Consider the following 57,671-nt stretch of genomic DNA (forward strand, 5'->3'; position numbering starts at 1 on the left):
GTGAGTTCGATTAAAATTAATGAGCTCAGATTTTCTTAGATAATTGATTTACAATGTAAATCCCTGAAGAATAGTGATCTGAGCCAATAATTTTATGTAGAATTCACGTTAATTATTAAACTCCAGACTGAAGATTAACAAACTATTGCTACAATAATTATATAAAAATTTCATTTGATGAAAGCATTAAAAATATTTTTCAGCCTCCTAGTTATTATCTTTTCATCGTGCCAGCATTTTGCTGAGCAAGATCAATCGCTAAAACCCGATCGTATCATCCTATCCATACAGGAAGATCCTACTACACAAATGGGTATTACTTGGCGAACCATGCAAGAAACACCAAAATCTCTTGTTCAGGTAAGTATTGAAAACTCAACGCCCGATTTAAAAGAAACGGCAAAAACTTATACAGCCCAAACCTACAGTTATAATAATGGCAAGCAAGATGTAATTAGCCATAGAGTAACTATTAAAGATTTAGAACCCGCTACTGTTTATGCCTACCGTGTTGGCGATGGCAGTAACTGGAGCGAGTGGAATACTTTTGAAACAGCTGATAAAAACGAATCAAAACTATCGTTTGTATACTTTGGCGATGTGCAGTATGGGTTTAATACCGTATGGGGACGCGTTTTACGTCAATCTTTAAAGGCATGTCCTAATCCTGCATTTTTTATGTACGCAGGCGATTTAATAACCACTGCGGGCGATGATTTAGAATGGGAACAGTTTTTTGAAGCTGGCGACTGGGTTTTCCGCACATTTCCTATACTAGCAACACCTGGTAACCACGAGCATTTTAAAAACAATGGTGCGTATGGTGATTTAGCACCACATTGGCATGCTAATTTTTGCTTTACCGAAAATGGCCCGAAAGGATTAGAGAATACGGTGTATTATACCGATCAGAATGATGTTAGGATTATTTCGCTAAACACAACTAATTTATTGACTCCAGGGGTAGATATTGATGAGCAACTAAACTGGTTTAAATCAGTTTTAGAAAATAATCCGCAGCGTTGGACAGTGGTAACCATGCACCATCCTATACATAACTTAAAGGGTGGACGTAATGATAAAACCATCAGTGAAATTTTACAACCTATTTTCGAAGATTATGGGGTAGATTTAATTCTACAGGGACACGATCATGCTTACGGTAGATTGGTTGATACGCATAAAAAATCTGATAAATATGTTGGTCCTGCCTATGTGGTTTCTGCCGCAGGAGCAAAAATGTACAGCTTTAATTTTGAAGATTGGGCCGATCGTTTAGCTACCAATACACAACTATATCAGGTAATTGATATTGATGGTGATGAGCTTGTTTTTAGTGCTTATTTGGTAGATGGAGAAATGTTTGATCAGTTTAAACTAACAAAGCAAACTGAGGGCGAAAATATTTATACTACCAATTACCCTCGTCAGGCTGAAGACAGAATGGAATTGGGAAAACGCGCTAAAAAAGGAATGAGCGAAGAAGATATTGAAGCATATCAAACTAAAGTTGAAGCCTTTTTTGATAGTAATAGAAAGTAATCTCAATTGAGTTACTCTGATATAGTTTTTTTTATGGAGCCGAATGATATAGATTATCATTCGGCTTTTTATTTTTCTATTTAAGCGCCTTGCTAGGCTGGCCTCTTTACAAAAGGCTTTTGTTTTATTTGAGGCTTTAGTAAGACTGGCTAGCTGAGAGCTTTGCTCTTAGATCCGCCAGCCGCACTTAAGCATCAAATAAATAAGAAAGTTTTTTGGAAAGCAGCCTTGAATTTCTTTGCTTCTGTTTCTTGCTTCAAGGCAAGAAATGAAGTTGGGTTTGGGCAAACAGCCCAATACGTAATATTATTATTTAGGACAATATTTGTAGAATCTATAAATAATTCAATTATTCTTCCATTATTTTCACTGCTTCATATACTCTAAGTAGACTGTTTTATCTGTCTTTAATACAAGTAGGTTATTTCTAATTTTGTTAATCTAAAAATATGTACCATAATGTATAAAGTTACAATAACTACCACTGTGTTAGTGATATGTATTACGAAAGTTAATGTTAGGTTAAAGTTTTTGTGTATCATAATTCTTGCTCTATATTAGATTTATTGTTTCAAATATTTGATGCAACTAAACTTTAAAAACAGAAGAATTTATGGCAGAAGAAAAAAACAAAGTAGATGTTCAACTTTATGATTTAACGGTAACCGAAAATCCTACCGATTTTTTCGGACGTGTACGAAGCAAAGGTACTCTTGATAACTTTGCTATTGCTTCTCGTATAAAAAAAGAAGGAACCGAGTATCAGCTCGAATCTATGGTAGAGGTTTTAAACCGTGCCGACCGCATAAAATCGGAGGGCTTAGCCAGTGGTTATAACATTAACACTGGTTTTATAAATGCGCGTTTGGGTGTGCAGGGCGTATTTTATAATGCTTCTTTTGATGCAAAGCAGCACACGCTTAAAGGAACGGTTAATTTAAGTTCTGATGCACGTGCTAAAATTGCTGACACTGGCGTTACAGTGCTAGGTCAGGCACAAGTAGGTACACTTATTTACCGTGTGGTTGATAGCTTTACAGGAAATGTAAATAGCACCTTAACCCCCTCAAACGCCGCTGTAGTAATTGGCGAAAAACTTGAGATTAAAGGCGAAGAGGCTTTTGCCGATGAGGTGGGGGCTTATTTTATTAGCCTAGCAGACGAATCGCGCACAAAATGCCAAATTATAAGCAGTAAAAATAAAGAACTCATTATTTTGATTCCAGCCCTGGCTGCTGGCGATTATGAGTTTGAGGTGGTAACGCAATGGTCGGGCGGTAGCATGTTAAAAGAGCCGCGTTCAGAAAGAATGGAGACCGTTTTAACAGTTGGATAATAGCTTGTTGAAAATTCAACAGCCCCGTGTGAGTTTTTCCACAGCCTCGTGTGAATATTTCCACACGGGGCTGTGTAATTTTCAACAGGCCCCGTGTGGAAATTTACACAGACTTATTTTTTTAAGTAAAATACCGCTGTAGGATAGATAATCAATAGCCAAGAGGGGGTGTGCACAGGGTGATTCTAAAGGTACCCCAACTACTATGTTTGTGCTTTGTTTCCGATGGTGTAGAGAAACGCCGTATACGAGAACTGTACGTATGTTGGTGTGAGAGGCTCGCCGCTAGGCTAAGTGCCTAGCGGCGCTCTACTTGATTGGCGGTATGTGCTTTCTTTAATTCAGGTGGAGCTGCAATCTGCCTAATCTTCTTAATATCCTCGCAAACAGTCTTGTTTAGAACCTTGCTTCTCATTTCTTGTTGTGAGGAGAAAATTCTTGAAATGCTATTATAGATAATTGAGTAGTTATCTTCTTCTTTATTATTTACGTAATAATAAATTCTGATATTCTCACAATTGTCATGTTCAAAAATATACTTCAACATTGTCCTATCGCTTATTCCGCATGAATGTCCAACTATGCATACTTGGTAGGAGTTTTTCTTCAGAAACCTCTCTAATTTTGTGTAATTTCCAAAACTAGCATATTGTTGCATCTTGAAGTTTAAAATAACATCATCATTTCCATCTTCCAACATTTTATTAAAAATTTCATCTTCTTCATCTCCAAAACCAAAAATAATCTCTTCATCTAAGCTTCCATGTAAATTTATTACATCAATATTTTTGTATTTTGAATCTACTAAAGATTCAAGTTGTTCTCCAATAAACTTAGGTTTTGTATAATTAAAATTTACTATCAATACTTCGTCAGGCTCAACACTTAATGAATCTGGTTCAAATGCTAAATTAAATCTTGGGTGAAGTTTTGTTTTGTCGTATTTCTCTTGCTCTGCTATTAGATAAGTTTTTAATTTTCTTGCAATAAAATTCAGTTCATCATTAAGCTCCTTAATTCCTATTTTATCATTTTCTTTAAATAACGATGTCAAAAACTCAAAATATTCTTTTTCTATATCAATCCAACCAGAATTAAGTTTAGAAAATATCCTTGAGAAAAATGGGGTCATTTCAACAGTAAGATGGTCAAAGTACTCTTCCTTTTTAATAATCTTGTTAATTAATTCTATTACATTCTCTTTATTGTGATATCCTTCTGGTATATCGCCGATTCCATAATTTATAGAACCCTTTTCATTACTTAATGAAAATGTAATTAATTCTTTTTCTGTATGACTTTTAGATGTAAACTTCTGAACCACTTCGAATAAATAGCTCTTAATAAATTGTCCATAACTAGTTTCAAGGCCATTGCAAAGGTCAAACCCATTTCCTACTACTATTAATCTATTCATTTATAACTATTTTTAACGTTTGTTGTTTTTTGCATTACCGCCAACTAAGATGTATCCCATCAAATATGTAATTACACCTTTAGTAGTTACTATTTTTATACTCCACGAAAATATAAAAATTAATGGTTTATGTTTACTATGTTACCCTAATGTTTTCAGTTTTGTGCTAAGCTGTAGTGTTTTAAACGTAGCAAAGTTAAAGCTATAAGTTGCTTAAGGCGTGTTTGTGGCTGTTATCCAAAACCTGTTTTATCAATGAACATTAGCTTATCACTTGACCTAGAGTAGTAATTGACTGTATGATAAGAGCCGTATGAATTGAGAGGTTCACGTATGGAGTATCTGAGAGGAGTAGGGGTGAAACTCTCCGCCTTACTCGACTATATAGTTTTTTTCATTTTACATTGAAGGTACCCAAATTATCTCCTTGTTTCATTTCTTACCTTAAGTCAATGCAAAAGTTTGTTTCAAGGGCCACCTTTGCCTAAAATTAAAACTTCATAAAACATGATACTTTTAAAACTTCAAAATCAAGGAAAATTATATTCACGGTTAGCAGGTCTTTTATATCTAACAATTGCTCTAGTTGGAGGATTTAGTATTGGTTATATGCCAACAGAAATTGTCGCTGAAGGAAATGCACCATTAACGTTTCAGAATTTATTGGATCATCAAGAATTATTTAGATGGGGCATCGCAGGTGATATTGTTGTATTAGTATTAGAAACTCTCCTCACGGTGATGCTTTATCAACTTTTTAAATCAGCTAGCACCACCGGTATGACCATAGCTACTTATTCTAGGCTTGCTATGGCAATAATTATGGGAATGAATCTTATTAACTATATGTTTCCTGCAATAATTATGAATCAACCTGAATACCTAACTTCTTTTAGTTCTGCTGAACTAGAATCCTTAACCCTTCTTTTTTTTAAGGCACATAAATATGGCGAGTTAGCTTGGCAAATTTTCTTTTCTGTTCATCTCTTCACTTTAGGTTATGTTATCCAAAAGTCTGGTAAAACTCCAAAATGGTTGGGTTTAATTATGCTAATAGGTGGTATCGGCTATGCAGGAGATAGTTTTATTCAATTTATGTTGTCGAATTCAGTTGTGCTTTCTGTAATCTTTTCATCAATGCTTGTTCTAGCTGTAATTGCAGAATTTTGGTTCGCTTTTTGGCTTTTGATAAAAGGAATAAATAAGGATTCCGAAATTTAAATAAGTTATCATTTTTTCAGGTAAATTCGTTTTTTAATTCGACTTAACAATTCAGGAGTCACACCAAGATAACTAGCAATTTGATGTTGGGGTACTCTATTCATCAAGCTAGGGTTGTTATTCATTAAATCTGCAAATCGTTCTTCGGGAGAGGAAATCATAAAAGAGGCCATTCTTTCCTGAAGTTCTCCCGCATCTTTTTCGACTTCGTTTTTTATGAATTCTGTAAGCCGTGGTATTCGTTCACACATTTGATCAACCAATGATTGATTGCCAACAGTCAGAAGACAATCTTCTGAACATTCTAAGAAGTGTTTCGAAGGAACTTGATTTGTATAACTAGAAAAAGAATTGACAGATTGCCCTTCAGTGAAAAAAGCTGTTGTCTTTTCCAATCCGTTCTTAATATAGTATTCTCTTACACATCCTCTTATTACGGCATAACATTCTTTACAAATCATGCCTTCCTTTAATAAGATAGTCCCTTTCTTGAATTCCTTAACAACAGTGTGCTCAACAATAATTTCAACTTCATCAGTTTTTAGAAATGGGAAATTGGATATGAATGCTCTAAATTCTTCTTTCATTTATTCAATTTTATATAACGTTGATTGGATGAAGCGATAAGCGATTTGAAAAACCAAACCGACCAAAATACAAAAGAGCCAACATTTTAATTTTTGTTTAAACTTACTTCTTTCCAAAAACAAATGAAAATTTTTGGGGACTGCAATAAACCTAAAAGAATCCTTATTCACAGCTTACACTTATGCTTTATGTCAGATTATTGAGCTTAGTACTTTTTACTTTGCTGAATATTTAAAATACGCTAAACCATTCATTCCTCTTATTGACATAGGTACTTCATTAATCTTTGTGTTAACTACATCAACTAATTTAATTTTCTTGCACATGCGGAAACTTGGTAAATATTCGAGATTCTCATTATTTGTTAGGTAAATTTCTTCAAGGTTCTCACAATACATTAATACATCAACATCTCGAAGATTATTATTTCTAATTGACAAAGTCCTTAAATTTTTAAGTGATGTAAACCATCCCGGTATTTCAGTTAAGTTATTATCATCTAGAATTAACACTTCTACATCTGTGTCAATAATTGGAAGTTTTGTAAGGTTCTTATTGCTTAAGTCTGTTATATTACTTCGCGTTTGTCCGTTTCCACGATATACAATAACTGATTCAGTTGATTGTCCTGATACCAATAATGGAACAAACAGTAAAATAAAGATGATCGTTTTCATAAAGTGATTTTCTAGTTAGTAAGAGATTAATTTTTATTTAATAAAACTGATGTATTAAGTTCATGGCTCTTGGGTGAACAGATTAGAGATAAAACCTAAATCCACTACCGAAATCCTGCCGAGTCAAAGCTTGTGGTTTTATTTGTAGCTTTTCATTCCGTTTAGAATGAAAAGCTTTGGCGGAACCGTTTTCGCCTAAACAGCCCTCAGGTCAAACCGTTCCACATTGATTATTCCTATTTGTTGCCAGTAGTTATTACTTTATATCAATAGATACTCAACTCGTTTAACTTTATGATCTAAACCAAAGAAAACAACTAACTCATAATGATCTAAAAATGCATAATTATCTGGATCTGGTGCAAAATAACAATAAGTATTCTTAGTCCAACAATTCTCCTTAAATCCTATGCCTAAGTACTTCTCAACTTCTTTCTTTGTTTTTCCAATAAGCAGTTCGCTAGATATCAAGTCATTTACCATTCTGTATCTTATGCTTTTATTTTCACACCATTTTATAGGCTCAAAAGTCTTTGAACGCCATATTGGAGCAAAAACCCCAATGTATAGTAAAATAAATATTGATGTATAAAGAGATGGCATTAAGATAACTGCTAAGTAATTTAAAAGTCTAGGATATTTAAAGTTGAACTTTTTAATTATTTTTCGATAATAAAAGAAAGATGGCATCAACAAAAGAACCTGTATTACAACAAGTATTACTATACTATTAAGCATCATATTTATAATATATAATTTGTTTTCTTATTCAAAAGCTTCAAAAGCTATTACCGCACAATACAAATAATTGGTCACCTTCAACATCCACTATAAACAGCCAAATTAAATTAATTAATGCTTCAAATTAATTATACAGGAAGACTATAGCACTAATTACTGGCAACTAAGATGTATCCCATCAAATGTGTAATTACATCTTTATGGTTACTATTTTTTTACTCCACGAAAATATAAAAACTAATGGTTTATGTTTACTATGTTACCCTATTGTTTTCAGTTTTGTGCTAAGCTGTAGTGTTTTAATGTTGAATTGGTATTGTGAGTAACGAATAAATACAAGCATTTTAAACGTAGCAAAGTTAAAGCTATAAGTTGCTTAAGGCGTGTTTGTGCCTGTTATCCAAAGCTATTTTATCATTGGATATTAGCTTATCACTTGACCTAGAGTAGTAATTTGACTGATGATAAGAGCCGTATGAATTGAGAAGTTCAAGTACGTTGTTGTGAGAGGAGTAGGGGTGAAATTCCCCTGGCTTACTCGGATGGGCATTGGGCTTTTATTTCAATAGACTATCAACTTCTTCTTTTAACATAGGAAGAGATCTATTTACAATTAACCAAATAATATCCTCAGAAACACTGTCATATCCATGGATAATACGATTTCTAGTATCCACAATTTTTCTTGAATTGGTAATTGGGAAATCAGGTTCTAATTTCAAGATTCTATTCAATGCTTCACCAATTATTTCAAGATTACGCTCAATAGCTTTTCTAGTTTTCAAATCTTTCTGAAATTCAAAGAAATTTCTTTTCTCAGGTAGGAAATCATAAATTTCTTGAATAGAACGCTGTATGTCTTCTAACCACGTACAAATTTCAGGCTTCATATAATTTGAATTTTGAGCGTTCTATATTATTTCTGAGATGAGAGTTTTTAATACCCTTTTCTTCCAGTAAATCAATTGGTTTGTCAACTAGTTCTTGTAATTTAAATTTAAAGTCAAAATAATTTTCAGCATAATCAAGTGGGTCTTTCGAGTTAATGTCAATAACTAAATCAATATCGCTATCTAGCCCAAATTTATCAGTCAATACTGATCCAAAAGCATATAAAGTTTTTACATTATGCTTCTTACACAAGTATTTTATTTCTTTAATATATTGATCTAAATACATAAAAATTCTTTTTCCCAAAGATATAAAATACATTCTCAAAATTACTGATAGAATCTGTAAATCTTGGCCTTATGCCCAACTAATATGTATCCCACCAGATGTGTTATTACATCTTTATACTTACTATTGTTATGCTCCACGAAAATATAAAAATTAATAGTTTATGTTTACTATGTTACCCTAGTGTTTTCAGTTCTGTGCTAAGCTGTAGTGTTTTAATGTTGAATTGGTATTTTTGTAAACAACAAAGCCGCATTTTTTAAGTGCGGCTTTGTTATTTTATGTGTTATTGATTTTTACTCAAACTTACTAGGGTTTGCAGCAACATAATAACGCGGATCGTCAATATCTCTAACAATGCGTTTATCTAAGCCAGCATCAGCTTTTAGTAAAAGCTTAATACAGTCTTCACTCAAATGCTTTAAAGTAACGTATTTGTTGGCAGCCTTATATTTATCTATGATGTTTGTAATAGCTTCCACACCCGAAACATCAGAAACTCTTGATTCAAGAAAGTCAATTTCTATAGAACTAGGGTCAGCTTTAATATCGAATTTCTCATTAAACTCTTTTGTTGAACCAAAGAATAATGGACCCCAAATTTCGTAAATGGCCTTGTCTTCTTCATCTATTCTACGCTTGCGAGCACTAATGCGTTTAGCACTCTGCCACGAGAATACAAGAGCAGAAATAATTACCCCAACAAAAACAGCAATAGCTAAATCAAATACTACAGTAACAACCGATACTACAACTAATACAACCGCATCGCCAATTGGTATTTTATTTAAAATACGTAAACTCGACCATGCAAAGGTTTCAATTACCATAACAAACATAACACCTACTAATGCAGCAATTGGCACTTGTTCAATGTATTTATCTGCAAACAGGATGAAAAATAATAGGGTAACCGCCATGGTAACGCCCGATAAACGACCTCTACCACCCGAGTTAATATTAATAATGGTTTGGCCAATCATACCACAACCACCAGTTCCACCAAATAAACCACTAAGCATATTTCCTGCACCTTGCGCAATACATTCGCGGTTTCCGTTACCTCTGGTTTCGGTTAATTCATCAACTAAGTTCATGGTCATTAACGACTCAATTAAACCAACAGAAGCAGCCAAGAAAGAATAGGGTAGTATAAACTTTAAGGTATCCCAATTAAACGGAAGGTTTGCCCATAAGTCGGTATTTGGAGTTGGGAATTTACCTTTTAAACCTTCGCCACCACCTTCTCTGATATAAGAACCAACGGTTGAAACATCTAAATCGGCAAAAATAACGATTAAAGTAGTAATAATAATGGCAGTAAGTGCTGCAGGTAATTTCTTGGTAGCCTTAGGTAATAAGTAAATAACTGCCATAGCAAATAATACCAAGCCAATCATGGTGTACAGTTCTGGTCCGTGCATCCACACATCGGCATAGGTTTTTAATCCATCAGCAGCAACTTCTAAATGTTTGTGGGTAAACATTTTTATCTGTGCCCAAAAAATAACAATGGCCAAACCATTCACAAACCCTAACATTACAGGATGTGGTATTAGTCGGATAAACTTACCTAACTTAAATACTCCTGATACAATTTGTATAATTCCCATTAGCACAACGGCAGCCAATAGATAAAAATAACCCATGTTCTCAATAGGTACTTCCATTGCCATTCCGCGCGCGTGACCTTCGGAAATAAGGTGTACAAAAATTACGGCTACAGCTCCAGCAGCTCCTGAAATCAATCCAGGTCTACCGCCAAATAGCGCTGATATTAAACCAATAATAAATGCACCCGATAGTGCCACTAATGGATCAATCCTGGCAACAAAGGCAAATGCTACAACTTCAGGAATCATGGCTAATGAAACGGTAATTCCAGCAAGTACCTCATTTTTCACATTAGCTTTAGTAGCTAAGTTTTCTAAAAATCTCATATTATAATTTATTTTATTTCTTGATAAGGGGGTATCCAAAATTAGGGCGCAAATGTAGTTAATAATATACTATTTCTGTATTGTATCCCGTTTCTTTTTACAAATAGAGCTTATGTATAATATTTTGTACTACAATTTAATATACCGTGAAGTACATAAAAGGTGCAATTGTATACCGAAATACAATATTAGTCCCCTTTTTTTACATGCAAACACAACATATGTATAATATTACAATCACATATTTTTGTGTTTGCCTAGTTTTGCATTAGAAATAAAACACACCTAGATGGAAGAAATAAAAGTTAACCGTAAAATAGAAATCAATAAATTCTTTAAAATTAGTAGGATGAAGGAGATAATTAAGCCTACTAAACCACATAAACACGAGGGGTATTTCGAAATCATATTCTTATCAGAAGGAGCAGGAGTACATATTATAGATGAACACAACTATTCCGTTGAGCCTCCCTTATTATTTTATATGAACCCCGGCCATGTTCATTGTTGGGAGTTTTCAAAAATACCGAAGGGTTATGTTTGTATTTTTAAAGAGGAGTTTTTAAGTGCCTATCCTGATATTAAATTGATATTTTCAAAGTTAAGTACTAAATACAATCTACGCCAAAAGAATATAAGCATTGAAAGTGATTTTAAGTTGATGCGCGAAGAATATGAACGCGATTATCCTGATTTGGATATTTTACGTCATTATTTAATTATTCTTCTCTTAAAGATGAGTCACTTTCCTATACCTAAAGGCAATGTTCAAACAGAGGTAAACCCAACTCTATTCAAATATCGTCAACTCATAGAAGAGCATTATATAGAGGAAAAGAACCTAGAGTTTTATGCTGATAAACTCAGCGTTTCAAAGCGCGTATTAAATAGCACCTGTAAAAAAGAAATCGGACGATCCGCCTCGTCTTTAATTAGTGAGAGAATTATAGTTGAGAGTAAACGTTTATTGAAACATTCTAATAATTCAATATCAGAAATAGCTTATCATTTAAATTTTAACGATCCATCGCACTTTGCAAAATTCTTTAAGGGAAAAACAAATCTGACACCAGGTCAGTTTAGAGATAAACTTTAGAGAATATTTAAAGCTGAAGAACAAATGTACCCAAACTAGGTTAAATAGTACAAGAATTACGTAGGGCGTTACAATACATTTGCCTAACAGGAATAATCAAAAAAAAACGAAATGAACAAAATTTTATTACCATTAATGATGGTTTTTATCTCAATGTCAATTTTTGCCCAAAAAGGAGATATTAGAGGCCTTATTATAGATAAGCAAACAAATGAAAGTATTCCGTATGCAGGGGTTGCTTTGTATTTATCAGACGGCACTGCTCCAGAGAAAGGTGCATCATCTGATATTGATGGTAACTTTATTATCGAAAAAGTAAAAGCGGGTACCTATCGACTAGAAGTTTCTTTTATGGGATACGAAACAACAGTTGTGAAGGATATTGTTGTTAAGCAAGGTGATGTTAACGTGGGAGAAATAGCACTTGCACCTAATAATATCGAGATTGAAGGTGTTGAGGTTACTGCAATGAAAAAAACGGTGACTTCAAAAATAGACCGTAAAGTGTATAGTGCCGATGATTTTGCAACCGCAAAAGGGGGTACTGCTACTGATATTTTAGATAAGTTACCTGCAGTATCGGTTAGTCCAGATGGCGAAGTTGCTGTGCGTGGCGCTACCGATTTTATGGTATATATAAATGGTAAGCCAACACAAACCAGTGCAAGTGATATTTTAGCTCAAATGCCAGCAGAACAAATTGAGAATGTTGAAATTATAACAGTGCCAGGCGCACGTTATGATGCTCAGGGAAAAGGTGGAATAATAAATATTACTACGCAAAGAGGTGCCGCTGATGGACTTTCGGTGGTTGCCAACGGTATGGTTGGTGGTACGCCTTGGAGTAACGGTAGAGATGTTTATAGTAATCAAAAGCTTGATAACGATAGATTCAATGCCAGCCTTAACCTAATGTATAATAAAGACAAGCTATCCATCACTGGAGCCTTTTCAATGCAATCGCGCAATAATAAAGGGGTAGGTATTATCGATCCTTACATTTATCAGCATCCAGAGGAATCTGTGAGCGGATATCCGGGGAGCTATTATGTATTAGATGGTGAAGGTTCGCGCCCTAAGTGGTACACAAATATTATGGGAAGTTTTGGTATTAATTATCAGTTTAACGAGAAATCGGATATTGCTGTCAGTTATCAATATTCGCAACGTACCAGTGGTCGTACTGCAAACTATGTTTACGATGCCTATTTTGCCGATTCTCCTAATGGAGAGCCTTATCCCGAAACTTTACAGCAAATTTATAACCCTAATGATATTCATAGAGATGGTTGGTTTAGTAACCTAGGCTTAGATTATAACTATAAGTTTAGCGAGAAGTCAAAATTCAGTTCATCTTTTATTTACGAGACCTCTGAATTACAACAAACCATCGATAATAAAGAGTTTGCTTATGATGGTGATCGTTATTATTACGATGATAAACCAGATTTTCACTCTTTCCAGAGCGATGATACTCCATTAGATGCCTATCGTTTAAACTTGAATTTTGAGCATGCATTTGATAATGGAAATACTATGAATGTTGGAGTTCAGCCACAATGGGTGCGTTTAGAAGGCGTGTTTGAGTATGATACTATTGTTGGAAACGAGTATTGGGGCGAGCCTGAAAGCTACGATAACAACATTGATTTAAAGCGCGATATTTATGCCGGATATATTGATTATGCCGGAAAAGCCGGAAAGCTAAACTATGTAGTTGGCTTGCGTGCTGAGTATATGGATCAGCTGATGAATGTAGCAAGTACCGAATATTTTGAGTATGTATATGGATACTTTGAAGAGGTGGGAGATGGTCGTGACTTTGACCAAACAGATTTTGAGCAACGTAAGTTCGATTTATTCCCAACCTTACATGCAGAGTACCAAATGAATGACGCAAATAGTATTTCGTTAGCAGCCAGCCGACGTATCAATCGACCGCCAGCCAAAGATATGGCGCCATTCTTATACCGCCGTCATCAGGAGATTTATGAGATGGGAGATCCTTTATTAAAACCAGAGTATATCATTAACACTGAAGTTAATTATAACCGTAGGTTTGCTAAAAGCGATATGACAATTACTGGTTTTTACCGAGGAGTTAATGATGCCATTTACCGTGTAAACCGAGTGGCCTACGATATGGGTAACCCAGGTGGAGTTTTGTTGCGTAGTTATACCAATGCCGGTAACCAAACTGCTTTAGGTGTTGAAGCCGGTTTTAACTTCGACTTGTTTAACAAGGTGAAATTATTTGCAGGTGGAGCAGTGTACGATTTTAGGGTTATTGCTGATGACGAGTTATTAGGTGAAAGTCGCAATAGTAGAAGTACCAATTGGAATGTGAAAACCAATGCATCATGGATGATTTCAAAACCATTGAAGCTAACTGTTGATTATTCTATTAAATCGGCATCAGTTACACCACAGGGAGAAAGCATACAGTTCGAAATGTTAAATGCCGCTGTATTATACGCTCCTAAAACACTTGAGGGTTGGACCTTTTCTGCAAAAATGTTAGATGTTTTGGGGACCAATCAGGCCGGTGGTTATACTGCAGCTTACGAAGGTGATCAGATATTATTACGTCGCGACTATGTCTATGATTACGAAGGACAGATTGTTGAGTTAGGAGTTAGTTACTCGTTCAACAGTAAGAAAATGAAAAAGCAAAGAAAGCACATTGGAGATGATTATTTTTAGATAATTCAATTGTGTAGAATAATATTATTTGAACCGCGTACTAATAAACTATATTAGTTCGCGGTTTTTTTATACCCTTTTTTGTGGTTTAATAATAAAACAGTCAAGCATAACTATCAAATAGCCACAGTATACTTAATAAGCTAAAAAGATTACCTTTACCACTCCTAAATTAATAAACAACTATGCAAAAAGTAGCCATTCCCACTAAGGGAACAAACGTTGATGACCATTTTGGTCACTGTGAAAAATTTACAATCTATACGCTATCTGAAGATAGAAAAATTATTGCCGAAGAAAATTTCGGATCACCCGAAAGCTGCGGATGTAAATCAGATTTAGCCATCGATTTAGCGAAAGCCGGGGTTACTGTATTACTTGCTGGTGGCATGGGGCAAGGTGCTGTAAACAAAGTAAAGGCTGAGAATATTGAAGTTTTTATTGGTTATGCGGGCGATGCAAAACAGGCCTTAACCAAATGGATTAATGGCGACAAAGGCAATTGGTCTATTTGTCCGCCACACAGCGAAGAGTGTGCGCATTAGTTTACTTTACGATTTAAGCAATCAAAAGCGCGATTAAGATTCTGTCTTAATGGCGCTTTTGGTTTTTTATTACAAAACAATATAAACCTTAGTAGTGTTAGAATCATTATAGTACCAATTTTAATAATGCTTATTATAGCTTATTCTATAAATAAGTAGATTATTTTATTCGCAGTATTTTTGGTTTCATCCCTTACAAAAGATTTTAATAATGAAAGTACTCATATTATTTGCACATCCTGCATTTCATAAATCCAATGTAAATAAGGTAATGGTAGATGGATTATCAGCTACTGACTCTGTTACATTTCACGATTTATATCAAGCTTATCCCGATTTTGATATAGACATAGAGCGCGAGCAAGAACTGCTGTCACAACACGATTGTGTTATATTTCATTATCCATTTTTTTGGTACAGTAACCCAGCCTTGTTAAAGGAATGGCAAGATTTAGTACTTACCCACGGTTGGGCATTTGGTAGCAAAGGAAATATGCTAAAGGGTAAATTATTTTTTACAGCCATAACAGCAGGAGGTCCCAAGGCGAGCTATACCAACGATAGTTTTAATGGCTACACCATACAGCAGCTAATTGCACCCTTACTGCAATCCGCAATGCTTTGTAAAATGATTACACTACCACCGTTTATTGTGTACGGTACCCATGCCATAGAACTGCCCGAAGTAATGAAGCAAAAGCGAATATACTCTGAGTTATTACGCCAATTGGCAGAGGATGAATTTGAAGTAGAGGCAGCGCTTGAATATGAAGACTTAAACGATTACATCACCCACAAAATGAAATAATATGGAAGGCGATTTTTTTTATCAAGCATTTATATATTTAGGTGCTGCAGTTGTGGCAGTTCCGTTAGCTAAAAAGTTAGGCTTAGGTTCTGTGTTAGGCTATTTGATTGCCGGAGTTTTAATTGGTCCTTTTGTGCTCGGTTTTGTGGGAGAGGAAGGACAAGATATTATGCATTTTGCCGAGTTTGGTGTTGTAATGATGCTCTTTCTAGTGGGTTTGGAGTTACAACCTTCCTTATTATGGAAGCTTCGTAAATCTATACTAGGGCTTGGTGGTATGCAAGTGGGCATTACCGCCATTATTATAAGTGCTGTTGCCTTAATGTTTACCGATTTAGCATGGCAAACAGCTTTGGCGGTAGGTTTAACATTGGCCTTATCGTCCACCGCCATTGTAATTCAAACCCTCAACGAAAAAGGATTGATGAAAACAGAAGGAGGCCAGAATGCTTTCTCTGTATTGTTATTTCAAGATATAGCTGTAATTCCTATTTTGGCATTCTTTCCAATGCTAGCTGTTTTCGAATTACAACATATTGATAGTGGCCACCACGAAGAGTTGTGGTTAAATTCATTACCTATAATATGGAGAACACTTGTAATGCTCGGAGGTATTGCGTCTATTATATTTGGCGGTAAATATCTAATAGGTCCTGCCTTTAGATTAATAGCTCAAACACGTTTGCGCGAATTATTTACTGTAGCAGCCTTGCTCTTGGTTATTGGTATCACATTACTGATGACGCAAATGGGCTTAAGTCCTGCTTTGGGAACCTTTTTAGCCGGCGTGGTTTTGGCACAGAGTGAATACCGCCATCAGCTCGAAACGGACATTGAACCCTTTAAAGGTTTATTATTGGGTTTATTTTTCATTGCAGTGGGGGCATCCATCGATTTCAAGTTAATAGGTAGTAGTCCAGCTACTATTGCCATGTTAGTATTCGGTTTAATACTTATAAAGCTGATTGTTTTATTCGTTATCGGAAAGGTTTTTGGCATGCGCATGGATAATAATATGCTGTTTTCTTTTGGCTTGGCACAAGGGGGTGAGTTTGCTTTTGTATTGGTTTCTTTCGGACTACAGAATGGAGTTATGGATGCAGCAACAGCAGATCCTCTTATTGCAGCAGTAGCTATTTCCATGGCCTTAACACCGTTATTAATGATGGTTAACGAAAAGTTTATTCAGCCTAATTTCGGTACCAAAGAGGAAGATGATAGAGAAGCCGATGTGGTAGATGTACAGAATAACATTATTATCGCAGGCTTTGGTCGATATGGATCAATGATAGGGCGTTTTTTACAGGCAAACGGACAACAAGCTACTTACCTTGATATTGATCCTAATAACGTAGATTTATTACGAAAACTTGGTTTTAAGGTTTTTTACGGAGATGCCTCTCGCCACGATTTATTGCATGCTGCAGGAGCGGAGGATGCCAAATTATTAATTGTTACGGTTGATGTGCCTGAAAAAGCCATTGAAATTGTAAAAACAGCCAAAGAGCATTTTCCACATTTAAAGATTATATCGCGTGCCCGTTCATGGTCAAATTACTCTGATTTAATAGATGCTGGCATTACCAATATATACCGCGAGTATCTCGAGAGTTCCTTACGCATGGCTGCTGATGCATTAGCATGTTCGGGTTTTAGAGCCTATCAGGTTGAGCGTGCCGTTAAAAAGTTTAAGCGTCATGATGAACGTTTGTTAAGAGAGCTCTCATCGCAAAAGCACGAGGACGGTAGTTTCTTGAGAGGTGGTAAACGAAATATTGAAGAGTTAGAAAGAATGATGCTTGAGGATATGGAGAATGACGCCAAGGATAAAGATTTAGGTTGGGATGTAGGTTCTGTTAAGGAGGAATATGCAAAATTCTTTAAGGCACATTTTGATACCGATACTCCAAGTAATTTCAGTAAAAGATATAAAGGTGATGAGTAATAAGACTTCATAAATATTGTTGTTTTGTAGGAAGTTAAGAGATTGTAATTCCGTATGAACCCATACTTATATCAAATGTATATAGATTTACATATACCAGTACAGATCAAATTACTTTCGTTGCAGTATTAATAGTAAAATAATATTTCAATGATAAACGCATATTTTTATTCTAGGATAAGTACCCTTATTCTAGGCTTTATTTTAATCAGTAGTGTGATCGGAGCACAGCCATTCCCCGCATCCGACCCAAATAACGAAGGTGGTTGGCAGTTAAATAAGTATGTTAGTGACGAATTTAATGGCACAGAGCTTGACAAGACTAAATGGTGGATATTAGGCGAAAATGGAGATTATCGTGCCAAGTGGAAGGGGAGAGCTCCTGCTCAGTTTGCCCCGCATAATGTGAGAGTCGAAGGTGGTGAGTTGATACTAACTTCTCAATGGGAGCCTGATTTTGATTTTGCAGCAAGTTCGCATAAAAACGAGGATGGCAAGGTTGTTAAATACGAGAATATAACGCAAGCCTGTATCATGAGTGAGCGTTTCTTCAAGTATGGCTATATGGAAATTCGCTGTAAAGCTGCAGATGCACCCGTTACTTGTGCATTTTGGACCACTGGATATCAGTCGGAGATTGATATGACAGAAAATTATGGCAAGCGACCTATCGGAAATCCTAAAAACAAGCCGGAGACCTTAGAACGTAAGTATCGTACAAATTTAATTAGTTGGGATCCTGATAAAGCAAAAGACCATAAACAATGGAAAAATGAAGAACTACTTGATGTAAGGGTTGCTCAAGATTATTATGTATACGGTTTTGAATGGGATAAAGATTATTTCAATATTTACTTTAATGGCGAATTATTAAAGAGTGCTACACGAGAAGAGCTAGAGGCTAAAGATCAATGGCGCCATAATGCAGCCCAAGAGCTTTGGATTGATTCCGAAGTTTTTGAGTGGTACGGTTTACCAACAATGCAAGATTTAGCTGATAATGTAGGAGAGTATAAAATTGACTATGTAAGAGTATGGCAAAAGGAATTGAATGGTCCTTATTTTGATGCATTAGGCTTTGAAGGCCCTTTTTATTACAGTGGGCGCAGTGCCAATTGGTGGGCGCCAAGTGCAAGCTCTTGGCGTATGAAAAACGATAAGGTGGCAAGTGGTGAATTAAGTTTGCGCTATTTACAAACAAAGGAGGCTCCAAAAAATCAAACCATTTCTTCGCCAGCAGGATCTTTGAACTTGCCTGCCGGTGCTAATACCTTATCCTTTAAAATATGGATTGATGAGGATACCAATGTAGATCAGATATCTTTTATTCTTGATAAACCATGGCTGAAGCTCGACTTCGACATCAGTAAGGTAAAAAAGGGGAAATGGCTTACCCTAAAAAAGAACTTTAAAAGAAATGAGGCTTCAGATACCAATATTAAGGATGGAGATCGCTTAAGAATCCAAGTAAGTAATCAGCATGTATCAGGCATCAATAACCTCTTTTATATTGATGATATTAAGTTTGAATTTGATAATACTCCAGAAGTAAGAAAATAGTTTAAATAGAATAGCAAATGCTTTTAAATAATGCCTTGTGTCTATTGGTGATGCAAGGCATATTTTTTGCGCCAAAATGTGGGAAATAAAAAAGCCAATTGAAAAATCTTCAATTGGCTTTTATTTGAGCGAAAGACGGGGATCAAACCCGCGACCCTTAGCTTGGAAGGCTAATGCTCTATCAGCTGAGCTACTTTCGCAATTCAATATTTTCTGGAGCCAATGGAGGGACTCGAACCCACGACCTGCTGATTACAAATCAGCTGCTCTAGCCAGCTGAGCTACATTGGCAACATTATTACTTTAGTGTGGGCAGAGCAGGATTCGAACCTGCGAAGTCGAAAGACAACGGAGTTACAGTCCGTCCCAGTTGGCCGCTTTGGTATCTGCCCTAAAGCGGGTGCAAATATAGAAATTACTTTTTCAAACTGCAAGCCATTTCCACCATTTTTATTGCGGTAATTGCCCCTTCATCCCCTTTGTTTCCGTGCACTCCACCTGCTCTGTCCTTGGCTTGCTGCATGTTAAGAGTTGTGATTACACCAAAAATAAAAGGTATATTATAATCTAAATTTAATTGAGTAATACCTTGGGTAACGCCATTACATACAAAATCGAAATGAGGCGTGTCTCCTTGTATTACACAACCCAAGCAAATTACAGCATCCACATCGGTATTTTCAGCTAATAGTTTACCGCCCATTGTAAGCTCAAACGTTCCGGGAACGTACTTTTTTACAATGTTATCAGCCTTAGCTCCATTCTCAATTAAAGTATTATATGCGCCTTCATATAAGGCTTCAGTGATTTCTTCGTTCCATTCAGATACAACAATCCCAAATTTCATGTTAGCAGCCGAAGGCATTTTGCTTTTATCGTAGTCCGATAAGTTTTTTAAACTAGTTGCCATATTGCTTTTTATTTTGCTACAAAAATAAAAGAGCTTACCAATATTGGCAAGCTCTTTCTAATATCTTTTATGTAATAAATTACTTTTTGCTTAGTAAATCAGCTCTAGTAATATATTTATCAATGCTTCTTGCTTCAGCGCTAGCTTTAAAATCAGTTTTGATTCTAGTGTAGGCCTCAAGAGCTTTGTTGTATTCTTTAGCATCCTCGTAAACTAATCCTAGTTTTAACAAGTAAGCTGGAGCCACAACAGCATTTCCAATTTTTGCAGCACTGCTGTAGTTGCTAATTGCTTTAGATGTGTTTCCTTTTTCAAGATAAGCATCTGCTAAAGCACCTTTACCCATTGCGTTAATTACTTCATCTCCGCACGAGAAACCTTCTAAATAATCAATAGCCTCGTCAAAATTACCTAGGTTAAGGTAAGAAACACCAGCGTAGTATTTAGCTAGTTTTGAAGACTTAGTTAAAGAGTATCCTTCAGCTATATCTAAAAAACCTTGGTTCATTCCATCGCCATTTAAAGCTAGGTTGAAACTATCTTTCTCAAAATAGTTTTGAGCAAAAAACATTGCGTTTTGTGCTTCATTTTCTTGCGGTTGAATATATAACTTCTTTGTTGCCCAGTAACCTCCAACTACTATAATAATAGCAAACATTATTATAGTAAGGGTTTTTTGGTTGTCTTCAATAAATTGTTCCGTTGTACTTAAAGCATGTTCCACATTCTCCATGCTTGCTTCCGTAGCGTATTCTTTTTCTTTCGACATGAATTCTTTATTATTATTGATTCGCAAATGTAATTCTTTTACTAAAAAATCAAAATAAGACATCGTAATTATTTCGACTTATTTTGGCTAAAATAGAGAATTCTTTTAAATCTAGTGATTACAGATATGTGTTATAAAACGCTTTTATATCACCGAACTCTGGGATTTAAATTATTTAGCGCTCTTTAAAATTTAAACAACATTATAATGAACTGTATTTTAGTATGGTAGCAAACTATGCTCTTTTCATCCATCAAAAAGTTAAATCTATTTTATTTGGCAGCCTTAATATCATTAATGTTTAATTAATTTTGCCAACGCAAAACAGGTATAATTATGTATTTAAAGAATCTCCATCTTATCAATTTCAAAAATATCTCATTGGCTCAGCTCGATTTAGTTGAGGGGATCAATTGTTTTGTTGGACATAATGGAGCAGGTAAAACCAATTTGTTGGATGCTATATATTATATGTCGTTTTGTAAAAGTTATTTTAATCCGGCCGATAGCCAGAATATAAAGCATGAGGGGGATTTCTTCGTAGTGCAAGCTTCATATGAAATAAACCATCAGGAGGAGCATGTGTATTGTGGTATTAAAAAGGGCCAGAAGAAACAGTTTAAGCGAAATAAAAAAGAATACACCAAACTATCTAATCACATTGGCTTATTACCTTTAGTAATGATTGCTCCGCAGGATGAATCGCTGATTACTGAGGGAGGAGAGGCTCGACGAAAGTATCTGGATACTGTTATTTCTCAGTACGATAAATCGTATTTAGATTATTTAATTAACTATAATAAGCTATTGGCACAGCGTAACTCTTTTCTGAAGTCGAAAACGCACTTAAGTGATGAGGTACATTCTATGTTAGATGTTTGGGATTATCAGATGATGCACCTAGCTTATAAAATTGTAAAGGCACGCCAGGATTTCTTAAACGATTTAAACCCTATATTTCAAGAGTATTATCAATACATATCTAGCAATAAAGAGATTGTTAGCTTTAATTACAAGTCGCATTTAAAAAGTGATACTTTTGAGGAGGATTTGAAAGAGAGTAGGCAGAAGGATTTAATTTTAGGTTATACCAGCAAAGGAATACATCGCGATGATGTAGTGTTTAAAATAGATGATTACGCTATTAAGAAAGTTGGATCGCAAGGTCAACGAAAAACCTTTTTAATTGCACTTAAATTGGGACAGTTCCGTTTTTTATCCGATCATAAAAAGGTAAAGCCACTTTTGTTGTTGGATGATATTTTTGATAAGTTAGACTCAGAGCGTGGCGACCGATTAATAGAATTGGTGGGAGGAGATCATTTTAAGCAAATTTTTATTACAGATACTCAGCTAAATAGGATAGAGCCTATATTAAAACAGCTGAACAAAGAGAGTAGAGTGTTTACGGTATCAGAAGGCGAAGTAGCAGTTCATCAGCAGTAAGTCGACCATAGTCTAGTGAATTTTGTGAGCCGCAATTAGCATTTAAATAATTGAATTAAGAAGTATTGTTGAATCAATACATTATATATACCATATGAAGAAGAAAGAAGCGCAACCCATACGCGATATTATTAAGCAGTTTTTACACGAGGAACACCTTGATCAGGGATTGATTGAAAACAGAGTGGTAAATTCTTGGGAGGCAGTTATTGGTAAAACAGTAGCACGTGCTACTACGCATGTGAGTATTAATAATGGTATTCTGTATGTTAAAATTAACTCAAGTGTAATGCGCAATGAGCTAATGATGATACGCTCAAAAATAGCAGATGCCCTAAATAATCATGTAGGGCATCATATTGTAATGGATGTGGTAATTCAATAGCTCAGCAGTTTCGAGTTTTCAGTTAGTAGTCAGTATTTGATACTTTTTAAATAGAATCACTACCGACTAATAGCTAAACCTCTACTGACTATATCTACAATCGTTCTCTTTTACTAAAGAAAAAATCGCACTCGCGTTCTGCACTTTCATCACTATCAGAACCATGAATTGCATTATGTGCCTTATCAGTAGCAAACATTTTACGTATGGTACCTTCTTTGGCTTCAGAAGGGTCGGTAGCACCAATTAAAAACCTAAAGTCTTCAACGGCATTTTCCTTTTCAAGTATCGCGGCAGTTACTGGCCCTGATGACATAAAATCGGTAAGTTCATCATAAAAAGGACGATCTTTGTGTTCTATATAAAACGCTTCAGCATCCTGCTTATTCAATTGCAGTGTTTTTATGGCACAGAATCGAAAACCCGATTCTTCAATTTTAGCCAAAATAGCTCCTAAGTTTCTCTTTTTAACAGCGTAGGGTTTAATAATAGTTAATGTTTTATCAGCAGCCATATATTGTTTTTTTAGTATTTAATAAATCTCCTTTAGTAACTATTAGGTATCTGAAAAGGTTTTCGTTTGTTATTATGATTTAACTCATCAATATTTGAGTGATCGCTATTGTGAGTAGCATAAAACGAGACTACATAATAGTGATATTTTAGCTGATCTCAAACATAAGTTTTCATAAAAAATAAAAAGAATAAGCTAATTGAAGTATTCTTAAGTAGAATTTATAAAATAGAATATCTTTGCAAGTCCAAAGTTTAAAATATGGTATCGGAGAAATTGATCAGTGCTTTTAAAACTAAAATAGAAGCCGCAAATACAATTAGTATAGTTCCTCACCTAAATCCTGATGGTGATGCAATGGGATCGGCATTAGGATTAATGCATGCCTTGAAAAATTTAGGTAAGAAGCCTTCAGTTATTGTACCAACGGCCTTTCCTAAGTTTTTATCGTGGCTTAATGGTGTAGATGAAATTGTAGTATTTGAAGAAAATGAAGATCAGGCAAAGTCTACAATAACAGAATCAGATTTGCTTATTTATTTAGATTTTAACGCCTATAAAAGGGTTGGGGAAACAATGGAAGGCTTTATCGCTAATCTTCAACTACCCTCAGTTATGATTGACCATCACCCTTATCCCGATGAAATTGCTGATGTGATGATAAGTGTAACGGCCGCATCTTCCACATGCGAATTGGCCTGTAATGTGCTTAAATTATCAGGCTGGAGTCAATATATAGACTCTGATGCTGCGGAGTGCTTTTATACGGGGATAATGACGGATACTGGTTCGTTAAACTACAATTCCTCTAACCCAGACACCTATAGGACCGTTGCCGATTTGATAGAGATTGGTATTGATAAAGATAAGGTGCACCAATTATTATTTCAGAGTAATTCCTTTAACAGGATGAGATTACTGGGTTATGTATTGAGTGAAAAGGTCACCCTAATACCTGAGTGCAAAGTGGCCTATTTATGGTTAACTAAAGAAGAGTTAGAAAAATATAATTTTCGACCAGGAGATACCGAAGGATTTGTAAACTATCCATTGAGTATTGAAGGGATTAATGCTTCGGCCTTTTTTATGGAGAAGGATGAACAAATAAAATGTTCTTTCCGCTCGCAAGGCGATTTCCCGGTAAATAAGTTCTCTGAACTATTTTTTAATGGAGGAGGACATAGAAATGCAGCAGGGGGTAGGTCTGATTTTGATATGGAGGGCTCGTTAAAACGTTTTCTCTCTGAATTCCCTAAGTTTTATCAAGATTTTATAAAAGCATAGGTGCTTGTGTAGTTTAGTCAGTAGTTTTTAGTAAATAGCAGAGGTAAAACGTGTAATGCTTTATAGCTTATTTTACTTCTTAATATGCTATCTAACTAAATAGCTTGAATAAGCAGTGTCTATAATCACAAATCGAATCATCTATAGTTTAATTAAACCAAAAATATCGATATGCTAAAATCACTGATCGTTCCCTTTTTACTATTGCTTGTATTTACATCGTGTAAAACGCAGAAAAAGGAACGTGCTAAAAAACAAAGGATTACTACCGAAGATTTAATATCGGCTAATCGATATATGGTGGGGCAGGATGCTGCTGCTATTAAGAGCTATTTAGAAAGGCACGAGCTTGACTTTACTGAAACACAAACTGGTTTATGGTATAAAATTGATAATGAAGGAAATGGTGCTTTGGTGAAAAAGGGAAATGTTATACGTTTGTCGTATGATGTGTCTTTGCTCGATGGTACTCAGGTGTATGCATCTAAAGAAGATGGAAATAAAGAATTTAAAGTAGGACAAGGTGGTGTTGAATCTGGCCTAGAAGAAGGGGTTTTGTTGTTGCGTAAAGGAGCTAAAGCCCAATTTATTATGCCGCCGCACTTGGCGCATGGCTTGGTTGGAGATGATGAAGAAATACCACCGCGAGCAACGATTATATACCATGTTGAAGTGCTAGAACTCAAAGAATAGATCACTTTTTTTTGATAAAAATTAATAAAGTACTTTCTTTGCAATTATTATAAAAAACGAATATGTTCAGATATAACAATATTATTAACAAGTTACTTTTGTTTACCCTTTTAATGGGCAGCATAGCTTGTAGTACCACAACAATTGAAAGCCCGCGTCAGCTTCTTGAAAATGAATCTATCTTATTAGGGGAATTTCTTGAGTTTGTAGATGATGGAGATCATAATCCTGATTTATTAGGGAATCGCGATTACTTGGCTAAGGTAGCGGTTGATACTATTGACTTTTTAAATGTTAACGATATGACTGGTATCGCGTACTTTGAAATGGAAACAGGTACAGGCGACAGACCTGTACAAGGTCAAGAAGTGGGATATAGATTTGTAGAGTACAGAATATTAAGAGATACTTTAGAGCAGCCTGTGGCTAGTGGTTTTTCTAGTAATTGGGGATCTGCTGATCCTGCCGTTTTTACAATAGGAGAATCTACAAGTACATTAGCTCAAAGAGGTATTCCTGAAGGCGTTGCTGCAGCTGTAACCAATATGCGTTTAAATGGCAAAAGCACCGTAATTATGCCATCTACCTTAGTAGGACTAAATGATTATACCTCTCGTATGTACGAAGTTGAATTAACTTATGTAGATCCTCGTTAGACGCGATAATAAGATATTAAATGAAAAAGTCCTCAAGCTAAATTATAGCTTGAGGACTTTTTTTTGATGGTATAAGTGCTTTTTTTGTTAAATGTCACTCACTAATGGAGTTTGTGCTGCTTGAACGACTACTGCCTGCAGCCTTCAAACTACCTGCTAACTAAGGTCTACTCAACTTCTACATCTTCCATATCAATTACAAGCGAGTAGCCTATATTTGAAATATCAATATATAACTTGCGGTTTCCTTTCACTTTCTTCACAATGCCTTTTACGCCAATGAGGGGACCTGAGCTAATGGTAATTTCCTTACCTTTAGTAATTGCGTTAGATTCAACATCAAAGGCAATCTTATTATCAATGGTCTGTTGCATGGCCTTAATCTGATTATCAGGTATAGTAACTGCTTTGCCATTATGTGCAACATAGGCCACAACTCCATTTATTTCAAAAACCCAGTTGTACTGCTCCGGGGAAATATTTATAAAGATGTAAGAACTAATTGCGGGAGTCTCAACCCATTTTTTTCTGTCGCTCCATTTGCGTAATTCTTTTCTTAAAGGCAAATAGTTTCGTATTCCTTTCTTGTTAAGGTCTTCAGAAACCTTTTTTTCTGCTCTCGATTTGGTATATAGGGCATACCAGATCGAATCTGAATTGTTATTACTCACAATAATTTTAATGTTTGGTGGATTGCAAAAATAGTACTTAATATAACTATAAACAATGACAAAATTTACAGAATAGGGCTGCTGATGGTGTATTTTAAGGTGTTCGTAAAAAATATAAGTTGTAACTAGTCGAAATGTGTAAATATTATGTTCTCAATCTTGACTAATATTTATTTGTATGCAGATTAATCGGCATTCATAATTGACTTTTGTTTTAATTCCTTTGTATAAAATTCAAATAGCATTAACTTCGCACTGTATAAGAGAAGAACGTTTCTCTTCACTATTATCAACTAAAGAAATAAAATATTGAAACTGATTGCAAAAACATTTCATGGGCTAGAAGAGATTTTAGCTAATGAACTTAATGAAATTGGCGCTCTAAATATCAAGAAAGTGAATAGAGCTGTTGAATTTGAAGGAGATTTAGAAGTCATGTACAAAGCAAATTTGCACCTACGTACAGCAATCAGAATCCTCCAACCTCTTTTTGAGTTTAAAGCAAAGAATGATCAGGAACTATATGACGAGGTTCAGAAGTTTGATTGGTCAACTTTAATGACTAACAAACAAACTTTAGCCATTGACCCGGTTGTATTCTCTGATATTTTTACACACTCACAATTTGTAGCTTTAAAGATGAAAGATGCAATTGTAGATCAGTTTAGAGATAAAACAGGTATACGTCCTTCTGTTGATGTTGAGAATCCTGATATCCGTTTGGTCATTCACATGGCTAAAGATAAAGCTACTGTTTCATTAGATAGTTCGGGTGACTCGCTTCACAAACGTGGTTACCGAGTGCAAGGACACAAAGCACCATTAAACGAAGTATTGGCAGCTGGTATGGTATTACTATCAGGTTGGAATCCTAAAATACCATTGGTTGACCCAATGTGTGGTTCAGGTACTATTTTGATGGAAGCTGTTATGATTGCTAAGAAATTTGCCCCAGGATTAAACAGAAAGAACTTCGGCTTTATGACCTGGAATAGCTTTAATAAAGAGCTATGGAATAAAATTGTAGAAGAGGCAAAAGAGAAAGTAGAGCATCCACGCTTACATATTTATGGAAGTGATATAAATATGGGAGCCTTAGATATTGCCCGTGAGTCGGCATTGAGTTTCCGTTTTAATAGAGATATTAACTTCAAAGTTTCTGCTTTTGAGAAGTTAGAGCTTGAACGCCCTAAGGGTATGATCATCACAAATCCACCTTATGGTGAGCGTTTGATGAAGGATAAGGATATTAAGGATTTTTACAGAATGATCGGGAATCAATTGCAAGATGAATTCTTGGGTTATGATGCCTGGTTATTAAGTTCAGATACCAAAGCTTTGAATAACTTAGGTATTGAGGTTTCAGATAAAGTAAAATTATTTAACGGTGCCTTAGAATGTGGATTTTATCAGTATAAAATTAACTACGGCAAACTACCTAAGATTATTAAGTTTAGATAGTATAACAAAGGCTGCTCATTGAGCAGCCTTTTTAATTGTTATTTGATTTACAGGCCATTTAGCTGTTAGAACGCTTCACTTTATCTATTAGGAAAGCAATATAATAGACTGAATGGGCTAAATTCTAACAACTAATACCTAACTATTAGATACTAATAGTTTATTTCTCTATCTCTAAAGCCTAGCATATATAATATTGCATCTAAGCCAATGGTTGAAATTGAATTATCGGCCCCCGCTTTTACTTTAGGTTTAGCATGGAAAGCAATTCCTAAGCCTGCAAGTTGAAGCATTGGTAAGTCGTTTGAACCATCGCCAACAGCAATCACCTGATCCAAGTGAATATCTTCTTTAAAAGCTAACAAACGTAATAACTCAGCTTTACGCGCTCCATCAACAATGTCGCCCACATGCTTGCCCGTTAGTTTACCTTTCTTTATTTCAAGTTCATTAGAGAACACATAATCAACACCTAATTTTGCTTTCAAGTAATTCCCAAAGTAGTTGAATCCTCCTGATAGAATAGCCGTTTTATAGCCATAAGTATTTAAGGTTTTCATTAAGCGTTCAGCACCTTCAGTAATAGGTAAGTTTTCAGCAACTTCCTTCATCACTTTTTCATCCAAACCTTTTAATAGTGATACGCGTTTGATGAAACTCTCGTTAAAGTCGATCTCACCACGCATGGCTGCTTCAGTAATCTTTTTAACCTTAGCACCTACGCCAGCTCTCTCGGCCAACTCATCAATTACCTCAGTCTGTATTAGTGTAGAATCCATATCGAAGCACACCAAACGGCGGTTTCTGCGGAATATATTGTCCTCTTGAAAAGCAATATCAATACCAATTTTACGACTTAACTCCATAAAGTCGCTCTTCATTATTTCAGCGTCAATAGGTGTACCTCTAACAAAAAACTCAACAACAGCTTTGTTGCTTTCTTCTTCAGCATTTAAGTCAATTCTACCAGATAAACGAGAGATGGTATCAATATTCAATTGTTGCGAAGATATTATTCGCGTTACCTTAGCCAAGTGCTCGGCAGTGATTTTGCGCGCCAATAAGGTAATGATATAACGCTCTTTACCTTGGTGTCCAACCCATTCGCTATAACGCGCTTCGCTAATAGGCGTAAATTTAATTTTAACGCCTATTTCGTAAGATTTAAATAATAAGTCTTTCAATATAGGTGCTGACTCGTAGGCCTGTGGTACCTCAAATAAAATACCTAGTCCTAAGTCATCATGTATTACGGCCTGTCCAATATCTAATATTTGAACATTATAGTTTGATAATATTTCTGTTAATGAAGAGGTTAAGCCGGGTTTATCTTCTCCTGATATATTAACCAGGATTATTTCACGATTATTAGCCATGTGTAAATATATATTTTCATTAACAAAAATAACAAATCGTTATTACCAAGCCCTTTTAAAGCTATCAAATATCAGTATTTTTACTTTTTTTAACAGTGTGGTACTTTTTTTAGGTGGAAGAGGAGGAAAGGATTTTAGGTTTTAGCTACTATGATAATTGGCAGTATTAAAACCGTTTAGATAATTTAATAACCTGCAGTGATTTACAGCTTCCCTTGAGATTCTTTAGTTTCTCAGAATGATGGGCAGCATTTAGGCTTATAAATGATCAATTACATTATGCTACTTCCCCCTTGCCAAAGTGGGATTATATTAAGACTTATTCAAAATTAAGGTGAAAGATAGGGGGATTGATTTTTTTTGATGTAAGTATTAAGGCACTAGTGCTTTACAACTCTAAATAATCCCCTTTTACTATGGGTGATTGGTTATTTCAGGCTTAAACTTTTATCTTGATACTTGATACTTGATACTTGATACTTGATACTATTTAAAAAACTCTAACTTCCATAAGTTACTATCTCTAATCTAAAATAATATCTTTGCTGCATGACTACTAAGAAGAAAATCCTCATTTTTATAGATTGGTTTTTGCCGGCTTATAAGGCAGGAGGACCTATAAGGTCGGTAGCCAATATGGCTGAGTATTTAGATAAGGATTACCAATTTTATATATATACAGGTAATAAGGATCATGACGGCACAGAGCTAACAGTTGCCAATAACCAGTGGGTCGAACACAATGCACACACTAAGGTGTATTATAGCTCAAGTCCTTCTTTTTTTGAGGTGGGTAGTACCATCAAAAGTATTCAGCCCAATAGCATTTACATAAACAGTATGTTTTCTTTGGCATTTACGATTTATCCTTTAAAATGGAATTTGTTTTTGGGAAATAAGCAGCAACGTAGGGTAATTGTGGCACCTAGGGGTATGCTTCAGGCAGGAGCGCTACAGTTGAAGGCCACCAAAAAGAGATTGTTTTTAGGATTAATGAAAACAAGTCTTCTTAAAGCTAAAAATATATATTGGCAGGCTACAGATAAGCAGGAGCTAGAGGACATTCAACTTAATATTCCACATACCTCAAATATAATAGAGGTGGGCAATATACCGTCATTGGTTGCAGAAGAGTCGGCAAAGAAAAGTCCAAGCGATACTATTCGTTTTACCACCATTTCTTTGGTGGCCGAAAAGAAGAATCATATTTATTTTATTGATTTATTGCAGCGTGTTAAAGCGAATAAAACCATTATATACGATATCTATGGACCTATAAAGGATGCCGACTATTGGCAACAATGTAAGGAGGAGATTAAAAAAGTAGCACCTAATGTTACAGTTAATTATAAAGGCAGTATAGAGCCACATAAGGTAGCAGAGACCCTAAAACAATACCATTATTTTGTATTACCAACCTTGGGGGAGAACTTTGGTCATGCCATATTTGAGGCGCTTGCCAATGGCCTTCCTGTACTTATATCGGATAAAACGCCTTGGTTAAATTTAGAAGAGAAGCATGCAGGTTGGAGTATTCCTTTAACAGATAAGGATGAGTGGGAGAGAGTTGTGCAAAATATAATTAATGATAAAGCAGATTACCAGGACTTGAGCCAAGGAGCAAAGGCTTTGGCTGCAGAATATGTGAGTGAGCAGAATTTTAAAGTAGGGTATGGGGAGCTGTTTAGTTAGGATGCTTTTTTTATAGGTACATATTTAGGCCTATGACCAATTATACCGAAAAACTACTACTTGGCAACTTTTATCATATTTATAATAGGGGGATTAATAGTTGTAAGCTATTTGGCACACAATCCAATTATGTTTATTCAAATGCAATTGGTGGTGTCAAACTAGACGTGAGGAAAAAAGATTTAATTGCAGCTACTTTGATACTTAAAGAAGGTGGTTATATCCAGGATTCGAAAGAAGTACGCCAAAGAAAGGTTGAAATAATTGAATTAAAAGATAATACTGATATATCAACTTGCCCATTTTGTGAATCAGATAATGTTTACAAGAAAAAAGAGATTAATCCCTTAATGATATTGCTATATTTTCTGATGGGAGCATTTTTTCCAATTTTAAGCGTAATTATACTTGTTATGACTGTGAAAAAGAATGGAAATATCTGAAGAAAAAATAACGATGTTCAACAAATTGGAATAAATAATAAGGGTCGGTTTGATTTTGTAAAGCCTTATGGCGAAATAAGTTCCGTCAAACCTTTTTATTCCATTTGGGGAATAAAAAGTAACAAATACAATAAAAAGCTTTGACTCCATTGGATTTTTTAAAGGATTGGTTCATTAAATCGCTATATGCTTCATCTAGCCAACTGCTAGCGCTAAATTACTGCAATAAGAAAATGAGTAATTCATAAGCTATAAAAAGATGATTATATTTGCTCAATGGCAGATAAGTTAGATAAACAAGTGTTTAATATCCAGTTGAGTAATCTTAAAACTAAGATTCATTCGGCTAGAACTATGGTAGCATAAAGTGTTAATCTTCAACTCATCGAACTCTATTGGGAAATAGGCAAATATATTACTGAACGTCAAATCAACTTTTCTTGGGGAAGCAATCTCATTGAACAAACTACTATAGAACTAAAGTCTGAATTTCCAGATATTAAAGGCTCTTCAAGAAGAAACTTATATGCAATAAGACAATGGAATAAGTTCTATTCACTAACAGATGCAATACCTGATGATTTTAAAAATCAGTTACCTAGTATTGAAGACCTAGAAAAAAATTAACTACAAATGATTAAAAACTAGTGCCAATAAAATATATAGTTTATAGGGCAGTCACTGGCATTTGAAGTTTCATTTCGTATCTATACCTCGCCAGAACTATTGATCCGGCTATTTAAGTTTGATAATCTTGTTGGGTTAGAAATCGGCCAGTATTCTTACGGTTCTCCATTGCACCCAAGCTTAATTCAACTCACCAACTAACTACAAATCAGTATTATTTTAAAAATTGTATAAAAAAGGACTTGATTAGTAGTTATTATCTTTTTAAAGCGATTTAGCTTTGTATCAAAATACTTATTAAAATATGACTGATTTTGTACAACTTCCAGAACCTCAAAAAGAATTGGCATTTCCATTGATGAAAGCAATAGAAAAACGGCGTACAAAACGAAAGTGGAAAGAGGATTCATTATCTCTACAGGATATTTCTAATATTTTATGGGTCGCTTGTGGTAAAACCATGGAAGAAACAAAAAAAAGTAAAAGTCGGAGAACAGTACCATCCGGCAGAAATTCACAAACTATAAAAGTATATGCTGCAATGGATACAGGACTTTTCCTTTACGATGAGAATTTGCATGGATTAGTTTTGATTAAGACTGATGATGTAAGAGAGAATTTAACCAATCAGAAAATGATGAAAAATATGCCATTTGGTTTAGTATATGTTTCTGACTTTTCTCGGCTAAAGGGATATGTAGGTACAGATGATAATCGTAAATTATTTGTTGCGGGTACAGAAACTGGATTTATAAGTCAGAATGTATATTTATATTGTGCATCAGCAGGATTAAATACCGCTGTAATTGGATTAGTAAACCGAGAAAAATTGCATGAAACTATGGGGCTTGCTGATTATGAAAAGATTGTTTATACGCAAGCTATCGGAAAAGCGCTAGATGATTGATCATAGAGCTGATAATAAAGCATGAGGGTTTTGGTGTTTATTAGGAAGTATTGTTAACTTAAAGAATTAAGTTTATAACCAAATCAAATTATTGGTATGTGGTGTTTTGGAGGTTTGGTTTTTCAAATCAGCCTACATCCTTTATCCAAGCTGTTGGCAATAATTAAACTAAAACCATAACTTATATAAAATGAAAACTATGCTGAAATTTACAATTCTTTTCACGTCTATTGTATTTTGCTTCTCGTGTGGTTATAATAAGAACATTGTCTTTAAGGACTCTTTTAAGGATAATAGAAACAATTGGGATCTAAAAAACAATTACGATGACTTCTCGGTCAATATTTCAGATGGAAATTTGAATATTGAAAAACATACAAAAAATAGTGTAAATAATGGTTGTTTGTGGCTGAACAAAGAAATAGATGGCTTTTCAACAGATAAAGATTTCTCTATTGTTTTTTCTGCAAAAATTATGAATTATGACAGCATATCTAATCGTATCGACTTTCAATGGGGAACGATCAATGAACCAATGGTAAAATCAAGACTTTATCAAATTAAGTTTAGTATTTATGGAGACATTTATTTAGATTATTTAGAAAATGGATGGGAGCGTTTATCAAGGAAGCAATTAAAATCAGATATTAAATCCAATCTAAAAATAAATGGAGTGGAATATTCAGATCAACCTTATCCAGTTATTTCAAATATTTATAATAAATACGAAATCTCTCAAGTGGGGGATTCATGCCTAATCTCTATTAATGACATTATAGTTTATTCTGAAAAAATTAATGTAGTACATGGAAACTACATAGGAATTCAACAATGCCTAAAGTCTTCTTGGAAAATTGATTATATAGAAATTAAACAAGAAAACTAATTGTTGCAATAATAAATAAAGCCCCGCTCAACGAAGCAACCAAATAATCTAAATCGTTCGGCATATGGTTCTGGCTACGTCGCATAATGTATAAGGCTTTTAGCCTGTAAACAAGAAAGCCGCATTTTGAAAGTGCGGCTTTTGTTGTGTCTTAAACCTCTGCGGAGCAAAGTACTTGCTTTGTTGTTATTAGCCACTTGCCTATATATTTAATGCTTCAATCCAATGCGAGTGGTATCACAAATCCGGGGTGGGATGGAGGATTATATTTGTCGAAAACTGGATTAACGAATAAGAAGTTTTCCTGTTACAGTCGTTTGTTCCTGAGTAATTTTATAAATGTATAAGCCATGTGGTAAATGGCTAATATCAATGGGCTTGCCTGCTGTGTATTGGCTGTTTATTATAGCTTGGCCTGTGTAATTATACAAGTTTAAATGTAATGATGCACTTTTGTTAGGACAATGGATGGTGATGTAATGACTAGCCGGATTAGGAGAAACTTTAATCAACTCATCATACGCGAAAGGCACGCTAGTAGTATGTTCGATAGCGGAATAATAATAGATATCTTCTCGATATTTTACGAGGTCATCTTCATGCTTGTTATAAGCATAGAGTTGGTTGGTTGTTAATTGATGGTGAAATGCGCTCGGTACGGTGTTTCTGTTTTTATATGGTAACAGCAAGTTATTGGCAGGCACCTCGAAATTATGCGCATAGGATTGTTCCTTAACTTCATCATAACCTTTATTGTCGTGATCCTCATAAACAACTGTCATGCCCGCAAGCATCTTGTTAACATTGTAATTGTAGGAGGTCGAATTCATTTTAACCCAATTGGTATTGGATTTACTAAAACATATGATCTGTCTAAGTAAATTATCTGTTCTGTCGTATAGATAATTGTACAAGAACTGAGGATTCCAGTTTTGAGTTTGCTTGTTCCAATATGATACGCCTACACTTTCTCGTTGACCATCTTTATAGAGGTAAAATTTCTTTTGCGTACGTTCCCAGTAGATTTCGGGTGCCATCCTTATTAATCGAACTTCTTCTTTAACTTGACCTGATTCGTAATAGTCAATACGAACTCTTTGCCTTGCTTCCCAAGTGTTTGAGCTAGGTTCCCAAATCAGTATTTCTTTTAATAAAAGTTCGCTATTGTATGAGTAGGTATATTTCTTCTCGTTATTCCAACCATCAGAATCCTTCCATTTGTAGTGTGTGTCCGTTACTAAAATACCTGAGCTTGTATAGGATGATACCTTCTTATCTACATTTTTCCAATTCTGCTTGGCTTCATCCCACTCATAATTGCTTGTTTCAGTTTCATTGCCATTAGTATCGTATAAGTAGGTTTGTTTGGTGTAGGGCTTATCCCAAGCAGAAGAAGCTTCGTTAAAAACATACTGAACTACAGCATCAAGCTTAAAGCCATTGCTAATAAAGTCTTGCGTGTTTGTTGTATGCAGCAGCTCTGTAGGTTTTGAATAAATCAGTGTTTGCCCATTAGAAGGGTAAGTGAGTAATACGCCAATAGTTAGTATTAGAAGTTGTTTCATCATGACAATTAGTTTTAAATTGAAAATTCAAAACAACTTATTATCGTTAGTATAAAAGTTATCTGCAGATAATAATTGATTGAATTGACAACTTTTAACCTTGCCTTTTTAAGCGCTTACTTTTTTCTTTGCTGTATTGTTGCGGCGTCATGTTTAAATAGCTGGCAATGTATTTATCAGGTGTATTTGCTAGTAAGTAATCAGAGCGTTGGATGATCTCATGAAATAGTTGAAGCCTTTTTTCGGCACTTCGGTATTGAAGCATCAACATTCTGTTTTCACGATCCAGCAAAATGTGCTCATGTACTTTATAAAGTAGGTAGCAAATAGCTGCATCACTTTTAACCAGTTCATCAATATCTTGTTTTCTGATGGATAGCACTTCCACATCCGTAAGTGCTTCATGAACTTCCAGAGAAGGGGATGATTCTATGTAGCTCTTTAGGCTGTTGAAGCCTAATCTGGCTGGGGTGATATTGATGGTTATGATGGCATCCTCATCATACATAAATTGGTGCACAACACCTTTGGTAACGATATTGGCATAACATTCAATATCGCCTTCTTTGGTTATTACCTCACCTTTTTTGAAGATGCGTTTTATAAACGATTGGCTTATGGTATGAATTAGTTCATCACTAACGCTTGTGGAACTTGAAAAGAAATCTTTTAAAATACAAAGGTCATCTGACGTAATAAGTTTGGTCATTTTAAAACAACATTAATGTTGTACAAAAATAATTCAATAGGTGTTGAAAAACAACAAAGGTGCAGTATGAATATTCTTTACTGAACGACATTGAGTGCGAACTTTCAGCTCGTGCTTCTATAAAGCACATAAGTCTATGCAGTATCTAAAACACATGAGTTTTGTGCTATCTTAGCAAAAAAAAATACATAATAACCTAGTACCGCAGTGTAAGAAAGAAGCTAAGTAAATTAGGTTATTGAAGTTGAAAAAAACTTTATTCACGAGCTAAAAGCTCGCGCTAGCATGGGGGAATAAATCATTAAATGAGTATAAGAACAAATCTATAAATAATGAGAAGTTAATTAATCAAATATTGCTTCAATTAAAAAAAGAGAATAATTAAACTATAAAAATATGAATCATGCTTAAATATATAATAATTGCATTGACTGCAACGTGTTTAATAAGTGCCTTCTTTTTTGTTTACAAATGGTATGTTTTGTATGCAAAGTATAAGGGCATAAGTTTTGGAGATATCTTTGTAAAGGGATATTACAGACCAAAATATATAGATGCAAAGGAGTCTAACTTTAATGAATCACAAGCTAAAGCTCTGAATGTTTGGATATATCTTATTTTTACAGTTATGGGGATAGGATTTGTGTTAGCGATGATTTTTAAAGCAGTTAGTTAAAGCTTTGAATGAATATTAATAGAAGAGCCTGGCATTGTCCAGGCTTTCTTTATAAAGCTAATTGTTTAATTTTTCCTTTCGTAATAAAAGCGTCAATAAGCGTTTTAATTACACTTTTATCTTTCTCGTCCATCTTCTCAATAGCCTTAACTGGTTAAGTAGCTCTTTGTCTGTTAAGGAGTTTTCCCCCCAAGCTAGCGCGAGTTTGTAACTCGTGCTTCTATAAAGCACATAAGTCTTGCAGTATCTAAAACATATGAGTTTTGTCTATCTTAGCAAAAAATAATATACATAATAACCAAGTATAGCAGTGTAGCAAAGATGCTAAGGAGTTTAGGTTGTTAGATTTAAAAAACTGTAGTCACGAGCTAAAAGCTCGCGCTAGCCTGGGATATTTCATATGGCAATTTAGCATTTGATGATTATTCAACACTCAAAGGTATCTATATAAAAGAATCTTTTCATTCTAACAAGGTGTTAAATGGTATTGCTTTAGAGCAGGTATCAGACGAATTAAAGGGGTTAGGAATTAATACTTATTTAGAAGAGATACACGGCTATACTCATATGTTCAAAAACCAAGGGTTATATTATGGTCATAACCTCCCGCTTGACGGAGTTAAGTTTTATCAATCACAATTATCTATATTTAATGTTTCATTTCCCAGTTATCCAAATAAGTTTAACTGGATTTATAAAATTCCTCGCAGATGGTAAAAGTATTTTTTGTTTTATTATTCCTTTGGGCTAATTGTGTACAATTAGCAAAGGCACAAGAAGAATATATTATCACATATATTGAAGAAGCACCTTCCTTTTCAGGAGATTTAAAGAAGTTTATTCAAAATAGTATTGTCTACCCTCCTTCGGCAAAGCTTGATTCTACTCAGGGAAATGTTTTTGTAACATTTTGGGTTGATACTTTAGGGTATACACAAGAACATAAAATAGCTAAAGGAATCCGAACTGATTTAAATAAAGAAGCCTTAAGAGTATCCAGACTAATTAAGTTTGAGAAGCCGGCAATGCAAAGAGGTAAACCTGTAAAAATACAATACACAATACCTGTTAATTTTTATTTGAATGGAATCCCTGATAGCTTAAAAGTTAAAGAATGTAGGGAATAGAATAGAGAGCCTTGGGAAGCTTCCCCTGCTCACCGTAGCGACTAAACAATGTAAATCGTTCGGCGTATGCCTCTGGCTATGTCGCTACACATAAGGCTTCTAGCCTGTAAACAACAAAGCCGCATTTTAAAAGTGCGGCTTTTGTTTTAAACTCTCTCACAAGCCTTGTTAGTAGTAAAAAAACATAGGAGAAGCACCTCGCAACACCTGCAACATACTTTTGAATGTAGGTTTTGTACTTCGCAATACTTGCGAGGTCCATTTTGTATGTTCTTAAGTTACTCGCAACACTTGTTAAATGATTTTCTAAGGTTCAAAAGTAGCTAGCAACACCTGCAACATACTTTTGAATGTAGGTTTTGTACTTCGCAATACTTGCGAGGTCCATTTTGAACGTTCTTAAGTTACTCGCAACACTTGCGAAATGACTTCTTAACGTTAAAAAGTAGCTTGCAACACCTGCAAGGTGTCTATTAAACATTGGCTTTGGTACTTGCAAGGCTTGCGAGCTACTTAGGCAACGTTCTTACAGGTGGTTTCAAGCATTTCGAAGTGCTTGTGCTTTTAAGAACAATATACTAGCCATATAAGTTACCTACCTATGCCACAAACATTGAGTAACATTAACAAGCTGCAAACTCTCTCGTCTAGCTCGTGTTTGCGACTGTTTGGTATTTTTAATTAGAAGCACGAAGTACCAAATGCGGCCAACGGGCTTTTTGTATACCTTTTGCGCCTTTAGATTCCTTCGTTCCTTGGAATGACGAGGCACTTAAAAGTGATAAATTGTAAGTTATAAGTGATAAACGATATTGCGTCCTTGCGACGAAGGAAGCAATCTCAAGGCGTGCTGCAAATCATCTTGATACCCCTGTTGGCACCCCGCTGCCTCAAGATTACATCTTGTGGTTTGTAGTGGTGGCATGAAATAGTTTGAGTGCTTTACTTTGCGCCTTTAGATTCCTTCGTTCCTCAGAATGACGAGGCGCAAAAAGTACATCATTGCTATACGGTATTGCGTCCTTGGGACGAAGGAAGCAATCTCAAGGCGAGCTGTAAATCATTAGTAACAATAAAAGCTTTCCATTTATCCACCTCCATCAAGGTTTTTATCCACCCTATAGAGTTTCAGTTTGTCAGCTATTTAAATTACCTCCTACATCTAGCACAATATCATCTCTTCGTAGTACGGTTCTTTTTACATATTGCATCATCATAAATAAAAATAAAAAACCGGCTACAGTATGGAATTATTCAACACTGTCCGCTATAATATTTACGAAATGGTTAATAAGAATCAACTAAAGCAAAAGGCATTTTTGCTAGTGGCAATGGCGCTTTTACAACTCTCAAGCTTGAGTGCGCAGTTTCAAAAGAAACTCAATACAGAACGTGTAGAATCTGATCATATCTTAACATGGGAACAGGTGGGCCCTGGTAATGCCGGATATGCCAATTTATTGCGTTTTCATCCAACCATACCTGGTAAAATTGTTCAGGTGCCTGATATGTGGAATGCCTACCAATCGGACGATTATGGCAAAAATTGGTATAGTATTAAAGATTACGATGGAGATGGATCTTTTTACCACTTGCGCGATATTTATTATTCGCCAAAGAACCCCGATTTTGGTTTAGCCATTGGTACCTCAGAGTTGTTCCAAACCACCAACGGCGGCAAAAATTGGAGTGTAGTACCCAATTGCCCGTGGTATAAAAAGGATGTTGATGGTACTGATAAAGATGCCTGGCGTAAAAAAGTAGGTTCATTGGCTATTGATCCTAATAACCCAAATGTATGGTTTGTTGGCGGAGGTCAGAATGTGCGCGGACAAATGTGGATGTCGATATACAAACATGTAACTGCCGAAAATCCGCATGGAAGAAAAGAACTAAACGAAGGAAAACTGTGGCGTACTGCTGATGGAGGTAAAAGCTGGCAGTTGGTGAACAATGGTATCCACCAAAAAGCGCAAGTAGGCCGAATTATTGTAAATCCGAATAACTCAAAAGAAATATTTGCAGCATCAAACTTTGGTATGTATCGCTCAAGCAACGGTGGTAAAAGCTGGAAGCAGGTAGGTAAAAACCAATTTGATAATAACATTATTATGGATATGGATGCCTATTATAACAAGCAAACAGGCAAGTTCACAATATATGCTATTGATCAAACGCAATATTTTGCCGATGGTAAAACTACCAAGTGTACCGGAGGTATTTTCAAGTCAGATGATGCCGGAAAATCATGGGTAAATATAACTGGCAATTTGGGTTTAGATATCAATAGATTAACAGGAGGCGTGCCCGCTAATTATTACCAATACATTGCGCATTGGTTCGGAATTAAAAAACAAGAAGCTAAAACAAAATATCCTGAGTTACCCAAAGCTGCACTTCAAAATTTTAACATGATAAGTGCCGATCCAAGCAGAGAAGGTGCAGTATATATAGGATTCACCGATCCGCAAACCAAGCAATCTATCACTCCTGGTCGACTATGGGTAACTACCAACGATGGCGAAAAGTGGATTAGTACAGCGCGTTTGTACGAAGAAACATGGGAAAAAGACAAGGCCTATTGGGAAGAGCGTGGTAATCCTTGGCATACCAATATGAAAGTGGGTCATCAGTCTCCGCATATGCGCTTTAAAAAGGATTATCCTTTACGATCGATGCGTGCACTAGATGTGGGTGTTGATGGAGCCGTTATGATTGTATCAGATCATAGTTCGATGTTGAGTAAAGATCACGGAAAAACATGGCAGCAGATGGATGAGGTTTACACGCCTTCAGGTGCCATTGTGGGTAACGGAAATAGTAACCTACCAGGTTTAGTAATTGCTCAGGATAAAAGAAAAGAAACCACTTTATTAGGTTCAGGAGAACATTACGTTTGGATTCCGTCTGACGATAGTCCTAATGATCGAATTGCTGCGCGATATATTGAAAGCAGTCAGCCAACAGTTAGTAATATTGTTTACAACCCTTACAATGTTGATGAGGTTTATAATACTTCAAACCGCCAGGAAGACAAGCAGTATATGTTTAAAAGTAGCGATAGGGGAGAGCATTGGGCAAAGCATGGAACCGCTACACCGGCAACTAATAAATGGTTAGATGATTATTATACAAACGGCTTGGCCATCGATCCTATTAATCCAGAGTATATGTATTTTGGGATCACCAAAATTGTAAAGGAACCCAACGGCAAAAAAGGCGGATTCTTTCGTTCCGAAGATGGTGGCAAAACCTTTACGCAAAGCAATAAGGGCTTACCATCGCCAGCTCGTATTAATGATGTGCAGTTCGACCCGCGCGATAATAGCATGAAATCATTGTTTATAGCTGCCGAAAAGAATATACACAGTTATCACCTTCCATTATCCGAAGGAGGATTGTATCATTCAACAAATAGAGGCGAAAGCTGGAAGAAAGTAAAAACACCATCCGCCGTTGAGGGGGTTCAGTTTGTAAAATTTGACCATACCAACCGTATGTACATTACCACAGGATACCGAGGCGGAGGTGCTGGCGTGTGGTATTCTGACGATTTTGGTAAAAACTGGACGCAAATATTTGAGCATGCACCTACTGAGTGTATCGATATTTGCCCCTTCGATAATAATTTAATTGCCATAACAACACGGTTTATGTCGAAAAATCCAGGACTTTACATTAGTCGAGATAGAGGCCAAACTTGGGTGAAAGCCAATAAAGGTTTAGGCACACCGCATCAAATTGAAGATGTGAAATTCGATATTTTTGAACCTGGTAAAATGTGGTTGGCCACTTTAGGTTGCGGTTTTTATAGAGGAGAAATTGAAGGTGGCGATCAAATTAAGGTTGTAGATATGAGTACCGATGTTGTTGAGTTAAACAAAGGAGATCAATTGCAATTAAAAGCCTCTATTATTCAAGATAAATTTAAGGGTGAAAAGCTAGTATGGAAATCAGAAAATACTGCTGTAGCCAAGGTGAATAAAAAAGGAGAAGTAACTGCTGTGTCAAACGGATTGGTAAAAATATGGGCCACAACTAAAGATGGCAGATATGCTGATTATGCAATGGTTACCGTTAAACGAAACTAAGCCTTTATGATTAAATTACAATAGCGTTTTAAATAATTTAAATATCAAGCATAGTCTATGAAAAATTTATCTATTCTAGTTGTTCTAATGCTGTTACTTACAGTATCGTGTACAACTAAAAAAACAAGTATTACAAAGCCCAATATCATCTACATTATGTCTGATGATCATTGCGCCCAAGCCATTGGTGCTTATAAAATGCGCCTGGCAGAATTAAACCCAACACCAACCATTGATCGCATTGCAAAGGAGGGGATACTGTTTCAAAATGCCTTTTGCACAAATGCCATTTGCACGCCATCGCGGGCAAGCATTTTAACCGGGCAGTACAGTCAAACCAATGGTGTAATGGATTTGAGCGGAAGAATAGGAGCCGATAAGCAATATCTGCCTAAAGAACTAAAAAAGTTAGGCTACGAAACTGCTATGGTTGGAAAATGGCACCTTAAGGAAGCCCCCGAAGCATTTGATTATTACAACGTACTTCCGGGTCAGGGCGATTACCATAACCCTACCTTATATGCCCGCACAGGCAATTCGCTTTCTACAATTCGTTTCGAAGAAGATTTGGTGCGTGATGTATATGCTACAAAATACGAAGGGCACTCATCTGATGTAATAACCAATTTATCTATAGATTGGTTAAAGAATAAGCGTGATAAATCAAAACCGTTTTTCTTGATGCATCATTTTAAAGCGCCTCACGATTTTTTTGAATATGCCGATCGTTACAATAATTATCTAGAGGATACTTTTATTCCCGAACCCGAAAGTATGTGGGATAATAAAAATAATGGATCGCTTGCTACCAGAGGAATTAACGATTGTTGGATAGATACCATTGGTTCATCAATAGGGCATCGAAATGTGATTAGAAACATGGGTATGCACATGGAAATTGACCCAACTATTCCCGATCCCGAGTATAAACACTTAGCATATCAAGAGTATTTAAAACGTTATTTACGATGTGTAAAGGGTGTTGATGATAATGTAAGTCGCTTATTTCAGTATTTAGAGGAAAATGATTTAATGGATAATACCATTATTATTTATACCGGCGATCAAGGTTTTATGTTGGGTGAGCACGATTATATTGACAAACGATGGATGTACGAAGAATCAATGCGAATGCCATTTTTGGTGCGCTATCCCGAAAAAATTAAAGCCGGAACCAGCACCGATGCCATCATTAATAATGTTGATTTTGCACCAACTATTATCGATTTAGCCGGAGGTAAAACACCAGAGTATATGCAAGGCGATAGCTTTAAGCAGATATTGTTCTCAGGCAAAGAACCCGAAGCTTGGAAGCAGGCCACCTATTATAGATATTGGATGCACATGGCCCACAAGCACAACAACCCAGCTCACTTCGGAATTAGAACCAAGCAATACAAACTGATTTTCTTTTATGGGCGAGATTATAAAGCGCGTAATACCGCTGCACAAAAGTGGGCACATAACCCCGAATCAATGTCCGATTTTGAAACCATCCCAGCATGGGAGTTTTACGATTTAGCAAACGATCCGCATGAGATGAATAACCTTTATGGCAATGAAACCTTTAAGGATGTTATTGCCGATCTTAAAATTCAATTAAAAGATATGCGTGCATCCATAAACGAGGAAGATGGCAATTACCCCGCCATACAACAAATTATTGACGCACATTGGAATGATTAAACTCTAATTGTCCGTATAAAAACAGGCCCCAAATCCGATAACAGATTTGGGGCTTTTTTTTAGGATTACATATGCTTTTAATTAACTAGCAAGCCCAAAATTCAAGACTTATATCTTAAACCAATAAAGATAATTTTTAAAATTAGGGCGTTCCCCTGGGTTTGTTAAAACAACTCTGAAAGCATAAATTTACTCGGGTCGTGCTTTTCGTTCATACTCCTCGCTGCGCTGTGGGGTATCCACTACAATCACTAACGCACACCACAATACCAATACTATTGTTCCAGCTGACTGGTATTTTAAATCAAACACACCTTCAATTGGCTAAATAATTAGATTCCTGCAATAAAGTGTTCCAAATTATCCTCTCGGCTTAAGCCTAATTTTTTACGTATTCTATGCCTCGAAATATGTGTGCTATTGAGCGAAATATTCAGCAAGCGCGACATCTCCTTGCTCGAGAAGTTTAGTTTTATTAATGCGCAATGCTTTAATTCAGTAGGACTCAATTTGGGGAACTGAGCGGTTAAATTATCATAGAACTCGTTGTGTACTTCCACAAAACGTTTGTTAAACTCCTCCCAAAGGTCATCCTCGGTTTTTACCTGTTTTAGTAAGGTGCGTTTTTCAGCACTGTCTTTCACCTTGTCTTTTATAAAATCAATCAGTGTATTAATATGCGTTTCCTTGTCAATCAACTGAAGGGTGTATGAGGTAATTTCTTTGTCTTTAAACTCTTTTATGGCATCAGCCCTTTCTCTTTCAACAGCTGCTTTTAGTTCGCCTTGCTCTTTTTGGTGGGCATGCTTTTTCTTTTGGTAACTGCTCTTAATAATTAGTATTAAAATAAACGCCAGCAGAATAACTATTAGTAACGAAAACTGAAGCTTCGTATTAGATTGCTTCTCTTTTTCAAGCATGGTATTCTGAGTTTTCAAAGCTTCGTTCTGAACTCGTATCTTTTCATTGTATCCATTCTTGAGTTGAAATAGTTTACCCGAAGCACTGTTCTTTATATTAAATAAACTATCGGCCTCGGCTTTGCCTGCTTTTAAATATTTATAGGCCAGTTTAGCCTGGTTGGTTTGTATATAAGCCAACGATAGGTTTTCGAGAATATATATGCGGTGATCATTGTGCGTTTTAAATTTCTCAATTTTAGACAGAGCCTTTAAGTAATATTGTATGGCTTTTGTAGGTTCATTTTTTGCCAATGATAAATCGCCTAGGTATTTATTAATAATGGCTAAAAAGTTATTGTCGTTATTTTCAAAGTGGTTATATGCTTTTAACAACAGTTTTTCAGCTTCCTTTATGCGTCCCATTTTTAATAAAACAGAACCACGCTCAACCATTAAGAAATAATTGTTTCTGCTAGCTGAGGCTTGTTTGCGTATCATCTCACACGAGTCGAGATATTGCATTGCAACCTCTAGTTTATTATGGTCTCTTTTTCTTAATCCGTACGAATAATAGGTGCTAGATAGGTTTCTATAATCTTTACTTTGCTTACACAGTTCAATGGATTTTTCATAAAGTTCGTTCGACTCTTTAGGCTGGTTAAAAATGGAATACATTAAGCCTAACTCGTTGTTAACCTTAATAAGCAGACTTGTATCCTTAAACTGTTCGGCTAAATAAAGGGCCTCCCATAAAATATCAAACGATTGGTAATATTGGCTCTTGTTTTTTAGTAAATCTGCATTTAAATGCATGCACTTTAATAAGCCACTTGTATCGTTAATACTCACAAAAGCCTTTTGCGCCGTAGTTACTAATTTAAGGCTCGAATCGGGATTTTCGTTTAGCATCTCAAATGCCCCCGAGTATAATTCGTTGGCTATTTTGTTCAAGTCTTCCTTTTGGCAAAAGCTCGAAATATTAAAATAAAAAATGAGGCTAAAAATAAGTATACTTCTGTGCATGCGTAACTATAAATAAATATATAAAGCAAGTTTAATTAATTATTAAGATAATTAAAGCCTAAGTCCTAAGATTTATTTAATAACTGTTTAAAGGAGGAGGTGCGTATTTGTTTGGCCAATAGTGTGTAAAGTGTATTTGTAAAGTGTTTGAAAGAGAAAAATAATTATTGTAAAAATATTGCTAAGCTATTATGCTTGGTAAAACATGCTTGAGTAGATATTTTTGAGTAATTGAAAAAGGAGATAACACTTGAGGAGGTAGAAAAGTAAGCATGCCCATAAACCATAGATTCTCCCAAAGTAACTAGCTAGACCTATGGAGTAACGCAGTAGCTTAGTAACTAAATTTGCAATTAAGTCACCAAGTGTATTTAATTATAGGCTTGGTGACTTTTAAATGTTTTAGGGCTTACGATGCTAAATCCCATTCTCAAAAAACGCATTTTCTTTCAGACTAATTAATCTGCTGTTTACAATTTCCTTAAGTTTTAAGGTGTATAGCTCATTTCCTTTTTTTGTGTCTTCATTTAAAGAATCAGGAAGGGCAGTTAAAAACGCTTCATATAGCGCCATAGCTTTGGCTTTATCCTCAAGGTCATAATCGTAAATAGTTGCTTGTCGGTATAAATATTGAGCATTTTTAGGGGCATATTTATAAGCGTTTTGGTAATGATTAATGGCAAATGCATAGTTTTTATTATCGAGATAAATATCTGCAATTTTATTATGTGATTTTTCCATTAATGAAGGTGATGGTTTTACCAGATCCTGCGCCAAAAATAAATATTGTAGGCCTTCAAGAGCTTGATTGGTTTTTCCATAAGAGGCTCCTAAAAAGTAGGCTACTTCAGGGTCGTTATCTTTATAATCCATGGCTAAATGTAAATAATCGATAGCCTTTTCATAATTATCGGTACGATAGTAGGTAAAACCTAAATGCTTTTTAGTTAAAAATGAACTATCTCCGCGTACTTCTAATCGTTTGAACATAACAAGTACATTGTGGTACGATCCATTTTTGAAGTTTGCCAAACCAGCTAACAACAAGAAATTCTTGTTATTTTCTATTTTATCGATAAAGGGCACACAAAAATCGTGGCACTTAACATACTTTTTCTGGTTATAATAAAGCTGACCTAATTTTAGGGCAATTTTTTCGTTATCCGGATATTGCTCCATAATCATAGAATAGGTCTCCATTGCTTCCACGTGCATTTTCGATTTCTGATAAGTCTCAGCCAATAGTAAATTAACGCTATAGTTTGTAGAGTCATTGATTACAAAATCATTTAAAAGCTTAATATTAGCTTCGTAACTTTTATAATGATTATTAATCTCAGCAAGGCGAATGATATTGCTCACTTCATTAGGGTTTGCTTTGTAAATACTTTTACAAATCGGAAGTGCCTTACTATAATTACCTGTTGTTAAATAAGCTTTGCACAATAAATCTTTCTGTACTTTGTTTAAACTTGCGCTATCCCTCAACAAGCATGTAATTGCTTTATCGGGGTATCCACATTTGTGGTAAGCTATGGCCAAATGGTAGCGTTGCGTATTACTAAGCCCGTGTTCATCAGTTCCCAATTGTTTGATTACTTCCTGAAAGTTCCCTTGCGTTAATAATAGCCCGGATGAGCTTTGTCCGATTATAGAAAATTGAAAAAAAGCGAAGAGTGCAAATACTAATGTTACTTTAAGATTCATAAGAATTAGGTTTTATGACTATCAAAAATAGGATAGATAGACTTTGTTTATTATTGTCTCCTTCAAATGTAACTAAAGTTTTAGTTGAATAATAGTTAAATTAGTTTAAATCATTTCACAAGTACTTGTGTTATAGAATGTGTGCATTGTTTGTTAGAACCTTTAACATCTCAATAACATCTTTTTGTTCGTAATTTTACGAAATTGGCATAATTAATGAAATAAAAAGTTTATCTAGATTTTTAGATATGTACTGACAGAAATGTCAAATTTTACAATTAATGGATAAAGATTTAACTCAAGGACATGTAATACAAAAGATAGTACAGCTGGCTTTGCCAATAATAGGCACTTCGTTTATGCAATTAGCCTATAGTTTTACCGATATGCTTTGGGTAGGTAAATTGGGCAGCGAAGCGGTTGCTGCAGTGGGTACTTCGGGTTTTTTCCTTCATTTAGGATGGGCATTGGTCTCTATTGTATTGGTAGGTTGTGGTATATCAGTATCGCAAGCTATAGGTAAAAAAGACGAGAGCAAAGCTAAATTTCTTTCAATTAATGCATTGGTAGGGGTTATTTCAATAACAGCCATTTATGTTTTTATTATACAAATAGCACATGAGTACTTTGTAGGTTTCTTCGATTTAAATAATATCCAAACTGAGCAAATGGCATTTAGCTATTTACGTTGGTCATCAGTTGGGTTATTTTTCTTGTTTATTAGTCGTTTATTTTCAGGAATAAGTAATGCAAGGGGCGATTCAAAGTTGCCATTTAAAATTGCATCAATCGGAATAGTGGTAAACATCGTACTAGACCCAATATTTATATTTGTATTAGATTTTGGTGTTGTAGGGGCAGCCTGGGCAACTATACTAGCACAAATATTGGTAGCTACCTTATACTGGCAAAAGCGTTCGTTGGCCTTTTTAGGAAAACGCTCCACATGGAATTTATCGTTTCTTCCTATTCAAAAGATGATAAAGTTAGGCTTTCCGCCTTCTACTCAGTATATTATTTTTTCCTTAGTGGCTATTGTAATGGGGAAAATTGTATCTGGTTTTGGAAGCGACGCCATAGCAGCTCAGAAAATAGGACTTCAAATTGAATCCATGACTTTTATGACTATAGGAGGTATTAATGGTGCCATACTGTCATTTACCGGACAAAATTTCGGGGCTAAGTTGTATCATAGGGTCCGTCAGGGCTTTAATGCCGGAATAAAAGTTGCTTTTGTATTCGGAGGGGTAATGACCGCATTGTTTTTATTATTCCCCGAAAGTATGGTACGCTGGTTTGTTAACGATCCGGAAACAGTTACTATTGGTGCCAATTATTTACGTATTGTTGGTTTATCACAAATTTTTATGTGTATTGATATGATATCCACAGGAGTGATAAACGGCATTGGAAAAACTAAGCTACCCGCAAGCAGCAATATTGTAATGATATTAATTAGGATACCGTTAGCACTATGGTTATCGCAGCCTCAAAATTTTGGTGTAAATGGAATTTGGATGGCTATTTTAATAAGTAGTGTGCTCAGAGGACTTATCAATACCTCTATTTATTTGTATCTTAAGACTAAACTATTACCCATTATAAAAACGCAAAAAACAACTACCTTAATTGCAGAGGTTTAATATATATAGAATGAGTAATTCAGTAATAAACATCGACGCTATTTTAGCACAAAATAAATCCAGTCGTTTATTCGAAGGCGGCTTTGGTTTCGAAAAAGAAAATGTGAGAGTTACGCCCGAAGGTCGCTTGGCTCAAACGCCTCACCCTGCAGTTTTAGGAAATAAATTAAAGCATCCATACATCACAACTGATTTTTCCGAAAGTCAGATTGAGATGATTACTCCAGTTAGGCATAGTATAACAGAAGCACTTGGCTTTTTAGAAACCTTGCACGATGAAGTAAGCATGCATTTAAATGAAGAGCTTTTATGGCCGCAAAGTGCTCCACCTGAATTGCCTGATTCTGAATTAGAAATACCAATTGCTAAATTTGATGCTGAAGGTGCCGATTTAGAGGAGTATCGTCGCTATTTAGCCGATAATTACGGACGTAAAAAGCAAATGCTTTCAGGGGTTCACGTTAATGTTTCGTTCAACGAGGCTTTGCTCGAACATATGTATAAAAATTCTGGCGAAACATCGTTTAGCTATGATGCTTTTAGAGAACAAGTATACTTAAAAACCTTACGCAATTTTAAACGATATCGCTGGTTTTTAATTGCTCTTTTAAGCAATAGTCCTGCAGTTCATGCATCTTATGTAAGTGATTGTGTAAAGCATCTGTCGCCTATCAATACCGATGCTTATCATTTGCCTCATGCCGTTTCAATGCGCAATAGCATGTGTGGATATCGCAATAAGCAAAACCTGTTTTTAAATTACAATACCATTGCCGAATACAATAAAAGTATTAACGATGTTATTGATAGGGGTGTGGTTAAGCATGTAAAAGAAAACTATGCGAGTGTTCGTATTAAATCGGCTGATGCCGATAAAGATATCACCCATCTTGAAGTGCGTTTACTTGATCTAAATCCCTTTGAAAAGATTGGTGTTAATGCCGATCATGTTCAGGTTATACATCAGTTTTTAGTGTATTGTTTGTTAAAACCAGAGTTGAATACTTTTGATAAAGCAGTACAAGAACGTGCCTGGGCTAATCACGAGCAAGCTGCATCGTTCAGTTTGAAAAATGATGTGTCTATTATCGACGATAACGATGCATTAAAATCCATCAATGAAGCCATGTCTGAGTTGCTTAACGATGTATTAAAATATACTGCCGATATTTTACCAAAATCATACGAGAAGAGTTCTAGTATTATGGGTTCCTTGGTGTATCATCCAAGTGAGCGACCGGCGTTTAAAATGATGAAGCAGTTACAGCAAACTACTTTTATTGATTGGAATTTGAATAAGGCCAAGGAATATTTAGAGCTGAGCAAGCAGAAAACGTATAATTTTTATGGGCTTGAAGATATGGAGCTTTCAACGCAATTATTAATGCGAGAAGCTATTTTTAGAGGCGTTCAGGTGGATGTGATGGACAGAACCGAGAACTTCATAAAATTGAGCAAGGCCAATAAAACAGAGTATGTAATGCAGGCTACGCGCACTTCGCTCGATAATTATGCCAGTGTGCTGTTAATGGAGAATAAGGTAATGACAAAGAAGGTATTGCACTCGGCTAATATAACCGTTCCGCAAGGTTCAGAATACGATAGTCCATTGCAGGCACTTAACGATTTTACCTTCTATAAAAATCAGGCAATTGTTATAAAACCGAAGTCAACTAACTTTGGTTTGGGTATCACAATTATAAAGAATAACGATACCCAGGCCGTTTTTGAACGTGCCATACATATGGCTTTTGAGCATGATTCAACCGTTCTTATAGAATCATTTGTTAGTGGTAAAGAATATCGTTTTTTTGTGATTAAGGATAAAGTAGAGGGTATTTTGCATCGTGTTCCTGCCAATGTAAAAGGCGATGGGATAGCTACTATTGCTGAGTTAGTTAAAGAAAAAAATAAAAGTGCCTTGCGTGGTAAGGGATACAAAACACCGCTAGAAAAAATTGCCATGGGCGAGCCCGAGGAAATGTTTTTAGAGTCGCAGAACCTTACATTCAATTCGGTACCAGAGGCCAATGAAATTGTTTACTTACGCGAAAATTCTAATATAAGCACTGGTGGTGATAGCATTGATTTTACAGATGATATTCACCCTTCGTATAAGCAAATTGCGGTAGATGCTTCTAAAGCTTTAAACGTGCAAATAACAGGTTTAGATATGATGATTGATGATATTGCAGCGCCCGCTACTGCCGATAACTATTCTATTATTGAGATGAATTTTAATCCAGCAATTCATATTCATTGTCATCCCTTTAAAGGAGAAAATAGAAGGTTAAATGTAAAGTTATTGCAGGCTTTAGAATTGGTTTAATCAGGATATCTTATCTTTCGTGTTTGAATAAAAAAAGCTTCTGATTGTAGCTGTCATCTGATTTTAAAGAAATAATTGATTGGCTAGATAAGAGAATTATCCAAATGAGGTTATAAGATTAATGGAATTAATAGCACCACAAAATATTGCAATTAAAAACGTTTCTGAATATATCAGTAAGAGAAAGAATAAATACATTGATATGGTAGAAATGATTCTGCATCAATCCAACATTGATGTAGAAGTGTATCAGGAATATTGTAAAAATGTGAAGAAGTATTCACAAATTGCCTTACATTTTCATCCTGACCGTATATTCTCAGAGGGTTTCAATGTAATTGATGGAATGCTTAAATCAGGGAAATACAAGAATCAGTTTGAAACGAATATATCTTCGGGGAGTGTAACTGCATTTAGTGGAGGAAATCGCGATAAATGGGAAAAAGATATTTTTAGTGATGCCTATCAGTTTGCAAAACCATCAGAACGTCCAAAATACGGTTCTCTCAATCTAACAATGACGGAAGATGGGCCTTCCCCTAGGTTTGGTTCGTGCTATTTTTTAGTAAAACCAGAGGTGAAGGAAAGAGCAACTTTTACTTATGGAGATACTTATGAATCACCTCGAGAGTTAGGAACAATCGATAATTTTGAATTAATAAATGCAGCAATATTAAAGGATTTGTTTACACGAGGAACAGCCTTAGGCGAGAAAGACTCGAATGTAAATGACTTTCTGAAGTTAACGAATAGACTCCTTCCTCAAACTTTGGATTCCCGTGATTATAGAAGAGCGTCAAAAAATCTTGATTTTTACATAGAAGCACAGATTCATGGAGACATCTCATTATACAATGATACTGATAGCTTAGTAGTTGATTTTTCGTATTGGGGAACAGATATGGCGATTCAATTTGAAGCTCTGTGTACAAAATATGATATTGAGCTAATTTGGAATTCAGGCCGTGAACTAAAGGTTTCTGAATTCCCAAATAACTTTAGAGGAGCTGAAGTTCCATCTTATGCCAAGAAGCTTGGAGTTGATGGGAAGTTGAATGCATACTTAATTGGTAAAGCAGCAATGCAAATGAATAATGAGCATGATAATTTGCAAATGTTGAAATATCTGTGGCATTGTATTGTAAAGTTTGGGACTGAGATTAATATGTTAGCTCCTAATAAATAACTGTAATGTAGGGTAATGGACAATGAATAAATCTAACGATGATAATATTTAAGTTGTTACATATAAATAACAGTCTGTTATGTAACTATATTCTGTATTTTCACCATTTCTATAAATTTTAAGTAAATACCAAAAATGCCTGAAAAATTTAATATTATATCTCTCTTTAGTAGGAATTTCCAGCGCAAATTTACCCCAGAAGAAGAACAGCTGATTTTAAGTTCTTTCTCGAAAGAAACTTTTACTAGAAAAGAACGAGTATTTATGAATGGTGACGCAAATACAAAACACTTTTTTATTGAGAGTGGTTTAATGAGGTTATTTTTAATTGATAAATCAGGTCGCGAGTTTAATATCTTATTTGCCAAAGAGAACCAAGTTATTGGAGATTTAATTACACCTGAACCTACTAATTTTAACTTGGAAGCTATTGAAAAAACTACAGCCTATTCAATTAGCGAGAATAATCTATCTGTTCTCATGAACTCATTGAGCTTGTCGCAAAAAACGAATCCCAATAGCTCTATCCGAAAATCATATATTAATATCCAAAAACGTTTGGTTTCTATTTTAACGAATACTGCCGAAGAAAATTATATTCTATTTAAGGAGAGATATCCTGATCTAATTCAAAGATTACCGCAGTATCACGTAGCTTCCTATTTAGGGATTACTGCTGAATTCTTAAGTAAGATAATTGCAAAAAGCACAAAAAAATAACTTTTCTCTATTTTCTTGTACTAGTTCAATTTTTCTAAATTTTGAAGGTTCTATTTTTGAGCCATAACAAATAAAAATTGAAACTATGAAACGATTAAGTATTCTATTAAGCTTTTTGATAATAACATTTTTAATTAATGCACAATCCATTAAAAGTGATGGTTCGTTGGTGAAATTTAAGGTTAGCAATATGAAATGGAAGACTGTTGAAGGGACGTTTGCCGGAATGGATGGTAAGGTGATTTTTGATGCACAAAACCTTTCAGATGCAAATTTTGATGTATCTATTGATCCTGCCACTGTAAACACCGAAAACGAAAAAAGAGATAACCATCTAAGAAATGAAGATTTCTTTCATGTTGAAAAATATCCTAAAATCGGGTTTAAATCAACTTCTATTATCAAAACAGCAAAAGCATATAAAGCCACAGGAAACCTAACTATGCATGGGATTACCAAGCCTGTTGAAATAAACTTCACTTATTCAAACAATAGCCTTGTTGGCAAGTTGCTTGTTAATCGATTAGATTATGAAATAGGCACTGATACAGGTACATTTATGGTTGGTGATGAAATAGAATTAGAGATTTTATGTAAGCTTCTTTAACTGATTATAACTGCACTGCTATAAACTTTCAGTTTATAGTGGTGTAGTTACAATATATGTGTAGTTAACCTTTAATTAAGTAAACTTGTTCGTAATATAGCCTTGAAATATTGAGTATGAATTGAGTTTTTATTTTAGATTTATAATTATCTAAATTATTTTCAGTCCTGCATGGGTATGGTTAATTCTAAAAAAAACCTAAAAAGTAACTGGAACAATTTTTATTAAGCGTTTGTTTTCTATTGGGTGATATAGAATTGTTTACCACTTTATAAATCCTTAAACTTACAATTGGCGATTATTTGAAAGAATGAGTTGGTAATAGTCTGTTTAAAGATAGTATAACCTCAAGAAGCAAAAATCTATGAAAAATAAAAAGTTACTCGTAATCAGGATACTTTTGGCAATTGGAACTGTAGTCTCTCTTTATTTTGTTCCTTGGATATTGGTATGGACTTGGTTACAACCGCTTCCGAATACCATACAGGAGCAGGTGGAGGAAACTATAGGATATGGGTTTGGCGGTGCAATTGTGTATGTTGATAAAGCAGGTGAGGAGCCCGCTTTATATTCAGCAGGCTTTAAGGATAGTTACAATAATGTGCCAGTCGATCCTAACGCGTTGTTTAAAATTGCTAGCATCAGCAAACTATATGTGGCGGTTGCCATTACTAAGCTAGTAAATGAAAATCGTCTGAACTTAGATAAAACAATTGCTTATTATTTTCCTGAGCTAGTCGGAAGAATTGAATATGCCGATAGAATAACACTTCGTTTAATGGTTCAGCATCGAAGCGGGATTCCTAATTTCACTGATCAGCCAAGGTTTTGGGAGGATCCGCCAAGTAGTACTCAAGGTGCTCTTGAGTTGGTTTTCGATTTGCCAGGAGAGTTTGAACCAGGTGAGGCTTATGCATATTCAAATACAAATTACTTATTGTTAAAGGAGTTAATAAGTAAGACTATAGGCTATAATTATTTCCAGTACATTAAAGAGGAAATACTTACGCCTCTTAAGCTTACTAATACCTTTGGGTCGTTAAGTGAAGTCAATCTTGATGATGTGATGAGTGGTTATTATGTTGGATACGAACCGGATTTAAAAACAGAAGATCAAGGTATGCTTGCCACAGCTCAAGATGTAGGCATTTTTCTAAGGGCACTAAATGATGGTTCCGTGTTTAAAAAAGGAGAGCAAGAAATATATTCCTCTATATATGTTTATGAGCACACTGGCCTTGTCCCCGGATATCAAAGTATCGCAAAATATCATAAAGATATAGATGCTGTTGTTATTCAATTTACAAATACAACTAATTTTAGTGGATATAACTGGAATCTTTCAGAGATTGCCTATAGTCGTGTTGTTAAAATCCTTCGTAAAAATTAGAATTATATCATATTACCATATATTTGGTTTGTATTAACGCCTGAATTTTAACATTATGAAAACAGTATATAAAACGTTAAAACTAGTACTTGTATTATGCCTACTTCCAATTGTTCCTAGGGTAACAGCTCAGCAAATACATGGGATAGTAAAATCTAAAACATCAACAATTCACTTTGAAGAATTTAGCTATGGAGAAAATCAACTACAAGGTGATATTCACTCTAATTTATCAGGAACTAAGTATACTGTAAATATGCATAATGGCTCAAAGAAGTTAGAAGGTGTAATAAAAGATAAATACGCAAAGTTTAGTGTCGATCTAAGTTATAATGATAGCAAGATTGAAGGTGAAATTAAACGAAGTACGAATGGTACCAAGGATGTTTGGGATGTTAATGTTCTAAATAAAAAGCTAAGTGGCAAGGTTGTCCATAATGCTTTGAAAACAGTAGATACTTACCAGTTGACTTATGGCAATAAAAATATATCAGGCAGAACTTATAAAGAACTGAATAAGCATGTTTACGAGTTGCAATTTGGAGAAAAAACGATAATAGGGGATATGGCTTATAACGTAACTACAGTAAAACACACTTATAACCTAAAGGGAGATGGTTTAACAGATGACGAATTTATTGTATTTGTGTTTATTGAATCCATCAAATTAATAAACGAAAGAATTGCTGAAATAGAAGAATTTCAGGGAGAAGAATAATTTTGGGAATTTGTAATTGCAGGAAAGTGTAAACTAGGTTATTAATTGTATATGAGCATTGTTTTATCAGATAGTAAAGAATTAGATTCAGTTCAGGTAATTGAATTATATAAGAAAAATAACTGGTCGTCAGCAGATAAACCAAATGAGTTACTAAATGCGCTTAAAAATTCGCATGGTTTAATAAGTGCATGGGATAAGGATAAATTAGTAGGTTTAGCCAATGCTATTTCAGATGGTTTTCTGGTTGTATATTATCCTCATTTATTAATTCTTCCGGATTATCAGGGCAAAGGAATTGGCAGAATGATAATGGATAAACTTCAAGAAAAATACAAGCATTTTCATCAGCAAATATTGGTGGCGGATGGCAACTCAGTTGAGTTTTATGCTAAGTGTGGATTCGAACAGGCAGGGAAGTGTACCCCCATGTGGATATACAAAGGGGCTGAGCATGACTAAAAAAGCTTTGCCAATTCTTTTCTAATTGCTTTTCGTTCTTTTAAATCTGTTTGATTATGAATTATATTGTAGAACTGATAAAATTCACTAGCTAAATTCTGTCTAATTCTATTTTGATTATCGTATACAGTTCTTAACTCTTCCTTTGACGAATATTGTTTTTTTAGAATTTCGTTAGTCTCATAATTTATTCTTAATCCGTCTTTAACAAGTACTCCAAGAGATTGCTTAAAACTTCTAAAAGCATCAATCAATATTTTCTGTTTTTCTTCATCTTCAATTTCTTTCCGGATAGATTCTTCTGTATTATCCATTACCTTTTTTACGGCTTCCTTAGTTTTTAAATCCTGTTTAGTAGTTTTTTCTTTTATTTTATCAGAGGGAGAAACTGCATTTTCTAATATGTAAACCCATTCTTCGGGTTTAATTAATTTCTCCATTTCTAGCCGCTTTGTAATGTGGTAGTTCTGAATTTCTATTCTTTTTTGCATATTATCCTTGAAGATCTGTTTGATTTCCTCCGATTGGTTAATATCCTCCGACATTAGTTTCTTGATCTCAGAGTAGTTCTTATCTTCTATTTTATAAAAGCTTTTGGTTTCCTTTTCAGCATCTTTCAATAATATTAATAAAGAATCCTTGCGCACATCGTCTGAAACATGTGCCTTTATTTCTTTCTCTAGTTTTGGGATGGTAAAAGTTTCTTCACTACCAATCAGCTTCATCAGGGTAGTAAATAATAAGAATAATAGCATATGTTTAAATTTTAGGTACGATAGTAATTATCAAACTCGATGTAAACTACAATTAATTAAGTTAACAATAAAATTAAACTTAGGTTTATGCAAAGTGGTGAATTAGTTTTTCATCTAATAGAGTCGTGATAGTTAATTATACTTCTCTGTACCGATTAATATAATTTATTAGATCCATGTTGTTTACATCTTTATTAATATAGATGGGCTGTAGTTTAGGGTGATACGTTAAATTTCATCTATTCTTAATCATTCTAAATAATTCGAAGTCATAAAAATTTGTTAATTATTGTTTGGAAATATCATAACCACCCCTTATTTTCGCAACGTTAGAAAGTAACAACAATTATGACAGTA

49 protein-coding genes, 3 tRNA genes and 1 pseudogene (1 of these 53 cut by a window edge) are annotated in these 57,671 nt (G+C 35.1%); 33 read left to right on the forward strand and 20 right to left on the reverse strand.

The window, feature by feature from the left end; translation table 11 throughout:
* The first annotated feature begins 177 nt into the window (after window positions 1–177).
* Both A8B35_RS18380 and A8B35_RS18385 read left to right on the forward strand, forming a co-directional pair.
* Complete coding sequence (locus A8B35_RS18380) at window positions 178–1,542, forward strand: purple acid phosphatase family protein (protein WP_075603663.1); 1,365 nt, start codon at window positions 178–180, stop codon at window positions 1,540–1,542.
* A 613-nt stretch (window positions 1,543–2,155) separates the two neighbouring features.
* On the forward strand, window positions 2,156–2,878 hold the full coding sequence (locus A8B35_RS18385) for a DNA-binding domain-containing protein (RefSeq protein ID WP_075603664.1): 723 nt from the start codon (window positions 2,156–2,158) through the stop codon (window positions 2,876–2,878).
* Between the two features lie 298 nt (window positions 2,879–3,176).
* On the opposite strand, the gene A8B35_RS18390 is transcribed toward A8B35_RS18385, so the two are convergent.
* Complete coding sequence (locus A8B35_RS18390) at window positions 3,177–4,295, reverse strand: AbiH family protein (protein ID WP_075603665.1); 1,119 nt, start codon at window positions 4,293–4,295, stop codon at window positions 3,177–3,179.
* Between the two features lie 507 nt (window positions 4,296–4,802).
* On the opposite strand from A8B35_RS18390, the gene A8B35_RS18395 reads away from it, so the two are divergent.
* The gene (locus A8B35_RS18395; protein ID WP_075603666.1) at window positions 4,803–5,516 is read left to right on the forward strand and encodes a DUF4386 domain-containing protein; all 714 of its coding nucleotides are present in this window, start codon (window positions 4,803–4,805) and stop codon (window positions 5,514–5,516) included.
* An 8-nt stretch (window positions 5,517–5,524) separates the two neighbouring features.
* Here the strand turns inward: A8B35_RS18395 and A8B35_RS18400 are convergent, their stop codons facing one another.
* The 6 genes from A8B35_RS18400 to A8B35_RS18425 form a co-directional block, all read right to left on the reverse strand.
* A complete protein-coding gene (locus A8B35_RS18400; RefSeq protein WP_075603667.1) occupies window positions 5,525–6,103 on the reverse strand; it encodes a Crp/Fnr family transcriptional regulator in 579 nt (192 codons plus the stop codon).
* Between the two features lie 216 nt (window positions 6,104–6,319).
* Window positions 6,320–6,781, reverse strand: coding sequence for a leucine-rich repeat domain-containing protein (locus A8B35_RS18405; protein WP_075603668.1), 462 nt, complete (start codon window positions 6,779–6,781; stop codon window positions 6,320–6,322).
* Between the two features lie 261 nt (window positions 6,782–7,042).
* Complete coding sequence (locus A8B35_RS18410) at window positions 7,043–7,522, reverse strand: hypothetical protein (protein WP_139314935.1); 480 nt, start codon at window positions 7,520–7,522, stop codon at window positions 7,043–7,045.
* 557 nt (window positions 7,523–8,079) lie between these two features.
* Window positions 8,080–8,412 (reverse strand): HepT-like ribonuclease domain-containing protein, encoded by a 333-nt coding sequence (locus tag A8B35_RS18415; protein ID WP_075603670.1) that lies wholly within the window; start codon window positions 8,410–8,412, stop codon window positions 8,080–8,082.
* A complete protein-coding gene (locus A8B35_RS18420) occupies window positions 8,402–8,701 on the reverse strand; it encodes a nucleotidyltransferase family protein (protein ID WP_075603772.1) in 300 nt (99 codons plus the stop codon). The genes A8B35_RS18415 and A8B35_RS18420 overlap by 11 nt, the downstream gene beginning before the upstream one ends.
* A gap of 296 nt (window positions 8,702–8,997) precedes the next feature.
* Entirely contained in the window at window positions 8,998–10,641 is a 1,644-nt protein-coding gene (locus tag A8B35_RS18425; RefSeq protein ID WP_075603671.1) for a SulP family inorganic anion transporter, read from the reverse strand.
* A 289-nt stretch (window positions 10,642–10,930) separates the two neighbouring features.
* Here A8B35_RS18425 and A8B35_RS18430 point away from each other — a divergent pair, with 289 nt between their 5' ends.
* The 6 genes from A8B35_RS18430 (at window position 10,931) to A8B35_RS18455 (ending at window position 19,298) form a co-directional block, all read left to right on the forward strand.
* On the forward strand, window positions 10,931–11,737 hold the full coding sequence (locus A8B35_RS18430; RefSeq protein ID WP_075603672.1) for a helix-turn-helix domain-containing protein: 807 nt from the start codon (window positions 10,931–10,933) through the stop codon (window positions 11,735–11,737).
* Between the two features lie 111 nt (window positions 11,738–11,848).
* Entirely contained in the window at window positions 11,849–14,440 is a 2,592-nt protein-coding gene (locus tag A8B35_RS18435; protein ID WP_075603673.1) for an outer membrane beta-barrel protein, read from the forward strand.
* Between the two features lie 185 nt (window positions 14,441–14,625).
* Window positions 14,626–14,985, forward strand: a complete 360-nt coding sequence (locus A8B35_RS18440) for a NifB/NifX family molybdenum-iron cluster-binding protein (protein WP_075603674.1) — start codon at window positions 14,626–14,628, stop codon at window positions 14,983–14,985.
* A gap of 211 nt (window positions 14,986–15,196) precedes the next feature.
* Window positions 15,197–15,793: an NAD(P)H-dependent oxidoreductase gene (locus tag A8B35_RS18445; RefSeq protein WP_083634519.1), complete on the forward strand. Its 597-nt coding sequence runs from the start codon at window positions 15,197–15,199 to the stop codon at window positions 15,791–15,793.
* Window position 15,794: 1 nt separating this feature from the next.
* Entirely contained in the window at window positions 15,795–17,738 is a 1,944-nt protein-coding gene (locus A8B35_RS18450) for a monovalent cation:proton antiporter-2 (CPA2) family protein (protein WP_075603676.1), read from the forward strand.
* A 150-nt stretch (window positions 17,739–17,888) separates the two neighbouring features.
* Window positions 17,889–19,298, forward strand: coding sequence for a family 16 glycosylhydrolase (locus A8B35_RS18455; protein ID WP_075603677.1), 1,410 nt, complete (start codon window positions 17,889–17,891; stop codon window positions 19,296–19,298).
* Between the two features lie 127 nt (window positions 19,299–19,425).
* Here A8B35_RS18455 and A8B35_RS18460 read toward each other — a convergent pair.
* From A8B35_RS18460 to A8B35_RS18480, 5 genes are all read right to left on the reverse strand, one after another.
* Window positions 19,426–19,498: transfer RNA gene (locus A8B35_RS18460), tRNA-Gly, on the reverse strand.
* Window positions 19,499–19,512: 14 nt separating this feature from the next.
* A tRNA-Thr gene (locus tag A8B35_RS18465) sits at window positions 19,513–19,589 on the reverse strand.
* An 18-nt stretch (window positions 19,590–19,607) separates the two neighbouring features.
* A tRNA-Tyr gene (locus A8B35_RS18470) sits at window positions 19,608–19,690 on the reverse strand.
* 23 nt (window positions 19,691–19,713) lie between these two features.
* Window positions 19,714–20,208 (reverse strand): 6,7-dimethyl-8-ribityllumazine synthase, encoded by a 495-nt coding sequence (gene ribH, locus A8B35_RS18475; protein WP_075603678.1) that lies wholly within the window; start codon window positions 20,206–20,208, stop codon window positions 19,714–19,716.
* A 79-nt stretch (window positions 20,209–20,287) separates the two neighbouring features.
* Complete coding sequence (locus A8B35_RS18480; RefSeq protein ID WP_075603773.1) at window positions 20,288–20,977, reverse strand: tetratricopeptide repeat protein; 690 nt, start codon at window positions 20,975–20,977, stop codon at window positions 20,288–20,290.
* A gap of 336 nt (window positions 20,978–21,313) precedes the next feature.
* On the opposite strand from A8B35_RS18480, the gene recF reads away from it, so the two are divergent.
* Both recF and A8B35_RS18490 read left to right on the forward strand, forming a co-directional pair.
* Window positions 21,314–22,423, forward strand: coding sequence for a DNA replication/repair protein RecF (recF, locus tag A8B35_RS18485; RefSeq protein ID WP_075603679.1), 1,110 nt, complete (start codon window positions 21,314–21,316; stop codon window positions 22,421–22,423).
* A gap of 94 nt (window positions 22,424–22,517) precedes the next feature.
* The gene (locus tag A8B35_RS18490) at window positions 22,518–22,808 is read left to right on the forward strand and encodes a DUF721 domain-containing protein (RefSeq protein ID WP_075603680.1); all 291 of its coding nucleotides are present in this window, start codon (window positions 22,518–22,520) and stop codon (window positions 22,806–22,808) included.
* 94 nt (window positions 22,809–22,902) lie between these two features.
* Here A8B35_RS18490 and ndk read toward each other — a convergent pair whose 3' ends face one another.
* Window positions 22,903–23,322, reverse strand: coding sequence for a nucleoside-diphosphate kinase (gene ndk / locus A8B35_RS18495; RefSeq protein ID WP_075603681.1), 420 nt, complete (start codon window positions 23,320–23,322; stop codon window positions 22,903–22,905).
* Between the two features lie 261 nt (window positions 23,323–23,583).
* Between ndk and A8B35_RS18500 the strand changes: the two genes are divergently transcribed.
* The 3 genes from A8B35_RS18500 (at window position 23,584) to A8B35_RS18510 (ending at window position 25,955) form a co-directional block, all read left to right on the forward strand.
* The gene (locus tag A8B35_RS18500; RefSeq protein ID WP_075603682.1) at window positions 23,584–24,606 is read left to right on the forward strand and encodes a DHH family phosphoesterase; all 1,023 of its coding nucleotides are present in this window, start codon (window positions 23,584–23,586) and stop codon (window positions 24,604–24,606) included.
* 171 nt (window positions 24,607–24,777) lie between these two features.
* The gene (locus A8B35_RS18505; protein WP_075603683.1) at window positions 24,778–25,299 is read left to right on the forward strand and encodes an FKBP-type peptidyl-prolyl cis-trans isomerase; all 522 of its coding nucleotides are present in this window, start codon (window positions 24,778–24,780) and stop codon (window positions 25,297–25,299) included.
* A 62-nt stretch (window positions 25,300–25,361) separates the two neighbouring features.
* Window positions 25,362–25,955: a hypothetical protein gene (locus A8B35_RS18510; RefSeq protein WP_075603684.1), complete on the forward strand. Its 594-nt coding sequence runs from the start codon at window positions 25,362–25,364 to the stop codon at window positions 25,953–25,955.
* A gap of 167 nt (window positions 25,956–26,122) precedes the next feature.
* Here A8B35_RS18510 and A8B35_RS18515 read toward each other — a convergent pair whose 3' ends face one another.
* Window positions 26,123–26,626 carry a UpxY family transcription antiterminator gene (locus A8B35_RS18515; protein WP_075603685.1) on the reverse strand — a complete coding sequence of 168 codons (504 nt, stop codon included), beginning with the start codon at window positions 26,624–26,626 and terminating at the stop codon, window positions 26,123–26,125.
* A 309-nt stretch (window positions 26,627–26,935) separates the two neighbouring features.
* On the opposite strand from A8B35_RS18515, the gene A8B35_RS18520 reads away from it, so the two are divergent.
* Window positions 26,936–28,087 carry a THUMP domain-containing class I SAM-dependent RNA methyltransferase gene (locus A8B35_RS18520; protein ID WP_222844181.1) on the forward strand — a complete coding sequence of 384 codons (1,152 nt, stop codon included), beginning with the start codon at window positions 26,936–26,938 and terminating at the stop codon, window positions 28,085–28,087.
* A gap of 152 nt (window positions 28,088–28,239) precedes the next feature.
* Here the strand turns inward: A8B35_RS18520 and serB are convergent, their stop codons facing one another.
* Complete coding sequence (gene serB / locus A8B35_RS18525) at window positions 28,240–29,463, reverse strand: phosphoserine phosphatase SerB (protein WP_075603687.1); 1,224 nt, start codon at window positions 29,461–29,463, stop codon at window positions 28,240–28,242.
* A 549-nt stretch (window positions 29,464–30,012) separates the two neighbouring features.
* Between serB and A8B35_RS18530 the strand changes: the two genes are divergently transcribed.
* The 5 genes and pseudogenes from A8B35_RS18530 to A8B35_RS18550 all read left to right on the forward strand — a co-directional run bounded on the left by A8B35_RS18530 (window position 30,013) and on the right by A8B35_RS18550 (window position 34,018).
* Window positions 30,013–31,155 carry a glycosyltransferase family 4 protein gene (locus A8B35_RS18530; RefSeq protein ID WP_075603688.1) on the forward strand — a complete coding sequence of 381 codons (1,143 nt, stop codon included), beginning with the start codon at window positions 30,013–30,015 and terminating at the stop codon, window positions 31,153–31,155.
* Between the two features lie 32 nt (window positions 31,156–31,187).
* Window positions 31,188–31,598, forward strand: a complete 411-nt coding sequence (locus A8B35_RS18535) for a hypothetical protein (RefSeq protein ID WP_075603689.1) — start codon at window positions 31,188–31,190, stop codon at window positions 31,596–31,598.
* Between the two features lie 378 nt (window positions 31,599–31,976).
* Window positions 31,977–32,225, forward strand: a pseudogene (locus A8B35_RS23925) (DUF1016 N-terminal domain-containing protein); the annotation flags it as partial.
* Window positions 32,226–32,529: 304 nt separating this feature from the next.
* Window positions 32,530–33,132: a SagB/ThcOx family dehydrogenase gene (locus tag A8B35_RS18545; protein WP_075603690.1), complete on the forward strand. Its 603-nt coding sequence runs from the start codon at window positions 32,530–32,532 to the stop codon at window positions 33,130–33,132.
* Window positions 33,133–33,331: 199 nt separating this feature from the next.
* Window positions 33,332–34,018 (forward strand): hypothetical protein, encoded by a 687-nt coding sequence (locus A8B35_RS18550; RefSeq protein WP_139314936.1) that lies wholly within the window; start codon window positions 33,332–33,334, stop codon window positions 34,016–34,018.
* Window positions 34,019–34,302: 284 nt separating this feature from the next.
* Here the strand turns inward: A8B35_RS18550 and A8B35_RS18555 are convergent, their stop codons facing one another.
* Together A8B35_RS18555 and A8B35_RS18560 are read right to left on the reverse strand one after the other, a co-directional pair.
* Window positions 34,303–35,586: a T9SS type A sorting domain-containing protein gene (locus A8B35_RS18555; RefSeq protein ID WP_075603692.1), complete on the reverse strand. Its 1,284-nt coding sequence runs from the start codon at window positions 35,584–35,586 to the stop codon at window positions 34,303–34,305.
* 91 nt (window positions 35,587–35,677) lie between these two features.
* Window positions 35,678–36,292 carry a Crp/Fnr family transcriptional regulator gene (locus A8B35_RS18560; protein WP_075603693.1) on the reverse strand — a complete coding sequence of 205 codons (615 nt, stop codon included), beginning with the start codon at window positions 36,290–36,292 and terminating at the stop codon, window positions 35,678–35,680.
* Between the two features lie 403 nt (window positions 36,293–36,695).
* Here A8B35_RS18560 and A8B35_RS18565 point away from each other — a divergent pair, with 403 nt between their 5' ends.
* From A8B35_RS18565 to A8B35_RS18590, 4 genes are all read left to right on the forward strand, one after another.
* Window positions 36,696–36,968: a hypothetical protein gene (locus A8B35_RS18565; RefSeq protein WP_075603694.1), complete on the forward strand. Its 273-nt coding sequence runs from the start codon at window positions 36,696–36,698 to the stop codon at window positions 36,966–36,968.
* Window positions 36,969–37,678: 710 nt separating this feature from the next.
* The gene (locus A8B35_RS18575) at window positions 37,679–38,095 is read left to right on the forward strand and encodes an energy transducer TonB (protein ID WP_075603696.1); all 417 of its coding nucleotides are present in this window, start codon (window positions 37,679–37,681) and stop codon (window positions 38,093–38,095) included.
* 1,244 nt (window positions 38,096–39,339) lie between these two features.
* The gene (locus tag A8B35_RS18585; protein ID WP_075603698.1) at window positions 39,340–42,186 is read left to right on the forward strand and encodes an Ig-like domain-containing protein; all 2,847 of its coding nucleotides are present in this window, start codon (window positions 39,340–39,342) and stop codon (window positions 42,184–42,186) included.
* Window positions 42,187–42,243: 57 nt separating this feature from the next.
* The gene (locus A8B35_RS18590; RefSeq protein ID WP_075603699.1) at window positions 42,244–43,872 is read left to right on the forward strand and encodes a sulfatase family protein; all 1,629 of its coding nucleotides are present in this window, start codon (window positions 42,244–42,246) and stop codon (window positions 43,870–43,872) included.
* 332 nt (window positions 43,873–44,204) lie between these two features.
* Here the strand turns inward: A8B35_RS18590 and A8B35_RS18595 are convergent, their stop codons facing one another.
* A complete protein-coding gene (locus A8B35_RS18595; protein ID WP_139314937.1) occupies window positions 44,205–45,725 on the reverse strand; it encodes a tetratricopeptide repeat protein in 1,521 nt (506 codons plus the stop codon).
* Between the two features lie 489 nt (window positions 45,726–46,214).
* Window positions 46,215–47,504, reverse strand: coding sequence for a tetratricopeptide repeat protein (locus A8B35_RS18600; protein ID WP_075603701.1), 1,290 nt, complete (start codon window positions 47,502–47,504; stop codon window positions 46,215–46,217).
* A gap of 281 nt (window positions 47,505–47,785) precedes the next feature.
* Here A8B35_RS18600 and A8B35_RS18605 point away from each other — a divergent pair, with 281 nt between their 5' ends.
* The 8 genes from A8B35_RS18605 (at window position 47,786) to A8B35_RS18640 (ending at window position 56,559) form a co-directional block, all read left to right on the forward strand.
* The gene (locus A8B35_RS18605) at window positions 47,786–49,147 is read left to right on the forward strand and encodes an MATE family efflux transporter (protein ID WP_075603702.1); all 1,362 of its coding nucleotides are present in this window, start codon (window positions 47,786–47,788) and stop codon (window positions 49,145–49,147) included.
* 10 nt (window positions 49,148–49,157) lie between these two features.
* Entirely contained in the window at window positions 49,158–51,476 is a 2,319-nt protein-coding gene (gene gshAB / locus A8B35_RS18610) for a bifunctional glutamate--cysteine ligase GshA/glutathione synthetase GshB (protein WP_075603703.1), read from the forward strand.
* 121 nt (window positions 51,477–51,597) lie between these two features.
* On the forward strand, window positions 51,598–52,662 hold the full coding sequence (locus A8B35_RS18615) for a DUF3626 domain-containing protein (protein ID WP_075603704.1): 1,065 nt from the start codon (window positions 51,598–51,600) through the stop codon (window positions 52,660–52,662).
* 135 nt (window positions 52,663–52,797) lie between these two features.
* Window positions 52,798–53,382 (forward strand): Crp/Fnr family transcriptional regulator, encoded by a 585-nt coding sequence (locus A8B35_RS18620; RefSeq protein WP_075603705.1) that lies wholly within the window; start codon window positions 52,798–52,800, stop codon window positions 53,380–53,382.
* Window positions 53,383–53,467: 85 nt separating this feature from the next.
* Window positions 53,468–53,989, forward strand: a complete 522-nt coding sequence (locus A8B35_RS18625; protein WP_075603706.1) for a YceI family protein — start codon at window positions 53,468–53,470, stop codon at window positions 53,987–53,989.
* A 364-nt stretch (window positions 53,990–54,353) separates the two neighbouring features.
* Complete coding sequence (locus A8B35_RS18630) at window positions 54,354–55,379, forward strand: serine hydrolase domain-containing protein (protein WP_075603707.1); 1,026 nt, start codon at window positions 54,354–54,356, stop codon at window positions 55,377–55,379.
* A 55-nt stretch (window positions 55,380–55,434) separates the two neighbouring features.
* Window positions 55,435–56,097 carry a hypothetical protein gene (locus tag A8B35_RS18635; RefSeq protein ID WP_075603708.1) on the forward strand — a complete coding sequence of 221 codons (663 nt, stop codon included), beginning with the start codon at window positions 55,435–55,437 and terminating at the stop codon, window positions 56,095–56,097.
* 51 nt (window positions 56,098–56,148) lie between these two features.
* On the forward strand, window positions 56,149–56,559 hold the full coding sequence (locus A8B35_RS18640) for a GNAT family N-acetyltransferase (RefSeq protein WP_075603709.1): 411 nt from the start codon (window positions 56,149–56,151) through the stop codon (window positions 56,557–56,559).
* Here the strand turns inward: A8B35_RS18640 and A8B35_RS18645 are convergent.
* Complete coding sequence (locus A8B35_RS18645; RefSeq protein ID WP_139314938.1) at window positions 56,556–57,314, reverse strand: hypothetical protein; 759 nt, start codon at window positions 57,312–57,314, stop codon at window positions 56,556–56,558. The genes A8B35_RS18640 and A8B35_RS18645 overlap by 4 nt on opposite strands.
* A 348-nt stretch (window positions 57,315–57,662) precedes the next feature.
* On the opposite strand from A8B35_RS18645, the gene A8B35_RS18650 reads away from it, so the two are divergent.
* Window positions 57,663–57,671, forward strand: the 5' portion of a protein-coding gene (locus A8B35_RS18650; RefSeq protein ID WP_075603711.1) for an ROK family transcriptional regulator. The gene runs 1,212 nt beyond the window's last position; only the first 9 of its 1,221 coding nucleotides appear in the window; the start codon lies at window positions 57,663–57,665; its stop codon lies off the right edge, out of view.

The sequence above is a fragment of the Saccharicrinis aurantiacus genome, from assembly GCF_001660705.2.
GTDB classification, from domain to species: domain Bacteria; phylum Bacteroidota; class Bacteroidia; order Bacteroidales; family Marinilabiliaceae; genus Saccharicrinis; species Saccharicrinis aurantiacus.

What these genes read in the sequence shown, in the direction of transcription:
- A8B35_RS18380 (WP_075603663.1), top strand. Translation starts at nt 178, where the DNA reads ATGAAAGCATTAAAAATATTTTTCAGCCTCCTAGTTATTATCTTTTCA.
- A8B35_RS18385 (WP_075603664.1), top strand. Translation starts at nt 2,156, where the DNA reads ATGGCAGAAGAAAAAAACAAAGTAGATGTTCAACTTTATGATTTAACG.
- A8B35_RS18390 (WP_075603665.1), bottom strand. Translation starts at nt 4,295, where the DNA reads ATGAATAGATTAATAGTAGTAGGAAATGGGTTTGACCTTTGCAATGGC.
- A8B35_RS18395 (WP_075603666.1), top strand. Translation starts at nt 4,803, where the DNA reads ATGATACTTTTAAAACTTCAAAATCAAGGAAAATTATATTCACGGTTA.
- A8B35_RS18400 (WP_075603667.1), bottom strand. Translation starts at nt 6,103, where the DNA reads ATGAAAGAAGAATTTAGAGCATTCATATCCAATTTCCCATTTCTAAAA.
- A8B35_RS18405 (WP_075603668.1), bottom strand. Translation starts at nt 6,781, where the DNA reads ATGAAAACGATCATCTTTATTTTACTGTTTGTTCCATTATTGGTATCA.
- A8B35_RS18410 (WP_139314935.1), bottom strand. Translation starts at nt 7,522, where the DNA reads ATGATGCTTAATAGTATAGTAATACTTGTTGTAATACAGGTTCTTTTG.
- A8B35_RS18415 (WP_075603670.1), bottom strand. Translation starts at nt 8,412, where the DNA reads ATGAAGCCTGAAATTTGTACGTGGTTAGAAGACATACAGCGTTCTATT.
- A8B35_RS18420 (WP_075603772.1), bottom strand. Translation starts at nt 8,701, where the DNA reads ATGTATTTAGATCAATATATTAAAGAAATAAAATACTTGTGTAAGAAG.
- A8B35_RS18425 (WP_075603671.1), bottom strand. Translation starts at nt 10,641, where the DNA reads ATGAGATTTTTAGAAAACTTAGCTACTAAAGCTAATGTGAAAAATGAG.
- A8B35_RS18430 (WP_075603672.1), top strand. Translation starts at nt 10,931, where the DNA reads ATGGAAGAAATAAAAGTTAACCGTAAAATAGAAATCAATAAATTCTTT.
- A8B35_RS18435 (WP_075603673.1), top strand. Translation starts at nt 11,849, where the DNA reads ATGAACAAAATTTTATTACCATTAATGATGGTTTTTATCTCAATGTCA.
- A8B35_RS18440 (WP_075603674.1), top strand. Translation starts at nt 14,626, where the DNA reads ATGCAAAAAGTAGCCATTCCCACTAAGGGAACAAACGTTGATGACCAT.
- A8B35_RS18445 (WP_083634519.1), top strand. Translation starts at nt 15,197, where the DNA reads ATGAAAGTACTCATATTATTTGCACATCCTGCATTTCATAAATCCAAT.
- A8B35_RS18450 (WP_075603676.1), top strand. Translation starts at nt 15,795, where the DNA reads ATGGAAGGCGATTTTTTTTATCAAGCATTTATATATTTAGGTGCTGCA.
- A8B35_RS18455 (WP_075603677.1), top strand. Translation starts at nt 17,889, where the DNA reads ATGATAAACGCATATTTTTATTCTAGGATAAGTACCCTTATTCTAGGC.
- ribH (WP_075603678.1), bottom strand. Translation starts at nt 20,208, where the DNA reads ATGGCAACTAGTTTAAAAAACTTATCGGACTACGATAAAAGCAAAATG.
- A8B35_RS18480 (WP_075603773.1), bottom strand. Translation starts at nt 20,977, where the DNA reads ATGTCGAAAGAAAAAGAATACGCTACGGAAGCAAGCATGGAGAATGTG.
- recF (WP_075603679.1), top strand. Translation starts at nt 21,314, where the DNA reads ATGTATTTAAAGAATCTCCATCTTATCAATTTCAAAAATATCTCATTG.
- A8B35_RS18490 (WP_075603680.1), top strand. Translation starts at nt 22,518, where the DNA reads ATGAAGAAGAAAGAAGCGCAACCCATACGCGATATTATTAAGCAGTTT.
- ndk (WP_075603681.1), bottom strand. Translation starts at nt 23,322, where the DNA reads ATGGCTGCTGATAAAACATTAACTATTATTAAACCCTACGCTGTTAAA.
- A8B35_RS18500 (WP_075603682.1), top strand. Translation starts at nt 23,584, where the DNA reads ATGGTATCGGAGAAATTGATCAGTGCTTTTAAAACTAAAATAGAAGCC.
- A8B35_RS18505 (WP_075603683.1), top strand. Translation starts at nt 24,778, where the DNA reads ATGCTAAAATCACTGATCGTTCCCTTTTTACTATTGCTTGTATTTACA.
- A8B35_RS18510 (WP_075603684.1), top strand. Translation starts at nt 25,362, where the DNA reads ATGTTCAGATATAACAATATTATTAACAAGTTACTTTTGTTTACCCTT.
- serB (WP_075603687.1), bottom strand. Translation starts at nt 29,463, where the DNA reads ATGGCTAATAATCGTGAAATAATCCTGGTTAATATATCAGGAGAAGAT.
- A8B35_RS18530 (WP_075603688.1), top strand. Translation starts at nt 30,013, where the DNA reads ATGACTACTAAGAAGAAAATCCTCATTTTTATAGATTGGTTTTTGCCG.
- A8B35_RS18535 (WP_075603689.1), top strand. Translation starts at nt 31,188, where the DNA reads ATGACCAATTATACCGAAAAACTACTACTTGGCAACTTTTATCATATT.
- A8B35_RS18545 (WP_075603690.1), top strand. Translation starts at nt 32,530, where the DNA reads ATGACTGATTTTGTACAACTTCCAGAACCTCAAAAAGAATTGGCATTT.
- A8B35_RS18550 (WP_139314936.1), top strand. Translation starts at nt 33,332, where the DNA reads ATGCTGAAATTTACAATTCTTTTCACGTCTATTGTATTTTGCTTCTCG.
- A8B35_RS18555 (WP_075603692.1), bottom strand. Translation starts at nt 35,586, where the DNA reads ATGATGAAACAACTTCTAATACTAACTATTGGCGTATTACTCACTTAC.
- A8B35_RS18560 (WP_075603693.1), bottom strand. Translation starts at nt 36,292, where the DNA reads ATGACCAAACTTATTACGTCAGATGACCTTTGTATTTTAAAAGATTTC.
- A8B35_RS18565 (WP_075603694.1), top strand. Translation starts at nt 36,696, where the DNA reads ATGCTTAAATATATAATAATTGCATTGACTGCAACGTGTTTAATAAGT.
- A8B35_RS18575 (WP_075603696.1), top strand. Translation starts at nt 37,679, where the DNA reads ATGGTAAAAGTATTTTTTGTTTTATTATTCCTTTGGGCTAATTGTGTA.
- A8B35_RS18585 (WP_075603698.1), top strand. Translation starts at nt 39,340, where the DNA reads ATGGAATTATTCAACACTGTCCGCTATAATATTTACGAAATGGTTAAT.
- A8B35_RS18590 (WP_075603699.1), top strand. Translation starts at nt 42,244, where the DNA reads ATGAAAAATTTATCTATTCTAGTTGTTCTAATGCTGTTACTTACAGTA.
- A8B35_RS18600 (WP_075603701.1), bottom strand. Translation starts at nt 47,504, where the DNA reads ATGAATCTTAAAGTAACATTAGTATTTGCACTCTTCGCTTTTTTTCAA.
- A8B35_RS18605 (WP_075603702.1), top strand. Translation starts at nt 47,786, where the DNA reads ATGGATAAAGATTTAACTCAAGGACATGTAATACAAAAGATAGTACAG.
- gshAB (WP_075603703.1), top strand. Translation starts at nt 49,158, where the DNA reads ATGAGTAATTCAGTAATAAACATCGACGCTATTTTAGCACAAAATAAA.
- A8B35_RS18615 (WP_075603704.1), top strand. Translation starts at nt 51,598, where the DNA reads ATGGAATTAATAGCACCACAAAATATTGCAATTAAAAACGTTTCTGAA.
- A8B35_RS18620 (WP_075603705.1), top strand. Translation starts at nt 52,798, where the DNA reads ATGCCTGAAAAATTTAATATTATATCTCTCTTTAGTAGGAATTTCCAG.
- A8B35_RS18625 (WP_075603706.1), top strand. Translation starts at nt 53,468, where the DNA reads ATGAAACGATTAAGTATTCTATTAAGCTTTTTGATAATAACATTTTTA.
- A8B35_RS18630 (WP_075603707.1), top strand. Translation starts at nt 54,354, where the DNA reads ATGAAAAATAAAAAGTTACTCGTAATCAGGATACTTTTGGCAATTGGA.
- A8B35_RS18635 (WP_075603708.1), top strand. Translation starts at nt 55,435, where the DNA reads ATGAAAACAGTATATAAAACGTTAAAACTAGTACTTGTATTATGCCTA.
- A8B35_RS18640 (WP_075603709.1), top strand. Translation starts at nt 56,149, where the DNA reads ATGAGCATTGTTTTATCAGATAGTAAAGAATTAGATTCAGTTCAGGTA.
- A8B35_RS18645 (WP_139314938.1), bottom strand. Translation starts at nt 57,314, where the DNA reads ATGCTATTATTCTTATTATTTACTACCCTGATGAAGCTGATTGGTAGT.